The 41,873-nt window shown below is 56.2% G+C and carries 38 protein-coding genes and 3 pseudogenes; 25 read left to right on the top strand and 16 right to left on the bottom strand.

From position 1 onward, the window contains the following. Positions 1-625, top strand: a 625-nt coding sequence (locus tag EGJ22_RS18285; protein WP_158619537.1) for a HEPN domain-containing protein, incomplete at its 5' end; no start/stop codon positions are given. 584 nt (positions 626-1,209) lie between these two features. On the opposite strand, the gene EGJ22_RS18280 is transcribed toward EGJ22_RS18285, so the two are convergent. Both EGJ22_RS18280 and EGJ22_RS18275 read right to left on the bottom strand, forming a co-directional pair. Next, positions 1,210-2,496: a hypothetical protein gene (locus EGJ22_RS18280; protein WP_028697349.1), complete on the bottom strand. Its 1,287-nt coding sequence runs from the start codon at positions 2,494-2,496 to the stop codon at positions 1,210-1,212. 523 nt (positions 2,497-3,019) lie between these two features. Further along, entirely contained in the window at positions 3,020-3,613 is a 594-nt protein-coding gene (locus EGJ22_RS18275; RefSeq protein ID WP_028697348.1) for a hypothetical protein, read from the bottom strand. A gap of 283 nt (positions 3,614-3,896) precedes the next feature. Between EGJ22_RS18275 and EGJ22_RS18270 the strand changes: the two genes are divergently transcribed. Further along, positions 3,897-4,202 (top strand): hypothetical protein, encoded by a 306-nt coding sequence (locus EGJ22_RS18270; RefSeq protein WP_080694524.1) that lies wholly within the window; start codon positions 3,897-3,899, stop codon positions 4,200-4,202. Positions 4,203-4,486: 284 nt separating this feature from the next. On the opposite strand, the gene EGJ22_RS18265 is transcribed toward EGJ22_RS18270, so the two are convergent. The 3 genes from EGJ22_RS18265 to EGJ22_RS18260 are packed head-to-tail and all read right to left on the bottom strand — an operon-like array spanning position 4,487 to position 5,795. Then, positions 4,487-4,738: a MoaD/ThiS family protein gene (locus EGJ22_RS18265; RefSeq protein ID WP_028697347.1), complete on the bottom strand. Its 252-nt coding sequence runs from the start codon at positions 4,736-4,738 to the stop codon at positions 4,487-4,489. Further along, positions 4,735-4,878 (bottom strand): hypothetical protein, encoded by a 144-nt coding sequence (locus EGJ22_RS26180; RefSeq protein WP_177432068.1) that lies wholly within the window; start codon positions 4,876-4,878, stop codon positions 4,735-4,737. The genes EGJ22_RS18265 and EGJ22_RS26180 overlap by 4 nt, the downstream gene beginning before the upstream one ends. Then, positions 4,875-5,795, bottom strand: coding sequence for a LysR family transcriptional regulator (locus tag EGJ22_RS18260; protein ID WP_028697346.1), 921 nt, complete (start codon positions 5,793-5,795; stop codon positions 4,875-4,877). Before EGJ22_RS18260 ends, EGJ22_RS26180 begins: the two co-directional genes overlap by 4 nt. Before the next feature lie 268 nt (positions 5,796-6,063). Here EGJ22_RS18260 and moaB point away from each other — a divergent pair, with 268 nt between their 5' ends. Both moaB and glp read left to right on the top strand, forming a co-directional pair. Next, a complete protein-coding gene (moaB, locus tag EGJ22_RS18255; protein ID WP_028697345.1) occupies positions 6,064-6,603 on the top strand; it encodes a molybdenum cofactor biosynthesis protein B in 540 nt (179 codons plus the stop codon). 8 nt (positions 6,604-6,611) lie between these two features. After that, the gene (gene glp / locus EGJ22_RS18250; RefSeq protein WP_033738193.1) at positions 6,612-7,796 is read left to right on the top strand and encodes a gephyrin-like molybdotransferase Glp; all 1,185 of its coding nucleotides are present in this window, start codon (positions 6,612-6,614) and stop codon (positions 7,794-7,796) included. 85 nt (positions 7,797-7,881) lie between these two features. On the opposite strand, the gene EGJ22_RS18245 is transcribed toward glp, so the two are convergent. Beyond that, a complete protein-coding gene (locus EGJ22_RS18245) occupies positions 7,882-9,258 on the bottom strand; it encodes an OprD family porin (RefSeq protein WP_028697343.1) in 1,377 nt (458 codons plus the stop codon). An 89-nt stretch (positions 9,259-9,347) separates the two neighbouring features. Next, positions 9,348-10,247, bottom strand: coding sequence for a bestrophin family protein (locus EGJ22_RS18240; RefSeq protein ID WP_053870420.1), 900 nt, complete (start codon positions 10,245-10,247; stop codon positions 9,348-9,350). Positions 10,248-10,522: 275 nt separating this feature from the next. Between EGJ22_RS18240 and EGJ22_RS18235 the strand changes: the two genes are divergently transcribed. From EGJ22_RS18235 to fdm, 6 genes and pseudogenes are all read left to right on the top strand, one after another. Next, positions 10,523-12,847, top strand: coding sequence for an FdhF/YdeP family oxidoreductase (locus EGJ22_RS18235; protein WP_028697341.1), 2,325 nt, complete (start codon positions 10,523-10,525; stop codon positions 12,845-12,847). A gap of 100 nt (positions 12,848-12,947) precedes the next feature. Beyond that, entirely contained in the window at positions 12,948-14,339 is a 1,392-nt protein-coding gene (locus EGJ22_RS18230; RefSeq protein WP_028697340.1) for a cytochrome ubiquinol oxidase subunit I, read from the top strand. Between the two features lie 14 nt (positions 14,340-14,353). Beyond that, positions 14,354-15,370, top strand: coding sequence for a cytochrome d ubiquinol oxidase subunit II (gene cydB / locus EGJ22_RS18225; RefSeq protein ID WP_016974639.1), 1,017 nt, complete (start codon positions 14,354-14,356; stop codon positions 15,368-15,370). A gap of 140 nt (positions 15,371-15,510) precedes the next feature. Then, a pseudogene (locus EGJ22_RS18220) lies at positions 15,511-15,834 on the top strand (Dyp-type peroxidase domain-containing protein); the annotation flags it as partial. Between the two features lie 70 nt (positions 15,835-15,904). Beyond that, positions 15,905-17,119, top strand: coding sequence for a DNA binding protein (locus EGJ22_RS26795; RefSeq protein ID WP_016974637.1), 1,215 nt, complete (start codon positions 15,905-15,907; stop codon positions 17,117-17,119). Positions 17,120-17,619: 500 nt separating this feature from the next. After that, positions 17,620-18,819, top strand: a complete 1,200-nt coding sequence (gene fdm, locus EGJ22_RS18210; protein ID WP_016974636.1) for a formaldehyde dismutase — start codon at positions 17,620-17,622, stop codon at positions 18,817-18,819. Between the two features lie 281 nt (positions 18,820-19,100). Here fdm and EGJ22_RS18205 read toward each other — a convergent pair whose 3' ends face one another. The 7 genes from EGJ22_RS18205 to EGJ22_RS18175 form a co-directional block, all read right to left on the bottom strand. Next, positions 19,101-20,000 (bottom strand): bestrophin family protein, encoded by a 900-nt coding sequence (locus tag EGJ22_RS18205; RefSeq protein WP_016974635.1) that lies wholly within the window; start codon positions 19,998-20,000, stop codon positions 19,101-19,103. 646 nt (positions 20,001-20,646) lie between these two features. Then, on the bottom strand, positions 20,647-21,591 hold the full coding sequence (gene dmeF / locus EGJ22_RS18200) for a CDF family Co(II)/Ni(II) efflux transporter DmeF (protein WP_016974632.1): 945 nt from the start codon (positions 21,589-21,591) through the stop codon (positions 20,647-20,649). Then, entirely contained in the window at positions 21,588-21,863 is a 276-nt protein-coding gene (locus EGJ22_RS18195) for a metal/formaldehyde-sensitive transcriptional repressor (RefSeq protein WP_016974633.1), read from the bottom strand. The genes dmeF and EGJ22_RS18195 overlap by 4 nt, the downstream gene beginning before the upstream one ends. Before the next feature lie 180 nt (positions 21,864-22,043). Beyond that, positions 22,044-22,298, bottom strand: a complete 255-nt coding sequence (locus EGJ22_RS18190; protein ID WP_025999834.1) for a hypothetical protein — start codon at positions 22,296-22,298, stop codon at positions 22,044-22,046. A 794-nt stretch (positions 22,299-23,092) separates the two neighbouring features. Next, positions 23,093-23,410 carry a hypothetical protein gene (locus tag EGJ22_RS25995; protein ID WP_158619536.1) on the bottom strand — a complete coding sequence of 106 codons (318 nt, stop codon included), beginning with the start codon at positions 23,408-23,410 and terminating at the stop codon, positions 23,093-23,095. 216 nt (positions 23,411-23,626) lie between these two features. After that, positions 23,627-24,673 carry a hypothetical protein gene (locus tag EGJ22_RS18180; RefSeq protein WP_176717494.1) on the bottom strand — a complete coding sequence of 349 codons (1,047 nt, stop codon included), beginning with the start codon at positions 24,671-24,673 and terminating at the stop codon, positions 23,627-23,629. Between the two features lie 86 nt (positions 24,674-24,759). Continuing rightward, on the bottom strand, positions 24,760-25,632 hold the full coding sequence (locus EGJ22_RS18175; RefSeq protein WP_016969431.1) for an HET-C-related protein: 873 nt from the start codon (positions 25,630-25,632) through the stop codon (positions 24,760-24,762). Between the two features lie 45 nt (positions 25,633-25,677). Between EGJ22_RS18175 and EGJ22_RS18170 the strand changes: the two genes are divergently transcribed. Beyond that, a complete protein-coding gene (locus EGJ22_RS18170) occupies positions 25,678-26,595 on the top strand; it encodes a hypothetical protein (RefSeq protein ID WP_016969430.1) in 918 nt (305 codons plus the stop codon). Positions 26,596-26,658: 63 nt separating this feature from the next. On the opposite strand, the pseudogene EGJ22_RS18165 reads toward EGJ22_RS18170, so the two are convergent. Beyond that, a pseudogene (locus EGJ22_RS18165) lies at positions 26,659-27,315 on the bottom strand (IS30-like element ISPsp7 family transposase); the annotation flags it as partial. Between EGJ22_RS18165 and EGJ22_RS18160 the strand changes: the two are divergent. Both EGJ22_RS18160 and EGJ22_RS26990 read left to right on the top strand, forming a co-directional pair. Then, positions 27,306-27,806 carry an IS30 family transposase gene (locus EGJ22_RS18160; RefSeq protein ID WP_371921050.1) on the top strand — a complete coding sequence of 167 codons (501 nt, stop codon included), beginning with the start codon at positions 27,306-27,308 and terminating at the stop codon, positions 27,804-27,806. The pseudogene EGJ22_RS18165 and the gene EGJ22_RS18160 overlap by 10 nt on opposite strands. Before the next feature lie 142 nt (positions 27,807-27,948). After that, positions 27,949-28,344 carry an inovirus-type Gp2 protein gene (locus EGJ22_RS26990; RefSeq protein ID WP_368044933.1) on the top strand — a complete coding sequence of 132 codons (396 nt, stop codon included), beginning with the start codon at positions 27,949-27,951 and terminating at the stop codon, positions 28,342-28,344. A 446-nt stretch (positions 28,345-28,790) separates the two neighbouring features. On the opposite strand, the pseudogene EGJ22_RS18150 reads toward EGJ22_RS26990, so the two are convergent. After that, a pseudogene (locus EGJ22_RS18150) lies at positions 28,791-29,026 on the bottom strand ((S)-ureidoglycine aminohydrolase); the annotation flags it as partial. 477 nt (positions 29,027-29,503) lie between these two features. Between EGJ22_RS18150 and EGJ22_RS18145 the strand changes: the two are divergent. The 12 genes from EGJ22_RS18145 to EGJ22_RS18090 all read left to right on the top strand — a co-directional run bounded on the left by EGJ22_RS18145 (position 29,504) and on the right by EGJ22_RS18090 (position 41,649). Beyond that, the gene (locus EGJ22_RS18145; RefSeq protein ID WP_120125097.1) at positions 29,504-30,418 is read left to right on the top strand and encodes a nitrilase family protein; all 915 of its coding nucleotides are present in this window, start codon (positions 29,504-29,506) and stop codon (positions 30,416-30,418) included. Then, the gene (locus EGJ22_RS18140; RefSeq protein WP_057380858.1) at positions 30,415-31,569 is read left to right on the top strand and encodes a substrate-binding protein; all 1,155 of its coding nucleotides are present in this window, start codon (positions 30,415-30,417) and stop codon (positions 31,567-31,569) included. The genes EGJ22_RS18145 and EGJ22_RS18140 overlap by 4 nt, the downstream gene beginning before the upstream one ends. Before the next feature lie 14 nt (positions 31,570-31,583). Beyond that, the gene (locus EGJ22_RS18135; RefSeq protein WP_120125098.1) at positions 31,584-32,420 is read left to right on the top strand and encodes a branched-chain amino acid ABC transporter permease; all 837 of its coding nucleotides are present in this window, start codon (positions 31,584-31,586) and stop codon (positions 32,418-32,420) included. Then, on the top strand, positions 32,413-34,206 hold the full coding sequence (locus EGJ22_RS18130; protein WP_120125099.1) for an ATP-binding cassette domain-containing protein: 1,794 nt from the start codon (positions 32,413-32,415) through the stop codon (positions 34,204-34,206). Before EGJ22_RS18135 ends, EGJ22_RS18130 begins: the two co-directional genes overlap by 8 nt. Next, positions 34,203-34,910 carry an ABC transporter ATP-binding protein gene (locus EGJ22_RS18125; RefSeq protein WP_120125100.1) on the top strand — a complete coding sequence of 236 codons (708 nt, stop codon included), beginning with the start codon at positions 34,203-34,205 and terminating at the stop codon, positions 34,908-34,910. Before EGJ22_RS18130 ends, EGJ22_RS18125 begins: the two co-directional genes overlap by 4 nt. Positions 34,911-35,000: 90 nt before the next feature. After that, entirely contained in the window at positions 35,001-35,693 is a 693-nt protein-coding gene (locus EGJ22_RS18120) for an urease subunit beta (protein WP_218568409.1), read from the top strand. Between the two features lie 3 nt (positions 35,694-35,696). Next, positions 35,697-37,412 (top strand): urease subunit alpha, encoded by a 1,716-nt coding sequence (ureC, locus tag EGJ22_RS18115; RefSeq protein ID WP_120125102.1) that lies wholly within the window; start codon positions 35,697-35,699, stop codon positions 37,410-37,412. A gap of 13 nt (positions 37,413-37,425) precedes the next feature. After that, entirely contained in the window at positions 37,426-38,037 is a 612-nt protein-coding gene (gene ureG / locus EGJ22_RS18110) for an urease accessory protein UreG (RefSeq protein WP_120125103.1), read from the top strand. Then, positions 38,037-38,852 (top strand): urease accessory protein UreD, encoded by an 816-nt coding sequence (locus EGJ22_RS26985; RefSeq protein WP_120125104.1) that lies wholly within the window; start codon positions 38,037-38,039, stop codon positions 38,850-38,852. The genes ureG and EGJ22_RS26985 overlap by 1 nt, the downstream gene beginning before the upstream one ends. Positions 38,853-38,861: 9 nt before the next feature. After that, a complete protein-coding gene (locus EGJ22_RS26980) occupies positions 38,862-39,374 on the top strand; it encodes an urease accessory protein UreE (RefSeq protein WP_120125105.1) in 513 nt (170 codons plus the stop codon). Next, complete coding sequence (locus EGJ22_RS18095) at positions 39,280-40,080, top strand: urease accessory protein UreF (protein WP_218568206.1); 801 nt, start codon at positions 39,280-39,282, stop codon at positions 40,078-40,080. The genes EGJ22_RS26980 and EGJ22_RS18095 overlap by 95 nt, the downstream gene beginning before the upstream one ends. A 24-nt stretch (positions 40,081-40,104) precedes the next feature. Beyond that, positions 40,105-41,649 (top strand): ABC transporter substrate-binding protein, encoded by a 1,545-nt coding sequence (locus EGJ22_RS18090; protein ID WP_120125107.1) that lies wholly within the window; start codon positions 40,105-40,107, stop codon positions 41,647-41,649. Positions 41,650-41,873: the final 224 nt, after the last annotated feature.

The following is a 41,873-nucleotide window of genomic DNA, read 5'->3' as shown; positions in this document are numbered from 1 at the left end:
CGCTGACGACTCATGGCACCTCCTATTTGGGCCTCATTATGAGGCTTGGAGGTGTCTACGAAACCAGGGGCGATTCAGGGTTCTTGTTCATCAAGCTGATATTCTGCGCTCGGCGGTGGTCTTCATGCATGCCATGCTTGAAGATTGCTTGAGAACAATAGCAGCTCACTATCTGCCTCTAGCCGGTGAGGATTTTTTGAATAAGATCCCTCTGCAGGGTCTGAATTCTTCAGGGAAACCTGAAAAATTTCATCTGGGAGAACTGCATAAATTAAAGGGTATGACCGTCGATCAACTAATCGCAGGCTCCGTTAGCTCCTATCTTGATAGAACTACCTTCAATAATGTATCTGATATCGTTAGCCTTCTTAAATTCATGAACAAAGATGCGTCCCAGTTTTCTGAGTTTTTCCCGTCGCTTGAAAAGATGATCAATAGAAGACACGAGATCGTACACAGAGGTGACAGAACAGAGCGCCCAGGCAAGGGTAAGCAATACGCCAATTCTATTCGGCTGTCGGACGTAGAAAAATGGGCTGCGCAGTCCAATTTGTTTCTAGAGAGAGTATTTGTCTCGCTCGCAGATGAGGGGACAGTGATGAAGGTGCGCTTTGTAGACTTGTGATTAAGCTATTGCCTGAAGTCACCAAGCCTTGTTAATCAAATAATTTAACAAGGCAGAAATGGCCTCAGCGACTAACACCCGAGCGATAGCTTTTACATTAACGTAAGGCGAACAGGGTGTGGGATGGATGCACTGGACCCGATCTGGCTGAGAGAAAATACAGGATCATACGTCGAGTCCTAGGCCGCTTTGAACCTATGGCAACCATTCGCGACTGGCGGCAATCCCCGCAGCCTACTCTATTTCGAGCGCGGCGCGCATTCTGTGGGGATGGTTTTTCCGCGAACCAAGCGGCGCGGTGCATGGCATCGGCTATGATGGTGTTCGTACCGGTCGGCGCTCCGATAAATCCGCTCCTAGAGAGATTGCTGTTGGCATCAAGGACTGCCTCGAGTCGGGTGCCTTCACTTGCAAGCGGCATCAATCAAGTCAGGGGCCATTCCATTCAGCTGTGACTGACAGGTCACGATGGCATGATTGAGAATGGCGTTTACAGCTGGTGGTGCGGCACAGCCTGCATTAATGACGCGGGTCGCTTTCCTGCTTGTGACTTTTTTTGCATCAAGGTGCGCTGCTCAGTCCCTCTACTCGAATGGCGCTTGCCACAGGGTAAAACCATAACCGGTTCGGCAGTACACGGGGCCGTGTGCTCGTAACGCGAATTCAACAGCGGGGTGAGGATGAGGGTGAGATCCGAACGGGAAAGCACAGAAAACGCTGAACTCAGGGGCGATCACCTCAGCTACTTCATCGCTCCAACTGGTCCTAGCACCATGGTGCATGACCTGGAAGACCTGGATGCAATCAATGCGGGATTGACCAAGGTAATTCACAAGCTGTTCAAGCTGCCGGCTTGTACTTAATGAGCCGTCACCTGTGAGCAGCAGTGATTTCGCCCCGCCTACTCTGGCGCGACGGTGGAACCAGTGCCAATAGTAGGGGTAGCGGATTTTGTTCAGAAGCTCCCAATGAGCCGGCGTCAGTTCATTCGATGTATTGTAGGCGTATCCTTCGGTGGCCGTGCAGTTGATCGGACCTGCATATACGAATAGTGAGATCAGATTTCTTAGGCGGGGGGAGGCGCCAAACGTCTTGTTGTAGATCCGCTCCATAGATGCTTTAACCGCCCCACGATTGCCCAGGTATGCAGGGTCAAGAAGAGTGGATGTAAGTTTCCCGATGGCTTTTTGGAAGGGAACGGTGGCATGTACTTTTAGATAAGAATCGTTGTAGGGGATAAACTCCCAGATGCCCTTGATGTTGAACCGTGTGGAGGGGCTGAGCCACTCGACCGGGTAGTTGCCAGCTATGTAGCCTTCATCCACAATGGTGGGGCGTCGGAGTGGCGGTGGCTCAATAAAAACGCCATCGTCTGATGTGATCGGTAATATGTCCTGGTTTTCAGGCATTTGAACACTGGCCGGCAAAACTACGGCTACCCGTTCAACATTTATGTTTTGTGCCGAGGCGATATACTTCACGGGGTCGATGACGAAAAGTTGCCAATCGCTAAATGTGCTTGCCCTTACCTCCATCGCGATACTTATTCGTAAGCCCAATGGGATGTACGGGAGCACTAGGCGACCCACCTCGAATTTGGCTAGAAGTTCCAATAGGCCGTTGATGTGATCTCTATCGAAATGAGAGATGAAAACCATGTCCAATTTCGGCGCTCGTTTAGGGCGAGATATCGTCACCGAGTGAGACAGCTGGTCAATTTCCTTAGTGAGATCGACCTGATGCTTTTTCAGATAAGTGCCGCAGTCAAAAACCCACCAATACGGGTCAGCCCCTTCAAGTTGAAACACGCCACTTGTGAACAGACCTTGTCCGACAGGATGGAAGTTGTAGCCGGAATACCAATTTTTCACCAAACGTCCCTGAGATAGCTTCGTCTGATGTCATTTTGACATAACGGGGGGTTCCTGACAGCTTCTTTCGGATCGCTCATGGCCTTTCTGCGCATCAAGCGTTCGGGTCTCGGGCGGGTTCGAGAGGCTGGCAATCCAGGGCACGTACAGTTATAGAGTGCCTGCCGGGCTCCACGGGTTTAGGCCCCGCGCTTAAGTAGATGCGGTACGAAAGGAGGTCGCACAAGAACCGCTTGGGGGACGGGCCAGTCCTTCATTTCCACGGTTGAGCGTAGTATTCGAAGTTCAACGATCGAAAAAATGGAAAATTTGCGGAGCGACTAGGGGTGAATCCTGCGACCTTGATTGTCTTGATGTAAGTCGGTCAGGAGGGAGATGTGAGCGTAGATTTCTGTTATTGCCATTGCTTTAAGAGTCAGTGATCCTACGCTCAGACGCTAAGGTGATGGGAAGCTATGGCTGGCGATGCATTTTGATTTTTAAAAGTTACCGAAACGAGTCTTTTGGCTTAAGCGCTTTTGGCTCAGGAATGAGCTTTTAATTTAGTTATCTGAAGTCCGACATTTACGGCGCTGATGGCCATCACACGAAGTTCAAAACCTTGGTATTTAATCACGTGGCCCACTTCTACGCCGTCCAGTGCTAGGTTGGCTTGACCTGGGCTTCCAATGGACAAAAATGCAGTGTAGCGTGACGGCGAATTGACGTAATTGGTGGCTCTCACCGAGATAAATAACTGATCATCGAGTGCCGCAGTGGTTTGACCTGTTGGTACTAGAAGGCTCATGCCCGCCGAACCGCCCTGCTCTGCAGGTAGATGTTCTAAATAAGTCATATCTGGGGGGCAATTTTCACGAGAAACGACTGCTTCAAGCTTCCGCGCAGGAAGCTTAAGTGAGTCCGCGCTTCGCTGGAGGTCCAGCTTGAGCGTAGTGATTTGTTCGCGCGCGCTACTTAGCTCGTGCTGACTGACCTCTAACTGTGCCTTGTAGAGGTCGGTGATAGCTTGGTTGCTATCTCTACCTTCTGCTTTCCCGGCTACGTACACGACGAAGAATCCGCCAATCGCCACGGCGACCACCACGTTTAATCTGTTGAAAATTTCCTTGTAGCTCATTTATGTTCCTTGAATTCGAAGGTGTTGCGAGATCTGCGTTGATCTGTTGAGGCGTCGTCGCATCGCTATTCTGAACAGGGGTAGGTGGGAATTCGAGTGGCGGAATGTCCTAGGCTTGATGTATGAATGCCACTAATAATTTTTTATGATGCTCCCGACGCCTTTGCCTCGTGTTATATCCACTTTTTTCTTCGCTTGGGCGCACCGCACGCAACGTATTCAAGGGTGCTCCCGGGTTCTCGTCAGTGACCCGGCTGCGGAAGGGGCTTATAGGAGATTACCGATGAGTGATAGAACAGCGCCCTCGAGCGCCCGTCCGCCGGGGGGCGTTTTCCTCTCGCGCTATGCCACTGTGCTGAAAGCGGTGGACGCCCGATACGACATTCGCGGCTATGTATTAGCTCGGATGGTCAGGCTTTGCCTGAAGAATCGCGGTACAGTACCACTTGCACTGCGTGACCAGTATGCGCAGTACGCGCAAAAAAAAGCTTTTGTATTCTTGGAAGGTTGTGCCGTCCAATTACTGTTCGGTCCGGCAGGTCGCTTCTCGCCGCATGAATACCGTTACCATGTGAGTGTGGATTCGTAGGTGCGCTAACTCACTTCCGTGCTGAGACCTTCGCGCAGCTGCTTTAGTGCTTCACACCGTCAAAGATTGCTGGACGTGTGGGCGCCGCGTTAGATGGGAACAGCCATAGGGCAGGGGGCCGAAGGCCTTCCTCTTGCTGCAATCCGAGCAAAATTCTCACCCGATCGTCGCTAACATGACGAGGGGCACTGGTTGGCGTTCTGACCGTTGGCCGAATACGCCGTGATTGTTGAAAACCTGAAGAACGTTCGACGATTTGCCGAATCTTAATCTTTTTGCGAGAGCTAGCCTCCCGTGACCGGTGGAAAGAAAGCAATGTCGTCGCCGTCGCACAATGGCGTGTCCAGTGAGCACAATTCCTGGTTGCGCGCACACATCAGGTTGGCCTGGCCAAGGGTTTCCATCCATGGGCCACCACGGTTGACTAGCCGTCCGTGCAGGTCGCGCAGACTGGCCAGCGAGGGCTCCCATTGCAGCGTCTCGCCCTCGCTGCCGAGCAGTTCACGATAGCGGGCGAAGTAGTTTACTCGGATCATGGCGCGACCTCGGCTTGGTACTGGCCAGAGCGACTGTCTGACTTGCGCGGCAGGCGCAGCCAGTCGACCTGTAGGGTCAGTTGCTGACCCAGGTTGGCCAGACTGGTCAAGGGGATGGATGAATCGGGTGTGTCGTTCACGTGAGCTCCAGAGGCGTGGGGGTGGGCTGCAGTTGCGGGTAGAGCAACAGCCGGGCTTCGTCGAAGCATTGCTGGGCCAGGGCCGAGTGTGGTTCGCTGCGGCGCAGCAGCAGGCCGACCGGGGCGTGGATGCTGGCATCGGAGATCGGCAGGATATGGATGTGCTCGCTCAGGCCTTCCAGGCCGTGGTCCAGCGGCATGATTGCGCAGCACAAGCCAGCGCAGACGCCTTGCACCAGCTGATAGGTGGAGTCGCTGTCAAGGATCGACTTCGGATGCAGACCACGGCTGCGGAAGCTCAGGTCGATCGACTGGCGGTAATGCATGCCCTGGGACAGCAACCCTAGAGGCAAATCGGCGATGGCTTCCCAGGTTAGGCTCGGGCCGTCGAAAGCGAACTGCCGAGTGTCGTACAACAGGCCCATGCGCGTGGCGCCGAGCTCGATCACGTCGAAGTGATTGCGATTGATCTGGTCGAGGTAGCAGATGCCCAGGTCCAGCTGGTTGCGGATCAGGCCGTCGGTCACCTGTTCTGAACTCAGCGACGAGAGCTGTACCTGAAGTTGCGGGTAGCGGATGATCAGCGGCTTGAGCAGGTCCATCAGGTTGAAGCCGGACAGCGGCACCATACCAATGCGTAGGCTGCCGACAATGCGCCCACGGCAGTTGGCAGCCTCGGCCTGCAGGCCGTCGTAGGCGGCCAGCAGTGTCCGGGTCCAGGCGAGTATCCTCTCGCCAGCCTGGGTGAAGCCCTCGAAACGCTGGCCGCGGTTGACCAGCATCAGACCCAGTTCATCTTCTAGGTTGCGCAGGCGCATGGACAAGGTCGGCTGGGTAATGTGGCACAAGGCAGCGGCCTGACCGAAATGTCGGGTCTGGTCCAGGGCAATCAGGAACTTGAGCTGTTTGATATCCATGGGGCGCCTTGCTGATTGGGTTTGAAAAATACGAAATCATCGAGGCGTGGCACTTGTGCAGGTGATCGCTGCCAGGCCTTCAAGGCATCGAAAAGTAAAATGAAGTTTAAATATCGTCCAATGGGAAATAGCGAAGAATTGATAGAGCGTACTGATGAGGCAGTGTGATAGAGGTCGCTTATTATGTATTGGGTATTATCGATTGGACACGTTATCTACGGCGTTCTAGTTTCTCGGGCGTATTGTCGAATTATCAGAGTGCAAGAAGATGAGTGCCAAACCCGATGCCGTGTTCGTTCCGCTGAATATTGCTGTGCTGACGGTCAGCGATACCCGTACGTTTGAGACCGATACCTCCGGTGAACTACTGGCCAGTCGAGCCGTGGGCATGGGGCATCGTCTGGTGGCCAGGGAGCTGCTCAGAGACGATCTGTACAAGATCCGCGCCCAGGTCGCTGGCTGGATTGCCGATGAGGGGGTGCAGGTTGTGTTGATCACTGGTGGCACTGGCTTTACCGGACGCGACAGCACGCCGGAGGCGGTCAGTTGCCTGCTGGACAAGCACATTGATGGCTTCGGCGAGTTGTTCCGCGCCCTGTCGATCCTTGATATCGGCACCTCCACGGTACAAAGCCGTGCCCTTGCAGGCTTGTCTAACGGCACCCTGGTGTGCTGCCTGCCGGGTTCCACCGGTGCCTGCCGCACTGCCTGGGAGGGCATTCTGGTCGAGCAACTGGACGCCCGGCATCGCCCGTGTAACTTCGTACCTCACCTGACGGTGGCCAACCTGTGCGGGAGACGTTCGTGAGCGCTTTAATGGCGGTCGACGAAGCCTTGCGCCAGCTTTTGGCGACGGCCAGGAGGACGCCGTTTACAGCGTGTGAACTGGTCTCGCTGCGCCAGGCCGACGGCCGCGTGCTGGCCGAGGATCTGCGCGCAGCTATCGACCTGCCACCTTGGACCAACAGCGCCATGGATGGCTACGCGATGCGACTTGACGATCTGGCGACCCAGCCGTTGTCGGTGTCGCAGACCGTGTTCGCCGGCCAGGCCCCTGGCCCGCTACAAGCGGGCAGCTGTGCGCGCGTGTTTACCGGAGCGCCCATTCCGGCGGGAGCCGACTGTGTGCAGTTGCAGGAGAACTGCAGGCTCGATGAGCAGGGGCGAGTGAGCTCGCTGACTACATTGCGGCTTGGCGACAATATCCGGCCGCAGGGTAACGAGATTCGTGCCGGCGCCCCATTGCTGGCTGCTGGCACTGTACTTAACCCGATTGCCCTGGGGGTGCTGGCCTCGCAAGGCATCAGCCGGGTGTCAGTGGTGAGCCGACCCAAGGTGGCATTATTATCCAGTGGTGATGAGCTGGCAGAAGAGGGCGCGATCCTCGGTCCGGGGCAGATCTTCGACAGCAACCGCGTGGTGCTGGCTGCGCTGCTCGACCGCCTGGGGTGCGAGGTAATCGATCTGGGACGTGTGCCTGATGATCCTGCGCTGCTGCGTGCGGCCCTAACCCAGGTCGCAGGTATCGAGCTGATCATCAGCAGCGCTGGGGTGTCGGTGGGCGATGCCGACTGCATCGGTGCGCTGTTGCGTGAGGCCGGCGAGGTGAAGTTGTGGAAGCTGGCGATTAAGCCGGGCAAGCCCTTTACCTTTGGGCATGTCGGCACCATACCGCTGCTGGGGTTGCCGGGCAACCCAGGGTCGGCCCTGGTCACGTTCCTGCTGTTGGCGCGGCCCTATTTGCTGGCGCGCATGGGGGTAGCACGATTAGAGCCGATGCGTGTGCCGGTGGTGGCGGGATTCTCCTGGTCCAAGGCAGGCAAGCGTCAGGAGTATCTGCGGGTGCGACTCGACGGCGGTAGGGCGCGCTTGCTGGAAAACCAGAGTTCGGCGACCTTGCTCAGTGCGGTTCAGGCCGACGGATTGCTGGAAGTGCCGGCGGGCGAGACATTCGAGGCGGGGGATGTGCTCGATTTCCTCTCATTTGATGGCGTGTTCTAGCTGGGATGATCGATGGAATTGCCGGGGCCGCGGTGCGCCCCCCGGCAATCTGGCGCCGAGCAGAACGGCACCTAACCTTCACAGATCAAAGCAACGGCAACGTATAGCTGACAATCAGGCGATTTTCATCTTGATCCCGTTGCGCCGCATACCCGGGCACCGTGCCTGCAGGTAACCCACTGCGCAGGGTGGCATTCTTCCAGGCCAGCCCAAGTCCCTTGAACGGCCCGGAAGGCGTGACATAGCTGAGCGCGATATCCCGCTCCCATTCGCTGCGGTCAGAGTGGGCCGTATAGATCGAATCCCCCTTCAGATACAACACGCTGAAGTTGAGCCCCGGTACACCAGCCGCCGCGAAGTCGTAGGTGTACCGTGCCAGCCAGGTCCGCTCCCCCGCCCGGTTGAACTTGAGCAGCTGCGCATCGGTGACCAGGTAGGTGCTTGTGCCCTCGCCATCGCCTCGGTTCAGATAAGGAAAGTCGCTGTCACCGGTCAGCACCTGATACCCCGCCCCCAGGCTGTGCCCGCTCAGGCTGTAGGTAAACATGCCGCTGTACACCTGGTTGTCCACCTCGCCCTTGGTCACGTTGCCACCGTAGTAGCCGCTGCTCAGGTAGTTGTCCTGGCGCCCGGCGGCGCTGGCGTTCTTGCCGTCGCTGTCGCTGAGGAACACCCGCAGGTCGGTCTTCAGGTTGCCCTGTCCCAGCGGCAGGTTGTGTACCAGGCCGAAAAAGTGTTGTTTGTAGAAGTCGTCCAGCTCGCCGTAGTAGTACTGCAGCACCAATTGCTTGCTGGCCTTGTAGTCGGCGCCGGCGAAGTAGAAGTGGTTGCTGTCGCGGCTCTTGGCGGTGCTGCCATTGGCCCCTGCGATGCTCAGGGCGCGCAGGTCGGTGGAGTTGCGCCCGCGGGTGTGCTCCAGCTGGCCGGCGGTCAGGGTCAGGTTGGCGAAGTCGTTGGACGTCAGTTGGGCGCCTTCATAGGTCAGCGGCAGCAGGCGGGCATCGTTGGACACCACCACCGGCAGCTTCGGCTGCAGGGTGCCGTAGCGCAGCTCGCTGCGAGCGATGCGCATCTTCGCGGTCAGCCCGAGGCTGCTGAACTCATCCACCGCCGAACCATCGTGCTCCAGCGGGAAGATCGTGCCGGGCTGGCGTTCGACGTTGGCCTTGCCGGCCCTGCCGCCACCATCCAGGCGCACGCCCAGAAGGCCTAGGGCGTCGACGCCGAAGCCGACTGTGCCCTGGGTGTAGCCTGAGGTGTAGTTGAGCATGAAGCCCTGGCCCCATTCGTTCTGCTTGCTCGGCGCGGCGCTGCCATTGCGGTTGTCGGTGTCGATGTAGAAGTTGCGCAGGGTCAGGCTGGCCTTGCTGTCTTCGATGAAACCGGCGGCGTGGCTGCACAAGGGCGCGAGGCCCGCCAGGGTGGCCAGGGACACGGCCACGGAGAGGGTGGTACGTTGCATGGGTGCTGCTCCATTGTTGTGATGGGTTGACGCGCACGCGAACGCCGCCGGCCAGCGGTGCTGGCCGGGGCGGGCAGGGTGTTAGGGGTTCAGCTGAGGATGTGGTCCACCGGCTGCAGCGCCGGCGGTAGCTCGGTACAGCCCAGGGCGCCAAGCACGTCGCGCTCGACGATGCGCACGATGGCGTCCAGGGGCAGGTCGTTCTCGTCGCGGCCGAACGGGTCTTCCAGTTCGTCGCTGATGGCGTCCAGGCCGAAGAAGGTGTAGCTGACGATGGCGGTGAACAGCGGCGCCAGCCAGCCCAGTGGCTCGGCCATGGCGAACGGCAGCAGCACGCAGAACAGGTAGATGGTACGGTGCAGCAGCAGGGTGTAGGGAAAGGGCAGCGGCGTGGCCTTGATCCGCTCGCAGGCCGCCTGCGCCTCGGACAGACCCTTCAAGCGCTGTTCCAAGGTCATGTAGCGCCATTCGCTGATTTGCTGATACTGGGCCAAACGCGAGATGCGTGCGCCGAGCGATTGCAGGATGCCGTCGCTGAGGTTATGCGGCGGCAGGCTGGCGGCATCGTCGACCCATGGCGTCGCGGCCTTGAACTCATCCTCGCCGCGCAGCCGTGCGCCGAGGGCATGGGTGTAGCCGCACAGTCCGCGCAGCAGCAGGGCGCGCTGCTCGGGGTTGGCTATCACGCAGCTGGCACGGATGAAGGAACGCACCTCGATGACCACCTGGCCCCAGGCCTTGCGGCCCTCCCACCAGCGGTCGTAGCAGGCGTTGTTGCGAAAGCTCATGAAGATCGACAGCGAGATGCCCAGCAGGGTGAAGGGCGTGGCATTGACCTTGGCGTAGAAGGCCGGGTGCAGGGTCTCCACCAGCACGATCAGCGAGGCCAGCGCGCTGACCATCAGGATGCGCCGGGCGATGCGCCGGGCAATCGAACCCTTGAGGGTGATCAGCACGTTCAGCAGATTGGGTTTGGCGTGGACGATCATGGCAATACCTGCGGGTTCATCAGGCGAAGTTGGAGCGCGGCAGCAGACTAGAAAGTGCAGGTAGCATCGTCCAATCATATTTAATGACCACTTGATCGGTAATCTCTATCACGGCCGGGTGATAGAGATTACCGATGAAGTCTTAATTACTTTCAATTTGACGCTAGTACATCGTGAAAATAGCCTGCACGGGTCAGCAGTGTCGAAGTAGATTATTTGAACTCAATGGAACTTCGAACTTGTTAATTAGCCTGCCGCGACCAAGGGTGATCCTGATGAGCGACGAAGAACATATTAGAAGTTACAACGGACCGGCCGCCGGCTGGGGCGCGCTGATAGGTGTGACCAAGGCCTGGTTGGGCAGCGAGAACGCCGTCAAGAACGTCCGTGCGATGCTCAAGACTAACCAGAACAACGGTTTTGACTGCCCAGGCTGTGCGTGGGGCGAATCGCCCGAGAACGGCATGGTCAAGTTCTGCGAGAACGGCGCCAAGGCGGTCAACTGGGAAGCCACCGGCCGTTTGGTCGACCCCGACTTCTTCGCCCGGTACAGCGTCAGCGCCTTGCTCGAACAAAGCGACTACTGGCTCGAATACCAGGGCCGCCTGACCCACCCGATGCGCTACGACGCCAGCACCGACCATTATGTCGAGATCAGCTGGGACGAGGCCTTCGCCCTGATCGCCAAGCACCTGAACAAGCTCGAGTCGCCCGACCAAGCCGACTTCTACACCTCGGGCCGGGCCAGCAACGAAGCGGCGTTCCTCTACCAGCTGTTCGTGCGCACCTACGGCACCAACAACTTCCCCGACTGCTCGAACATGTGCCACGAGGCCAGTGGCCTGGGCATGTCCAGCACCGTCGGAGTGGGCAAGGGCACCGTGGTGTTCCACGACCTGGAGCTGGCCGACGCGATCTTCGTCATCGGCCAGAACCCCGGCACCAACCATCCGCGCATGCTCGAACCGCTGCGCGAGGCAGTGGAGCGCGGCGCCCAGGTGGTGTGCTTCAACCCGCTCAAGGAGCGTGGCCTGGAGCGCTTCCAGCACCCGCAACACCCGTTCGAAATGCTCAGCAACGGCTCCGAACCGACCAACACCGCGTACTTCCGCCCCGCCCTTGGCGGCGACATGGCGGCCATCCGTGGCATGGCCAAGTTCCTCCTGCAGTGGGAGCGCGAGGCCCAGGCCAACAGCATGCCACCGGTGTTCGATCACGCCTTCATCAAGGCCCACACCACTGGCATGGACGACTACCTGGCACAGGTGGACGCCACCTCCTGGGAGCACATCGTCGAGCAGTCGGGCCTGAGCAAGGCCGAGATCGAGCTGGCCGCGCGCATGTACCGCAAGGCCGAGCGGGTGATCATGTGCTGGGCCATGGGCGTCACCCAGCATCGCCACTCGGTGCCGACCGTGCAGGAGATCGTCAACCTGCAGCTGCTGCGCGGTAACGTCGGCCGCCCGGGCGCCGGCCTGTCGCCGGTGCGCGGCCACAGCAACGTGCAGGGCGACCGCAGCATGGGCATCGACGAGAAGCCGCCGACCTGGCTGCTGGACAATATCCAGCGTCGCTTCGGCATCGAAGTGCCGCGTGGCCATGGGCACAACGCCGTGCTGGCGATCCAGGCCATGGAAGAGCACCGCACCAAGGTGTTCATCGCCCTGGGCGGCAACTTCGCCCAGGCTACCCCGGACACCCCGCGCACCCACGCGGCGCTGCGCAACTGCGACTTGACCGTGCACATCTCGACCAAGCTCAATCGCTCGCACCTGGTCACCGGCCGCGATGCGCTGATCCTGCCGTGCCTGGGCCGCACCGAGATCGACATCCAGGCCGACGGGCCGCAGGGCGTCACCGTGGAAGACACCTTCAGCATGGTGCACATCTCCCATGGCCAGCTCAAACCGCGCTCGCCGCTGCTGCGCTCGGAGCCGTCGATCATCGCCGGCATGGCCAAGGCTACGCTGGGCGACCGGCCGATCGACTGGGACTGGGTGGTGGCCGACTATGCACGCATCCGCGACCTGATCGCCGATACCATTCCCGGGTTCACCGATTTCAACGCGCGCCTGGAGCACCCGGGCGGCTTCTACCTGGGCAACGCCGCCGCCGAGCGTGAGTGGAACACGGCCAGCGGCAAGGCCCAGTTCACCGCCAGCCAGCTGCCGGTGCAACTGGTCAACGAGACGGTGCTGGCCCGTGGCGAGACGCCCGACCTGATTCTGCAGACCCTGCGCTCGCACGACCAGTACAACACCACCCTGTATGGCCTGGACGACCGCTACCGCGGCGTGTTCGGCCTGCGCGAAGTGGTCTTCGCCAACCCGGCCGACATCCAGCGCCTGGGCTTCGCCCCCGGTGACAAGGTGGACATGGTGTCGCTGTGGGAGGACGGTCTGGAGCGTCGGGTCAGCGGCTTCACCCTGGTGGCCTACGACATCCCTGCCGGCCAGGCGGCCGCCTACTACCCGGAGACCAACCCGTTGGTACCGCTGGAAAGCTATGGCGACCAGACTTTCACGCCGACCTCGAAGTTCGTCGCCATTCGCCTGGAGCACGCGCAAGCGGATGCGTTGATTCACGCCGTCAGCGCATAACTCTCGACCGTTCAAATCAATCGACGGCAGGCCCCTCGGGCATGCGGCGCCGCACTGGCCGCCGCCCGGGAGGGACCTGCCTGTCCACAAGGATATCGTCATGTCGAATCTGAGTGCACTGGACCTGGCAAGGCTGCAATTCGCCTTCACGGTCTCGTTCCACATCATTTTCCCGGCCATCACCATCGGCCTGGCCAGCTTCCTGGCCGTGCTCGAAGGCTGCTGGCTGAAAACCGGCCATTCGGTCTACAAGGATCTCTATAAATTCTGGTCGAAGATCTTCGCCGTCAACTTCGGCATGGGCGTGGTCTCTGGCCTGGTCATGGCCTACGAGTTCGGCACCAACTGGGCGCGCTTCTCCGACTTCGCCGGCAGCGTGACCGGGCCGTTGCTCACCTACGAGGTGCTTACCGCGTTCTTCCTCGAAGCGGGCTTCCTCGGGGTGATGCTGTTCGGCTGGGGCAGGGTGGGGCGCAAGCTGCACTTCTTCGCCACGGTGATGGCGGCCATCGGTACGCTGATCTCGATGTTCTGGATTCTCTCCTCGAACAGCTGGATGCAGACCCCGCAAGGCATCGAGATCGTCGATGGCCGGGTGATGCCGCTGGACTGGTTCAAGATCGTCTTCAACCCGTCGTTCCCGTACCGCCTGGCGCACATGGCGCTGGCCGCGTTCCTCTCCACCGCGTTCTTCGTTTCGGCCTCCGCGGCCTGGCACCTGCTGCGCGGGCGCAATACGCCGCAGATCCGCAAGATGCTGTCGATGGGCATGTGGATGATCCTGGTGGCAACGCCGGTGCAGGTGGTGGTCGGTGACGCCCACGGCCTGAACACCCTGGAGCACCAGCCGGCGAAGATCGCCGCCATCGAGGGCCACTGGGAGAACAAGCCGGGCGAAGCCACGCCGCTGGTGCTGTTCGGCCTGCCGGACATGGCCGCCGAAACCACCCGCTACAGCTTCGAAGTGCCGTACCTGGGCAGCCTGATCCTGACCCACAGCCTGGACAAGCAGATCCCGGCGCTGAAGAGCTTCGCCAAGGAAGACCGTCCCAACTCGACGATCATCTTCTGGAGCTTCCGGGTCATGGCCGGCCTGGGCATGCTGATGCTGGCCTGCGCGCTGCTGGCCCTGGCGCTGCGTCGCAACGGCGCGCTGTACCGCAACCGTGCTTTCCTCTGGTTCGCCTTGCTGATGGGGCCGTCGGGGCTGATCGCCCTGCTGGCCGGCTGGTTCACCACCGAAGTGGGCCGTCAGCCCTGGGTGGTGTACGGCATGCTGCGCACCACCGAAGCGGCTTCCAACCACAGCGCCGTGCAGATGAGCATCACCCTGGCGGCCTTCGTGGTCATCTACTTCTCGGTGTTCACCGTGGGGATCGGCTACATGATGCGCCTGGTGCGCAAAGGCCCGACCGCGCACGAGGAACTGCCGAGCCCCGACCAACCGGAATCGCTGGCCACCGCGCGTCGCCCGCTGTCCGTCGCCGACTGAGAAGGAACAGGCACATGGCAATTCAAGGTATCGACCTTTCGGTCATCTGGGGCGTGATCATCGCCTTCGGGCTGATGATGTACGTGATCATGGACGGCTTCGACCTGGGGCTGGGGATTCTCTTCCCGCTGATCAGCGATTCGAGCGATCGCGACGTGATGATGAACACCGTGGCACCGGTGTGGGACGGCAACGAGACCTGGGCGGTGCTCGGCGCAGCGGCGTTGTACGGCGCCTTCCCGCTGGCCTACTCGGTGATCCTCGAGGCCCTGTACCTGCCGCTGGTGCTGGTGCTGGCCGGCCTGATCTTCCGCGGCGTGGCCTTCGAGTTCCGTTTCAAGGCCCACCCGAACAAGCGTCACTTGTGGGACAAGGCGTTCATAGGCGGCTCGGTGCTGGCGACCTTCTTCCAGGGCGTGGCCATTGGCACCTACATCAGCGGCATCGCCGTGGTGGACCGCCAGTTCGCCGGCACTGGCTGGGACTGGGTGGCGCCGTTCCCGCTGTTCTGCGGCGTCGGCCTGCTGCTGACCTACGCGCTGCTGGGCAGCACCTGGCTGCTGATCAAGACCGACGGCATGCTCGAGTCGCGCATGCGCCACTACAGCCGCCCGCTGACCTACCTGCTGGCGCTGGTGATCGTGGTGATCTGCGCCTGGACTGCCTGGCTGCATGACGACATCGCCCAGCGCTGGTTCGGTGCCAGTCACTGGCTACGCTCGGTGCTGATCGCGGTGCTGGCAGTGCTGGCTGTGGTGGTGATCCAGAAGACCCTGCGCATGCGTCACTCGCACATGCCGTTCATTGCTGTGGTGGGGCTGGTGTTCCTGGGTTACCTGGGGCTGGCGATCAGCATTTGGCCGAACATCGTGCCACCGAGTATCACCCTGTGGCAGGCTGCCGCGCCGTTGACCAGCCAGCTGTTCGCTTTAATTGGCGCGCTGTTCATCATCCCGATAATTCTGGGCTACACCTTCTGGAGCTACCACGTATTCCGCGGCAAGGTGCAGGCGGGGGATGCCTATCACTAGGAGTCGAGCGGTGAAGAACGCAGGTGCAGGGACAAATACCTGCATCTGCGTGCCTAATTGCGATGCTTCTGTTGTTCGGCCCTCATTGATGGCCTGGCCATATTCCGAACTTTTAAAACTGTATCAAGGATAGCGTTTCTATGGATCATCATGAAATTGAACCCCAGGCGGTAGACGGTGCGGTTACCCGCAGCGCAATCTTCCTGGTGGCAACGCTCAATCCTGGCAATGACAGCCGCGACCGAGTACATGACCTGTGCGCCGATCTTGGCGGGCTAGTTCGCTCGGTCGGCAAACGGGTGCCGCGCGGTAACCTGTCTTGTGTCATCGGCTTCGGCGCGGCGGTCTGGGACAGTCTGTTCGGTACCCCGCGACCGGCTGGCCTGCATGCTTTCCGTGAGTTCGGCAGTGGCGAGCGCAAGGCCGTCGCCACGCCGGGTGACCAAATTGTTTGCTGTCGATCCTAACAAGCTCAGGCTCAAAAGTGCTTTGGCCAGCTTCCAAACAGATTCAAGAATGGAGTCGCCATATCAAATGGCTGAATTTTGGGTGGCAACCGTTCTAGAAGCCTACCAACTCAGCGCAGCACCAGGAATCGAACATTTTTGGGCTCAGCTTAGCCCCGATCAGCAAGGGCGAAGGCTAATTTTTACTCCGTATTGCAAGGCGCTTTTAGCACGTCGAGACTCCTTTACTGTCAAAAAGATCCTCGCCCGCTACAAGGAAATCAATCACGCGACAATGGCCGAGCTTGGGATTGATGATTTGATATCCGCGCTAGCTGAGATCGAGAAGGATGCTCCATCGACAAAGGACTTCATGCTGCTCATGATCGAGAGTGGCCAACGGTCTGTCGCGCAGCTGCGGCAACATTACAACCAGATCATTGCGAAAGACTTTGAAGGCTACGTGGAGGTGGTCAAGCCAGACCTGGCCCCTCATGAATATCTCAGAGACACCATGCTCGCCGTCGCAGGCGAACTCGTCCTTCGCAAACGTAACCTTCAAGTTGGGTTCAAGGATACCGAAGGGAATGTGAGTTTTGACGGCATGACCCTGGAGGATTGGATCAACGATTGGTTCGTATCACTGTTCGATCAGCGAATGTCGCATGCTAAACTCTCCTTGCGAGATCAAAAGCGCGGCGGGCATTCGGCTTCTGGTAAAGGTCCAGGAGAGATTGACGGCTTCATCACTTCAAGTGACAGCAGGCGAGTGGGGATTTTCGAAGCGTTCCGCCTCTTCTCTGTAGACACTACGACAATTGGAGACCACCTCAACAAAATTGCGGGGTATGACGGTGAGTCTCTCAGCCCTGTGGTGATGGTCGGTTATTGCGATGTTAAGAACTTTGCAAACCTCGTGAAAGGCTATAATTCCTACGTTTCAAATCAGGCATATACTGGTTATACAATCAGTGACGGAGCTCCTAGTGCATTGAGAGTGCTCCATGATGTAGATCATATTTGGCTAGCGAGCGAGACCCGGCGCAGAGGAGGTAAAGACATAGTCTTCTACCATCTTTTGATCAATCTGCACTTCTCTCCGACAGTTGAAATCCCAGAAAGCGGAAAGCAAGGGGCGTCAGTACCTCCGGTTAAAAGGGCTCGCCGCGCGCGTACTACTCAGATCTACAAAAACCCTCACAACGGTGAAATGGTTGAAACCAAGAGCGGCAACCATAAAATCCTCAAGGCTTGGAAAGGTGAGTATGGTGGCGATGTGGTTAAGTCTTGGCTAGTTCAATAAGCTACCAGATTAACGCGACAGCCACTCCAATGGAGTGGCTTGTTTTGCGATCTGGTGGTGAACGCTCGATGAACAGACCTTTCATAATCCCCTAAAGGCAATTGTGTTCGTTTACTTTCTAGCAGGCGCTATCACTCCTGTCGTCAATATCAAGCGCCAGCGAAGCCATCCTAATCTTGAGATCAGCAGGATTATGGGTGATGTGGATGTAATTGGTTGATGTTTTTTGCGGTCTCCTATATGGATTTTATAGGTTAAACAGTTGATTTGGTCGGCTCTTTTGGGGAAAGATTATTTCGATCTTTGTTAATGCCTCCTATATGTTTTCGTCTAAAATGTTTAATTGTTTTTTGCGAAGATTAGATAGCCCAAAGGAATTTTTTCAAAAAACAGCCTTGACAGGGCTTTGTTCCCGTCTATCATTTAAGTTCCGTGGTGCGAAAAGTAAAGGAAGACTGAGCACTTAAAGCTAGTTAACGTTAGCTGAAGGGGTGTTTGCGATGGCCGGTAATAAAAGCGTCGTCTATCATGGGACCCGTGATCTTCGGGTTGAAACAGTTCCTTATCCCAAGCTTGAGCACAATAATCGAAAGCTTGAACATGCGGTGATTTTAAAGGTTGTATCAACAAATATTTGTGGTTCAGATCAACACATTTATCGTGGGCGCTTTATCGTTCCTAAAGGTCACGTGCTCGGGCACGAAATTACTGGGGAAGTGGTAGAAAAGGGCTCGGATGTCGAATTAATGGACATCGGCGATTTAGTGTCTGTGCCTTTTAATGTTGCGTGCGGGCGGTGCCGCAACTGTAAAGAGGCGCGATCTGACGTTTGTGAAAATAACCTGGTCAACCCAGATGCGGATTTAGGTGCCTTTGGCTTTGACTTGAAAGGGTGGTCTGGTGGTCAAGCTGAGTATGTTCTTGTTCCTTATGCTGACTATATGCTGCTCAAGTTTGGTGATAAAGAACAGGCGATGGAAAAAATAAAAGACCTGACGCTTATCTCAGATATTCTACCGACAGGTTTTCACGGTTGCGTTTCTGCTGGAGTGAAGCCAGGTAGCCATGTTTACATTGCAGGTGCAGGTCCAGTAGGACGTTGTGCGGCGGCGGGGGCGCGACTGTTAGGAGCGGCATGTGTGATCGTGGGCGACCAGAATCCTGAGCGCCTGAAGCTGCTATCTGATGCCGGTTTTGAAACGATCGACTTACGTAACTCTGCACCGCTGCGCGATCAGATTGATCAGATACTAGGTAAGCCGGAAGTCGACTGTGGTGTAGATGCGGTTGGTTTTGAAGCACATGGCCTTGGTGACGAAGCTAATACTGAGACGCCTAACGGTGCCCTAAATAGCCTCTTTGATGTAGTCCGAGCAGGTGGCGCAATCGGAATTCCGGGTATTTATGTAGGGAGCGACCCTGATCCTGTTAATAAAGATGCAGGGAGCGGACGCTTGCATCTTGACTTCGGCAAGATGTGGACAAAATCCATACGGATTATGACTGGAATGGCACCAGTGACAAACTACAATCGCCATCTGACCGAAGCAATACTTTGGGATCAAATGCCTTATTTGTCCAAGGTGATGAATATTGAAGTGATTACACTTGATCAAGCACCGGATGGGTATGCGAAATTCGATAAGGGGTCTCCCGCTAAGTTTGTTATCGATCCGCATGGCATGTTGAAGAATAAATGAGCTAGCATTTGAGGTGTTTCGCGAATGGCGATGCTCTGGCAGTATTGTTAACGGGCTAAAATGAGTGTTTTGTAGTGAGTGAAAGCCTGCCCCACTAAATTTGTGGGGCAGGCCGTAAGATCCAGGTGCTCGCACCGTTCAGTCATTCATACTACCCATAGAACTGCCGCTCCCTAATTACTGGGAGAGGCAAGGCTCTTGACAAGCAGGGCCTTTATAAGGCTCGTGAAGTTAATTCGTTGTTCACTGGCTTCCGGTAATTTCTGGTTGTTTGTCAATGGTTAGCTGAGTATGCAGTTTATTGGCTGTCGCAGAGGGGGAAGATTTTTGCAGTCCAGCGCACCTAGTATGTCCCGCTCGATGACTCGAACCATTGCATCTGTAGGAAGGTCATTTTCTTCTCGTCCAAAAGGATCTTCAAGTTCGTTACTAATGGTGTCTAGTCCCAAGAAGGTGTAACTTACGATAGCGGTGAACACGGGGGCCATCCATCCAAGGGGCTCTGCCATCGCGAAAGGCAACAAGATGCAAAATAGATAAATGGTCCGATGGAGCAGTAGGGAGTAAGGGAACGGAATTGGGGTGGTTTTGATACGTTCGCAAATGCCCTGTACTTGTGTAAGCGCATTCAGTCGTTCTACTAGTACCAAGTATCGTACATCGCTAATCATTTTATCGGTGGCCAAGCGAGAGCACGTGGCTCCGATATGTTGCAAAATGTGATCGCTGACATTGTGACTAGAAGTTAGTGTATCGCTAGAAAGCCATGAGCTAGCTGCTTGAGCCTCATGCTCATTGCGAAGTTTGGCATTTAGAGCATGTGCGAACCCACAGAGACTGCGCAGTATGTCTTCTCTAAGAGATTGGTCAGATATGGCTGCACTCTCGCGTATAAATGAGCGTATCTCAATGATCATCATACCCCATGCTTTGCGTCCTTCCCACCAACGATCATAGCAGGCATTATTGCGGAAGTTCATGAAAATAGAAAGGGATAGGCCAAGTAGGGTGAATGGTGTTGCGCTAACATGTAAAAAATATTCAGGATGACGACTCTCGATCAAAACTATCAAGGACGCCAAGATGGCAATCATCAGGCATCGTGTCGCGATGCGTCTAACAATGGATCCTTTGAGTGTAAAAAAAAGGCCTAATACACCAGGGGTAGGTTGGACAATCATGATTTTTCCTTTTCAGTGGCTGGAATTTCTCAATGCACGATAGCTGTCGCTTGACGTCCAAAGTGCATAGGCGTGTGTTAGGTTTTCAGTTGTGGTGTGATGGGGCATCGCGTTTGTTTGGATCCCCAAAAAGCTTGAATAGCTCCTGGCTGTGACACATTCAGGTTTTTCCAAGTAAAGCATACGATTGTGCAGTGTTCGTCGCACCTAGTCATTGAAAAAATTGTTCGTAAAGAGTGAGGCAGCTCAAAGGGGAGCGAGTGGCTATCGTTTTTATTCGCGTGGCCCCTGGAAAAACGCATTGCGTAGGTCTAGCTGGCTAGGCGAGGGTGCTCTCTGATGAGGGCGCGGAACTGCTGATGTTTGTTTTAAGCTGAGCTAGAGCGTGTTGGCGAGCGCACCATCAATCGGTTTTCTCTATCATTGAGACGTTAAACTCGCCGTGACTTTTTGCCTATCGGGGGGGGGGAGGAGCCGAACGCTATCAAAAAACCATTGGAGGGGCCGCAACTGACGCAAAGATCGCTTTTCAACCGAAAGAGTGGAATAAAGGGGGGATCGATCTACGAAGTCATTGAGGAGTTAGCTGGGAGTGAGGCAGTGAAGCATGGGGTGTACGCCGCAATTGCGACCTGCACCCCATTCATTAGGCTTGGTGGATCTCCACCGTCAGATGCCGTATTTCATGAACCGGTAGCAACCGTTCACGAATAGTTGCAACATTGGTTACTCCACCAACGACGCTGACGATAACCGCGTAAGCGTCGGGTCCTACGCGCCAAACATGCAGGTCGCAGATCTGGACATCACCCGGTTGTTCAAGGAAGTCGCGGATTTCCTGCACTATGTGGTCATCGGTTTTGTCCAGGAGGACGCCGGAAGTCACTTTCATTAGATTCCATGACCAACGCCCAATAACCATAGCCCCCACAATACCCATCACAGGGTCGAACCAGCCCCACCCAAGGTATTTGCCCGCCAACAATGCCACGATTGCCAGCACCGAGGTCAGGGCATCGGCAAGGACGTGTACATAGGCCGACCGCAGATTGTTATCCCCGCTGCTGTGCCCAGGAGCGTGATCGTGAGGATGGTTATGTCCGTGATCATGGTCGTGCCCGTGCCCGTGCCCCAACAGCAGTGCGCTTACGATGTTCACCAGCAAGCCAATTACCGCGATGCCGATAGCCATGCCGAACTGGACATCATTGGGTTGAAACAGACGGACGACTGACTCGGCACCGACTGCCAGGGCAACCAGGCCCAAGATGAGCGCCGAAGCAAATCCACCAAGGTCACCGACTTTGCCGGTTCCGAAGCTGAACTGGGCGTTATTGGCGTGGCGTTTTGCGTAAGCATACGCGGCTGCCGCTATACCGAGCGCACCAGCGTGCGTGGCCATATGGAAACCATCAGCAAGCAGCGCCATCGATCCAGTGATGTAGCCAGCGGCAATCTCACCCACCATCATCACAACGGTCAGTAAGACCACCCCAAGCGTGCGCTTGGCATTCTCTTCATGAGAGGCACCGAGAAAAACATGATCGTGGGGTAATGTTGAGGTGCTCATTGGTTGGATGTCCGAGATCATTTCGAATACCGCTGAATCGCTTCTAGGAGTTCTTCCATTCCCTTGCTGCGCTCTTCATCAGTAAGGGAAGGGGCTGCCACATGAGCCCAGGCATGGTCCTTGATTATCTCGTCCAGGAGTCCGTTCATCGCGCCTCGGGCCGAAGCCACGAGAAAAAGTGTTGCTGCGCAGTCCGCCTCATCCACCAGTGCTTTTTCGATTGCTTGAACCTGCCCGGCAATACGTTTGACGCGTTTGAGCAGCGCCCCTTTCTCGGCTGCAAGATGGCTCATCGTATACCCCCCTACCTATATAAGTGGCGCAGAGAATGGCATACCCCACCCCCCTATTCAAGGGGCTACATTCTGAAGGCAAGAGCTTGAGACGAATGGCTTAGTTTATGAGGCTTTCAGCCGTCATCCGGAGGAAGTGAAGATAGAGCCGTCCTTGGCTTTGGCCGCCCGCGAGCACTTCTAGATTAATCTCGCGCCTTTCGCCGGTTTGAGGGAAAGGCTGACTTCGTTTTTCAACGTCTCGTTGCGACTCTTCAGCGACAGCATCTTGCTGCGTATTTCCTTGAGCTGGCCAATCATAGTGGTCACGGTGCGACGCTGCGTGTCGCCCGCGTTACCGCAGGCCTTGGCCTGTTCCGGACTGAGGGCAGTGTTTTCGGGACTTTTGGGACATTGAGCATCTGGCGCAGCCATCCAGGACATACCGATGATCATCACGATCTTCAGCAGAACCGCAGGTACCAGTCATTTCAGCAAGCCATAGCTCTAATGAACGACGGCCTTCAGTGCTGGAAGTAGTAGAACGTGCTTCAGGTCGCCTCCGCAGGTGATGAGGTGGACGAAGGAGGTGTCCTCGGGCATGCCGTGCGGTTCTGTTACTTGTGCAGGAAGGTAGCGCGTACAGCGTGATTAGATGGCGCGGGTCCAACCCGGCCTTGGCCGGTCCGCAGTAGACGATCTTCACCGCCGTCACCTAATAATCATCCAGCCGCCAAGCCGCTAGTCCCTTGATGAACACGTGATGGGTCGACAGGAGTTTGCTTAGTCCAGAGAACTTACCCTGCGGCATACTCCGGGCAAGCGCACCACCGTGCGCAGTGGCACATAGTTTCGGCTCGGTGACGGCGTCTGGGCAACGATCCTGATTGGCCCCAGCGACTAGCTAGTAATCGCGCTGGAAGAAATTCGATAGTGAAACAACGGTTTGGTCGATATCGAACCGGAGGCGCTTTCCACGAATCCATGTTCGGATAGTCCCTAGGTTCGAGCTTTTGCTCCTGGATAGCATGAGAAAGACCGGCAGCTTGTAAACGGTGAGGGGCGGGATTCGATACTGCGAGAGGATTAGGCAAAAAGGCGGCACTTACCATGTAACGCTTCCTCATACGAAAAATTAATCTAACCCCATGCAGCAAGGAGGTCCTTCTGCGGGGTCAGCAGCGCACATCGTAGCTGCGGCACCCACAACTCACATAGTCTCTGGAGTTGCCGCCATGAAATCCATCAAATCAGTAGTTATCAGCGTCGCTATCGTGGCATTCAGTGCGAACACCTTTGCGGCGTACAGCCAAAAAGAACAGACTCTGATTGGCCAGTCGCGTAGTGGCGTTGTGAGCGCTCCCATTTCGGAAAACGGTTCCGATCGCACCCCAGGTTCCCAGCGTGTAGCTGAAGGTGGTTCCGATCGCACCCCAGGTTCCCAGCGTGTAGCTGAAGGTGGTTCCGATCGCACCCCAGGTTTCCAGCGTGTAGCTGAAGGTGGTTCCGATCGCACCCCAGGTTTCCAGCGTATAGCTGAAGGTGGTTCCGATCGACTGAATGTACAAGCTAAGCGGTCGTAGGCTCGTTCCACTAAATTTAGGCCCGGCTTTGCCGGGTCTTTTGTAGTTCCAAATCAGTAGGGATCGATACAGGAGTCGCGACAGGGTAGAGCTAGAGGGCACCAGCAATTCCACCGCAGATGACGTCGCCTTGGAACGTCCTCTCGCTCCCGAAACGATGGAAGCACTGAAGCAGGAATAGCCTACTCGAAACCCACGTTCCTAATCGCAGGCTGGGGGTTCAGGCGAATTGACCACCGTGCAAATAGCCGCCTGCATTGACTCCATATAGACCGCCGTTTCCCGATAGATTTGGCTGAAGATTGGGCCTAGGTCGCTTTGGAGCTTTGCGACCGACGCAAATTGAGTCTTGTTGGTGTCATTCGGCAAAGAGACTGAGATTGGCCTCATTGCGTCAGCAATACGTCCCATCCGTTGATCGAGCGAAGGGTGCGTCGCTGACTGTAGAGGGTGATAAATTGTTCCAGACTTCCCGGTCATAACTTCACAAACGAACTTGCGGGCTTTCGCTTCGACAGTAGCCTCAGGCGTAGGGAACTCCGTTGGCACAAAGGTCTCATGCACCACTGGGCGACTAATGAATTCCTGCGCCAGCGAGGATTGCTGCCATGCGTTGGCTGCCAGAACGAGCTGATCAACATTCCACAGAAGCGAGCCACGATGCGAGAAGAGCGGCTCCCGATACGGCGGCTCTGGCAGCAGTAGCTTCATTACGTCTAGGGCATAGGCATCAGCATCCTCCTCCCTTTTGGTTGAGACCGGGTCGCATGAGTCTTGCAGTGCTTGAAGCTTGGCTTCGCGATCTTGAGCTAGTTCGAGTTGAGCGACTCGACCTTCGTACTCGCCAGCCTGCCGTTGATAGACATGGCCAAGCTCATGAGCGAGCACATACAGCAGCGCCGGATTGGCTCGACCCAGTTTTTCACCGATATCTCCAAACAGCGCCACCGCACTTGAAGAGCAACGAAGCTCTAGTCTCTCAGCAGCAACAATCAGACAGCCGCCACGTACGCTCAGCTCGTCTAAGGGGGCATCCTTCGTGACTGCTTGAGTAGCACAGCCATAAGCGTCAATTCCATCTGAATTGGCATTGGTAACGATATAGGCAGTTAGAGTACGTCCCTCAATTAACGCTGCCCGCGGGTTCACGACGACAGTATCGAAAGGCAGTGCCTTTCCGAGCTCCCGGTAGGCCTGGGCAGCTCGGTTAATGGTCTGTTCAACCAATGCGGCCGAAGAACTGTCCAACCGACAACCTGGAATCATCTGCGCGTTGGCTGAGAGAGAGCAAAGCAGTCCGCAGGCAACGAGCACCTTCCAACTCACGCCCATATTCAGTGCGTCTCGCCGATGCTACGACGGTCTACAAACGTCTCGAACGCTACATGCTTGCCATTGAGTTGCTTCAAAAGCGGCCACCTGTTGAAGGCGTCCTCCATAAGCCCCAACGAAGCCTCCCTGGCCAAAAACACCGCCACCTTGTACTGGTTGATATTTTGAAGGTTAGGAAGTTTCTTCGCCCCGCTTTTAGTGGTAGCGGTGTCCTTCGCCAGATCGCCATGCGACGTTGTGTCAGCTGGACACAGCTGCGGCACACCCCAGAAAACGTATCCAGAGTAGAGACCTTCCTTGCGAAGCTCTTTAATACGATCACGCCCCTTAGGCTTCCACGGAGCGATGACTTCAATGTCCGTAACCTTTCGGGCTTTCGGCGCCCGCATTTCGACATAATTGGTGTGCGCATAGAAGTCTTGCACAGCATGCAGGGCTTGTCCTATGGAAAAGAACGCACTGGCAGCAGCATCCTTCATTTTTGCCAGATCACCCACGTCTTTGGCCTTCTGCGCTCTTTCGACGTAGCTGCTTGCCTCATCTAGTAAGCTCGTTACGTAAGTAGTCGCCGAATCAAAGTCGCAGTTGTCAAAATGTGCCTTGGATTCAAACTGGTGGATGATGTCCTGCTGGTAGAGGGCTTTGCGTAGCTCGGCGAGGTAAGGATTGTTCGCCAAGCCCTCGAGCACCTGCTTATGGGTGCTTGTATCGAATGGCTGGTCGCAGCCGATGCATGAAACTGGAGGGTTCGCCTGTTCAAGAGATGGCACTGTGTCGGGTGGGGGCTCTGGCCTTTCTTTCGTTCCCTCTGCCGCGTGTGCCAGTTGCCAACACACCAAAAAGGCCGCAACAACCAATGCAGTATGACTCACCATGCCTACTCTCCTTGTCACCTGTGCCGAGATTAGAGCGACCGCACCATGCACATCGAGAAATTGACACTAAAAAACCAGAATGGCTCACGCACACTGCTCTCTTTCTACACCCGAAAAAGCTTATCTCACGCTATCGTGTTTGTCGCAGGGATCAGCATGCTTGGTAATTCGATACTGTTGGTAGCTGCAGATCATGATCCAGTGGCCCTTCGCGGGTTGCAGCACACCAACGCTGAGCGGCCGCTTCTCGAATCTGCGATTAAGTCTGCAAACCTGATGACCAAGGCTAATGGTCCAACACTCACTCCTTCCTGGACGTGGAATGAAGGCGATGCCCAGTCAGTACCCGTTTACCTGGTGAAGTCGCCTGCTGGAGCTATCTCAACGCCAGCGGTGGTCCCGCGAGACTGCACGTGCGTTTTCGTAAACCTACCAGCATTCGAGGCATGGCTGAACGCCCACTCCAAAGGTTCGGGGCGCATGACGCTTGAATCAAAGCATCTGCTGACGTTTATGCTGCTTCATGAAGTCGGCCACCTGAGCAAAAATACTACAGGTGCCGAGTTCTCTAATGGCAGTCTTTCGCAGTTGAACACCGAGCCGGCTCTTGCTAAAGCTAGGGAAGAAGCAGCAGATGAGTTCGCGGCTGAGCTTGTACGCGAGTGGTCGCGGTCCACCTCTGATTTCACGACCTCAATAGAAGCGAACTGGGTGGCTAACGAACTGACGAAACTTAGCTGGAACATGCAGGCCTACAGAACGCTCGACGAGTTTGGAGCGTTGGAGACGGGGAAGCCATTGGTGTTCTTCGATCAGAACATGTCACACCCAAACTTGGCCTGGAGGATACTGCGCAGTAATCACCTCATCCAGCAATCAGAGGAGACCAAAGCCTTACTTCATAACTTTGAGGAGGCTCGCCAGAAAGGTGCAGATCCACTGCCTTTATACCAAAGCCCGTAAACTGCATAATCACGTTTACCGCGTGCAGATACAGGGCGGTTGCAGGAGCTGAGTGCAACACGGTTATTGAATTGAAGCCGGAGCATCATGCCGCATTGCCATGGAGTTTTGCATGACCTCTCCCATCACCTCGATGGGGCATTTGAAGTCGAAGCGCTTGCGCGGTCGCATGTTCAGTTGCAGCGCAATGGCGTCCAGCTTCTCCTGGCTATGTACCGACAGGTCTGTGCCCTTGGGCAAGTACTGGCGAATCAGGCCGTTGATGTTTTCGTTGCTGCCGCGCTGCCAGGGGCTGTGCGGGTCGCAGAAGTAGATCGCCACGCCGGTTCTTTGGGTGATTTCAGCATGCCGCGCCATTTCTCGGCCCTGGTCGTAAGTCATGCTCTTGCGCATCTCCAGCGGCATGCTATTGAGCGCGGCGCTGAAGCCTTCCAGTGCCGAAGTCGCCGTCGCGTCGTTCATCTTCACCAACATCAGGTAGCCACTGGTGCGTTCCACCAGCGTACCGACGGACGAGGCGTTGGCCTTACCCTTGATGAGGTCGCCTTCCCAATGCCCCGGCATCAGCCTGTCTTCAATCTCCGGCGGGCGCACATGAATACTGACCATCTCGGGGATCTGGCCGCGCCGATCCACGCCACCAGAGCGCGGCCGGCGCGTCGTCTTGCCTTGGCGCAGACAGATGATCAGCTCCTTACGCAGCTCACCCACTGGCAGGGCATTGGGAAGGCGACCTGATCAAGGGCAAGGCCAACGCCTCGTCTGTAGGTACGCTGGTGGAGCGCACCAGTGGCTACCTGATGCTGGTGAAGATGAACGACGCGACGGCGACCTCGGCGATGGAAGGCTTCAGTGCAGCGCTCAATGGCATGCCGCTGGCGATGCGCAAGAGCATGACCTACGACCAGGGCCGAGAAATGGCGCGGCATGCTGAAATCACCCAGCAGACCGGGGTGGCGATTTACTTCTGCGACCCGCACAGCCCTTGGCAGCGCGGCAGTAACGAAAACATCAATGGCCTGATCCGCCAGTACCTGCCCAAGGGCACGGACTTGTCGGTGCATAGCCAGGAGGAACTGGATGCCATCGCACTGCAACTGAACATGCGCCCCCGTAAGCGCTTCGACTTCAAGTGTCCGATCGAGGTTATGGACGAGGTGATGCAGGAAGCTATGGCTATGCGGCATGATGCTCCAGCTTCAATTCAATAACCGTGTTGCACTCAGCTCCTGTAACCGCCTTGCATATTTGCTTTTAGAGTGGACCTGCATTCTTCCGTTGAACGGCGTGCTACCCCATGATGCTTTTACTAACGCTGTACTAGGCCGCTTCATCGCATCTTTCTAAGCGAAAATACGGCATAACCGTGCCATGGCGCAGAAGGTTTGCGGAACGGCGCATCAAAGCGGAGTTCACTATGTATGGTGTCGCGAGATAGGGGAGCGGGGAAGGCCGCATTACCACCTCGCGATCATGCTAAATAAGGATGCATACTCCTCGTTGGGCATGTTCGAGCTCGGAAGAAACAACAACTACAACCGCGTTCAGGAGGCGTGGGCAAGCGCCCTTGTGCTTCCGGTGGCATCTGCATCCGGGCGAGCACATATATCCGAAAACCCCGTGTATGAAATACATCGTGACGACCCGGCTGCTCGGGCAGACTTTCTTTATCGAACGAGCTATATATGTAAGGTCGCAACAAAGGTGTTTGGAGACGGGCTACACTGTTTTGGGGCGAGTCGTGCGTGACGTTCCCATTATACCTGAGTGGCAGGCCGCGGAGCAGTTGCCGACACCGAGAAAAGCAACAGCAGGGCCGCCCAGGAAGCTGGGGTGTTTGGACTAGGGCCCGTCGCCGGCGTAAGCAATTATCAGAGACCGCTCGCCGCTCGCTGCTGGGCGACTCTCCGGCGGGCTGTCCCGGAAGCCCTCACGCATCAGGCAAAAGTTCGTCACAGAACAACGCTAGATCCCTAGTCACTGTCGCCCCGGCTCGCAAGATGCTAACGAGCGTTCCGGCATCCTCTCATAGAGGCACGGGCTTGACCGAACCATGTAACGGCGAGAGCGCTCACTGTTGATCATGAAGTACTCGGTCCGGCGACGCTGCTCAAGGCGCCGAAGGCAGCAAACATTATAGCGGCAACAGCGAAGTTTTATTAGAGATTGGCCCATCATCAATAAGCTTGTTCCTGTCAGCGGCCGTAGCTCGGCAGTTTCATATGCCGGTTCACATCCTTGTACAGCAGATAGCGGAACGGGCCTGGACCACCAGCATAGCAAGCTTGCGCACAGAGGGCGCGCAGCCACATATAGTCGCCTAGTCGCCGGCCTTCAACTCGACCCAATCCTTGTTCAGCAGGCACACCGCCTTGCCTTCCAACACGCACAGGCCGTGCTCCATTACATGGGTTTCGGCAAAGGGGAACATGCATGTAAACATCGTCAACTTTCTGCCCGGTGGGGTGAATACCTTTGAATGCTCTAGGAAAGGAAACTGGCGACGGCGCTGCCGTTAACCCAGCTCCTCGCGCAAGATGCGGTAGAGGTCGTACGCCGTGCATCTTTTGAACGCAACCTTGGCGATCAATGTGCCACTGCAGTGCGTCGCTTCACCTAAATCGGCGCGGCCGCCTAGGAAGACGCAATCGAAACAGCCTATCGTTTCGCGTACTTTCGGTCGTAAAGGCCCCAAAATCAAGAATGTTTCATTCGCTTTCCAAGGTGGCACGCCCGTTGCTTGTGTCAGGAACGCGCAGCTATCGTTTTGATTCGTTTGATATACCGGTTGGCGAAATATTCAGTGATCATCCCGGAAATTCAATTATTCCTTATGAAGCGGTAGCGGTTGTGTTCTGGTTTTGTAGTGCGCTATTTCGGCGCGCGACCGGTCGGAGGAGCTGATCTGATGCTTAGTACCCTTAGTCACTCTGGTCCCGACCAGAGCCCACAAAAGCTAAAAATTGCTTGCATCCAGTTTGAACCAAAGTTTGGCGAGGTCGAGCACAACGTCACACGCAGCATCGACCTGATTGAGCAGGCTGCCGGCTACGGCGCTCGCTTGATAGTTTTGCCAGAGTTATGCAGCACCGGCTATATATTTCAGTCGCGGAAAGAAACTCTTACATTATCCGAGCGTGTGCCTGAAGGGCCTACTACTAATGCGTGGGTCGAAGCAGCTCGCCGGCTAGAAGTGACAATCGTCGCCGGGCTAGTAGAGCGCGACGGAAATTGTCTCTATAACAGCGCAGTTATCATCGACCCTTCAGGAGTGCTAGGGGTTTACCGCAAGCTTCACTTATGGGCAGATGAAAAGCTCTATTTCGAGCCGGGCGACCGTGGTCTACCCGTGTTCGATACTCTAGTGGGCCGGATCAGTGTCGTTATTTGTTATGACGGTTGGTTCCCCGAGATGTTTCGTCTGTCGGCTTGCCAAGGTGCAGAGATAGTATGTGTGCCAACCAACTGGGTGCCCATGCCAGAGCAACCGGCAGGCCACCCAATAATGGCAAACATTCTTCATATGGCCGCGGCTCACAGTAATTCGATAGTCATTGCATGCGCTGACAGGGTGGGCATCGAGCGTGGGCAACGATTCTTAGGGAATAGTGTAATCATCAATCGTTCAGGCTGGCCTGTAGCCGGGCCGTGCTCTGAAAGTGAAGAAAAGATCCTCATCGGGGAGGTGGATATGGACCCTAGGCGCGAACGCAGCTGGAGCAGTGTCAATCACCCGCTAACAGATAGACGAACAGATGTATACGGCGAGAATTTAGGCGCAGATATCCAGATTAACCTGACAAAGTTAGAGGCAGAGCAATGAAGATACGTGCACTTTTAATTGGTATCGGTCTATCGGTGGGAGCTTCAGCATATGCAGCCGACCCTATAAAAATAGGTATACCAGTAGGTCTAAGCGGCGCTAATAGCGTCGTTGCACCTTCGGTCGTCCAAGCCTCGGAGTTAGCTGTCGAGGAGATAAATACTCAAGGGGGAATCTTGGGGCGTCAGCTGCGGCTTGAAATTGCTGATGATGGATCAGGAGCCCAAGGCGCTCAGCGCGCCTATGACAGTCTCGTTTTTCAACGGAAAGTTGACGGCATCGTAGCAATGGAAACTACGGCTGCCAGAAATGCTGGCTTACCAATCGTCAATCGCGGCAGGGTCCCCCTCATCTATACATCATTTTACGAAGGGCGCTCATGCTCTCCTTGGATGTACATCAATGCCTGGGTGCCAGAGCAGCAGGTCGCCCCGGTTGTCGACCATTTTATGGGCGAGAACGAGGCCAAGAAGTTTTTCCTGATCGGCAGCGATTATGCCTTTGGTCGCGGCATGCTGCAGTACACTCGAGAGTACGTCGAGAGTAAGGGAGGCAGTGTGGTGGGCGAGGCGTACTTGCCGATGGATGGATCAGATTGGACCGCAATCATTTCTCAACTACGTTCGGCCAATCCGGACGCCTTGATTACGTCAACGGCCGGCGGCGCGCCAAACGTGACGCTCACCAGGCAGCTGCGCGCTGCAGGTATCTCGATCCCCTATGGTAACTACGCCCTCGATGAAGGCACAGCCAAAAGCATGGGGGATAACGCCGAGGGGATATACATTGTCGCATCTTACCTCTCAAGCCTAGAGACTGAAGCGAATAAAGCCTTCCTTGAGGCGATCGAGAAGAAGTTTGGAAGCAGCACCGAGACGCCGAACGAGTTGTCGGTGCCGCAGTACGAAGCCATATATGCGTACGCGGCGGCTGTCGAAAAGGCCGGTTCGACTGATTCTGCTGCTGTTATACAAGCGCTAGGGGAAGTGACAGTGGAAGGGCCCCGCGGCTCCGTCATCATGAATAAGCAACGTCATGCGTCGCTCAATATGTATTTGGGCCGCGTCGCTGCTGATGGTTCAGTTCAGCTCGTCAAATCGATCCCAAAAGTTGACCCGGGCGAACAGTGTCCGCAATTCGCTAACAAGTAACGGGAGACCACAACGTGGAGGCTTTAGCGTTTGACATTTTGACGACCGCCGCAATTTTGTTCGTGGTTTCGACGGGCCTCATGATCATCCTCGGTGTAATGAAACTCATCAATTTTGCTCATGGAGCATTTTTGACCACTGGCGGATACATAGCTTATCTTGTCGGCGCTGCTGGCCTCAACCCATGGCTTGCTGTCCCGGCGGCGGCCGTCTTGGGATTCTTGGCGGGGCTGGTGATTGAACGAACCATTATCAGACCGCTCTATCATCGGCCCTTGGACGCGATATTGGCCACATGGGGGCTAGGCATTGTCATCGGGCAAGTATTTGCATTGACTTTCGGGCGGGGCGTGCAGTTCGCGCCCTCACCGATTCTAGGTACGATAGATGTTTTTGGAAATGAATACTCTGGATATCGGCTGGCCATGCTAGCTGTTGCCATAGTGTTGGCAGTTGCGCTTAGTGCTTTGTTGAGTTTCACCCGCTTCGGATTGAATGCACGTGCGGTCATTGCCAATGAACCGCTGGCTAGGGGCTTAGGTATAGATAGTGCGAATGTTCGATCCATAACTTTCGGCTTGGGTGCAGGACTAGCGTGCGCAGCCGGAGCGTTAATCACCCCATTGCTCTCGGTGGATCCAAACATGGGGCTGCCTTGGTTGGTGAACAGCTTTATGTTAGTGATGATTTCGGGCGTTTCGTTTCCGAGCTTGTTGGTCGCTTCGCTGCTACTTGGTGGATCGCAGGTCCTTGTCAGCACCTACATCAGTCCCATTCTCGGCGGCATGACTATCGTTGTTCTTGCCGCACTGATTCTGCGTTTAAAGCCGAAGGGGTTTAGCCGTGCCTGATAATCGCCTTTCTATGTCTTACACACATCGTGCTGCACTGATTGGGTGCCTTTCAGGCTTGGCCATCATCGCTGTAGCGCCGCTCTTCCTCGATGTCTATCTGACAAATATTTTGATCCGTACATTGTTTGTGGCGGCAGTGGTGATGACTGTCGACATACTTTGGGGTTATACGGGTGTTCTAACATTCGGTCAGTCGGCCTTTTTCGGCATTGGAGCTTATGCCTGCGGGCTGATCTTTACCCATTACGGTTTCGGCCCTGGATGGGCACTTGCCGCGCTCGCTGTTGCGCTTGGCACGGCTGCAATCGTTGCTGCTGCTGTTGGATGGCTGGCTTTCTTTCATGGTTCGTCGCCTCTGTATTCTTCCATAATAACGCTAGCATTGCCCATTGTGCTGACCCAGATAATATATTCAGGAGGCAGCTTTACGGGATCATCGAGCGGGCTTTCAGGATTCCCTACATATTACTGGGACTTGAAAGTTTGGTTCTGGATTGCAGGGGGCTTTTTGGTGCTCACGACTACGGCCGGCTGGCTTTTGGTGCGTAGCGATTTTGGTAGGGTCCTCATAGCCATACGTGAGAACGAAGAGCGTAGCGCCTATCTGGGCATCCCCGTCTCTCGCATCAAGACTATGTTGATGGTATTCGCCGGGATGGTGGCGTCTGTAGCGGGCTTCGGCTATGCGGCTTTCTCCAATGTTGTTGCTCCCGAAATGGCAGGATTTCAGCTGGGCACGGAGCTACTTATTTGGACCGCACTCGGCGGAAGGGCCACGTTACTGGGGCCGGTCTTTGCGGCGATCGGGATCGATACAATCTCCTCATGGCTATCCGGCGCTATGCCTTTTGTCTGGAAGCTTTTGACAGGCGTCGCTTTTGTTTTGGTCATTGTGCTCCTGCCCCGAGGGCTGGCGCCGTTGATAGGCGCATTATGGCGTAAGCTGAGGCCCAAGCGTGTCCAGAAAATTCACGCGATCAGGCTTAGCCCGGCACCCGCGGGCCGGATGCTGCATGCATCTTTCGGAGATGCGCCGCCCCTATGCCTCAGTCAAGTATCTCGTCGTTATGGGAGCTTACAGGTCCTGCGTGATGTGAACTTGGATGCGCACGGCACTGAGCTGCTAGGAATTATTGGACCCAACGGGGCTGGTAAGACGACATTGATGCGTTGCATTAGTGATGGCAACGAGCGCACCGGCGGTGCTGTTCGAGTCAACAACGTCGAAATAGCGCGGGGCTCGCCCCAAGATATCGTTGGACTTGGGGTGGGACGCAGTTTCCAGAATACAAATCTATTCGACACTCTAACCGTCGGTGAATGCCTCCAGTTGGCTCGTTATCGAATCGATGGTGCAAAGTTGTTCGACAGGCGCGAAACCGTTTCGCTTCCCCATCCAGCGCTAGACATTCTGAAGACCACGGGCCTCGATAAGATGCTAGCGGAGGAGACGCGCAACTTATCGCACGGAATGAAGCGGGGACTGGAACTGGCGATGGTGCTGGCAACTGAGCCTTCAGTACTCCTACTTGACGAGCCCACTGCAGGCTTGACCCGGCCTGAACGCATGGCCATCGGCGCGGTGCTCACGCGCCTGACGCGGGAATTCGGCTTGTGCATTATGCTTATAGAGCATGATCTCGACTTCGTGCGTGCTATCTGCAATCGAGTGGTCGTTTTGCATCAAGGTGCGATCTTGATGGAAGGGACTGTTGAAGAGGTAGTGGCGTCGGACTTGGTTAAAGCTGCCTATACAGGCCTACAAAAGGAGGCGGTAGCATGAACCAAGAGCTTCTGAGCGTCCAGGGGCTTACCAGTGGTTACGGCACAGCTGCTGTACTGCGAAACATTTCACTGGGCGTTTCCAAGGGCGAGATAGTCGTTTTGCTAGGAAAGAACGGTATGGGTAAGTCCACCCTGCTGAAAACAATCATGGGCTTCGTAAGTCCGTTCAGCGGTACTGTCTCGCTGGACGGGGATGATGTTACGAACATCCGACCGCACATGATGGCACGCTCCGGTGTGGCTCATACCCCCCAAGAGCACACGCTCTTTCCCGATCTGACGGTCGAAGAGAATCTCCGGCTGGGCGTAGCTTCGAACCGGCTTTTCCACGAGCGCCTGCCTTCTCTCGAAACCCTTTTCCCCCGAATGCTCGAGCGCCTAAAACAGCGGGCCGGAACGTTGTCTGGGGGCGAGCAAAAGATGCTGTTGATGTCGCGTGGCCTAATCGCCCAGCCAAAGTTGATGCTTATTGACGAAGTCAGTGAAGGGTTGCAGCCTGCGATGGTCGACCGCATGGGCGAGGTCCTTATCCGAGCACGGGATGAGCTGGGCATTGCGGTCTTGCTTGTGGAGCAGAACCTCGACTTTGCGCTATCGGTCGCTAACCGCTTTATGGTGCTCAAGCTCGGCGAGATTGTAGAACAAGGGAACGTTGATGATGTTGCCTCGACCCAAACTCTCTCGAATCACCTGGCCGTTTGACCGGCATTCGAGACGGACCATGTGGTTATGGTTTCAAAACGGCCACTACGGTGTTAAAGGCGCAAGCAGGCCGACCAAGACAGGAAGAGAATGATGCGTTTACTGCCCCGTGAGGTGGATCGACTTCTTTTGCGCCAGGCTGCTGAACTGGCGCGATCGCGCCAGGCGCGCGGCCTTTTACTCAGCGAGCCCGAGGCACGCGCGATTATTGCGGATACCGTCTGCGAAGGTGCGCGCGGAGGAGGTACTGTTACCGAGATGGTTTCGATCGCGTCCGGGCTGTTGACTGAAGACGACGTGATGGAAGGGGTATCAGAGCGCCTCGATGCTGTCATGGTCGAGGGTTTCTTCCCGGACGGTCAAAAGCTGGTTTGCATACACGACCCCATCGGCCCAGGCAAATCCACTGTCCCTGGCGCGCCTCACAGGCCCCGCTGGCGCCTGGGTGAGCAGCCGGTGATAATCAATACGGATCGGCCAACGGTGACCTTGCGTGTCCAAAGCACCGCGGACCGGCCCATTCAGCTTGGATCGCACTATCACTTCTTCGAGGTCAATCCAGCCCTGCGCTTCGATCGTGCCGCCGCCTACGGGTTCCGGCTCGACGTCCCAGCTGCAACCACGGTGCGCTTCGAGCCGGGAGACACCCGCCTGGTTGACTTGGTGGCTATTGGGGGAGCCCGAGTTGTATATGGTCTGGCAGGCCTGGTGAACGGGGCCTTGGATGACCCAACCGTGCGCTCTGCCGCGATGATCCGTTTGGAAAGTTTTTTACAGGAGTAGGGTATGGCTCAGTCTATTGAACGCTCTAGATATGTATCACTGTACGGTCCTACGGAAGGAGACTGCGTACGGCTAGGCGACACTGGCCTCTGGGCGAAGGTGGAGCGCGATTTCTGTGTAGGGGGCGATGAGTTAGTCTTTGGCGCGGGCAAGACGGTACGAGGGGGCACCGGTTGTGACGGTGTGCTGACCGCTGCCGACGGCATTTTGGACCTGATCATAACCAACGCTCTGATCATTGATGCCGTTGCGGGCATTATCAAGGCCGACATCGGCATTAAGAATGGCCGGATCGTAGGAATCGGCAAGGCTGGCGACCCCAATCTTATGGATGGCGTAACGCCAGGGCTCACGGTGGGCGTGAACACGGATATCCGGGCCGCGGAAGGACATATCGTTACGGCGGGCGGAATCGACTGCCACGTGCATTTTATAGATCCGGGACAGGTGGATGAAGCTCTTTCGGCGGGGATCACCACGCTGATGGGAGGAGGGCTCGGACCCACTACGGTTCCCATTGCGTCGACAGGCACAACTAACCTGGGGCTAATGCTTCAAGCAGCTGAGGCCTTTCCGATAAACTTCGGTTTCATTGCAAAGGCGGCCTCGCATGCCGTCGAGCCTCTGCTCGAACAGCTTGCTGCAGGCGCAGCGGGTTTGAAAATCCACGAGGATTGGGGGGCGACTCCGGCCATCATCGATGCCGCCTTGAAGGCCGCGGAGATCGGCGGTGGGCAGATCCACTTGCACGCAGACACTCTAAACGAGTCAGGATTTGTAGAGCACACTCTGCGCGCCATGGCCGGACGGTGCATTCACGCCTATCACGTCGAGGGCGCCGGGGGTGGGCACGCGCCAGACATTATTCGCATGTGCGGCATATCGAATGTACTGCCCTCATCTACGAACCCTACGAATCCATTCACCATCAACACCTTTGATGAACATTTCGACATGGCGATGACGAGCCATCATCTCAATCCACGTTTGCCTGAGGACGTGGCGTTTGCGGAAAGTCGTATTCGAAAAGAAACCATTGGCGCCGAAGACGTTTTGCACGACATGGGAGCGATCAGCGCGATCGGTTCCGACAGCCAGGGGATGGGGCGCATCGGTGAAACCATCGCTCGCTGTTGGCAGCTTGCTGACACCATGCGTGAGTTACGGGGCGCTTTGCCCGAGGATAGTGGCAGCGATGCGGACAATTTCCGAATTCGTCGCTATATCGCCAAATATACTATCAATCCTGCTCTTATGTTCGGCATCGCAGATGAAGTGGGCTCGATTGAGCCTGGAAAGCTCGCAGACCTTATTTTTTGGAAGCCGGACAGCTTTGGCATCAAACCGGAACTAGTACTGAAATCTGGCTTCCCTGTCTGGGCTCCCTTGGGCGAGGCTAACGCTTCTCTTATGACCTGCGAACCAGTGCGTTATCGCCCGATGTGGGGGTACTTTGGTCGCGCTCCGCAGTCACTCGGCGTGCGTTTTGTCTCTCCATCTGCCATCGCAGCCGGGGTGGCCCAGCGACTCGATTTGAAAGCTACCTTGCGTCCAGTGGCCGACACGCGCCGTCTCACTAAACGCGATATGGTGCTGAATGATGTGTTACCTAAAATCGACGTCGACCCTGAGAACTTTCGGGTTTACATCGATGGACAGGCCATCGACAGCCCTCCCACATCGCAGGTCTCTCTCGGCCAATCATATATGTTGAAATAAGGAGTGCAAACCTTTGACTGCAGTGCGTTTAGGTTTCGGAGGGCCGGTAGGCAGTGGCAAGACGCGCCTGGTCGAGCGATTGCTCCCCTTGTTCGCCGCGCGAGGTATCTCTGTCGCCGTGATCACTAATGATCTGGTTACTCACGAGGACGCAGAACGTGTTCAGCGCTCCGGCCTCATCGATCCTGAGCGGGTTCTTGGGGTTGAAAGCGGGGCCTGCCCGCATACTGCTATCCGCGAGGACCCTTCGGTAAATCTTGAGGCAGCAGCTTGGCTGGAGCAGCGCTTTCAGCCTGACGTGATTCTCATCGAAAGCGGGGGAGATAATCTAGCCGCTACATTTTCTAGCGAGCTCGTGGACTGGTGGGCTTTCGTCATTGATGTTGCCGGCGGAGACGACATTCCTCGGAAGAATGGGTTAGGCCTGTTAAGGGCAGACCTGCTAGTCGTCAATAAGATCGATTTAGCACCTCATGTCGATGTCGATATGACGCGTTTCAGAGCGGACGTAGCCGCAGCACGTCCCGATCGCGCTTCAGTATTTACCGATCTGCGAAATGGCGAGGGTGTGCAGCTCGTTTTTGAACAAATTGTCCATAGCGCGCTGTTTGGGCGGAAACCTTGATGGGCAACGGAGTGCTGTCGTTGCGCTTTGCTCGTGATCGACATGGTCGAACGCGACTTGCTGCACGACAACAGCGCTACCCGTTGACGACTACCGCCGTTTTGCCCATGGAGTCAGAATCTGGTGCGCTAATATATGTGCAAAACGCGGCAGGATCAGTGTTTGGCGGTGATCGCCTGCATATTGCCGTACACCTTGAGGCTAGCGCTGAACTTTGTCTCTCAACACCGTCCGCTACACGTCTGCAAGGTGAAGCGCTATCAGTACAGACGACGATGATCGAGCTGAGCGAAGGAGCCTTCTTCGAGTACATCCCGGATATGATAATCCCGCATGCGCAAGCGGAACACCGGCAGCACACATGTATTGCACTGGCCCACGGAGCCGAGGCCATTTTCATGGAGAGTTTCGCGGCTGGCCGGGTGGCGAGAGGCGAGGAGCACCTTTATCGAAGCTTCTCGACGCGCCTTCAAGTCAGTTTTAGCGCACGCCCTGTGCTTGTTGACGCTTCGAGTTTCCGTCCTGGGGAGGCGAGTCCGGCCTTAGAGGGGGCGTTAGCGTCGAGTGGTTTTGTTGGGACCATATTCGCGTTGTCCCAACAGGGCGACCATGAGGAATTGGCGACTCTTATCAGTCGACGGTTGGCGTCCTTACCGGGTGTGTATGGTGGTGCAGCTGCGTTAGCCTCAGGCTATGGTGCGGTGGGACGTTTTCTAGCTGACGATGCGCCAAATCTTCGGATGGCGACGCAGGTGGCTTGGGATGTCGCCCGTCGCCACATGCGCGGCCGTCCCGCTCCACTACTAAGAAAATGAAGAGGGATAATGCTTTTAGTGAATAGTATTCTGGGCCACGTCAACGACCAAAAGTTTTCCGGTCGTCAGACGGACCGTGTATGGATTGCATCGGCCGATGCGGGTCGCCGCCGGTTACGCACTTGCAGCGAGGGGGGCGAAGATCTAGGCATCGAGCTGCCCCGTGTGAGCTGGATGTTTGACGGCGCAGTTTTGCATGATGATGGGATGTGTATATTGGTCGTCTCCCGCCGCCCCGAACTGGTGATGGTAATCTCGCTCGACGAGCTGGGCCCTGAGGCGGTGTTCCGGATTGGCCACGCTCTCGGGAACCGTCACAGTCCCGCGGAGCTACACGGTAATGAGATCCTTGTACCGGTGACCGATACGCCTGATCTTGTTGGGAGATCGGTCCAGGCCCTCGGGTTGCGTGAGCTAAAGATACGCTTTGAAGAAAGACCTTTTGCGGCTGAAAGACCTCCAAATGGTGTGGGAAGTGCACACGAGCACCATCACCCCGTCGCTAATTCTGACGATGCTTGAAGGCGACCTAGCCGTGCGCGCTGGCCCATTGTTGTCCCTTATGCAGCTTGCCGACTCCGCGCTGCCTATAGGCAGGCACGCCCATGCGTTCGGCCTTGAGCGAATGCTTCGGGATGGGCGCGTGACCACGCCAGACGCGCTCCGTGAAATGATCGTCTCGGCCTTGATTCATGGCAGCGCCCGCGCAGACGGTGCGGGGACCGCGTTGGCTCATACGGCATTTGTGGATCGGAACTTAGAGGAGCTGAAAGCAGTAGATGCGCGGCTTGACCTACTGAAATTTACGGCTCCAGCACAGGTGGCCTCACGTCGCTGTGGAAGTCGCCTAGCGGTGTTAGCACCGTCACTTCATGCAGACCCGATGTTGGCGGAATACGCTACCGCGGTGGCGGGCAAGGTTACGCCGGGTCATCTAGCGGTCATATCAGGAGCCCTGGCGGCGGCAATGGGGGTTAGCCGTGAGAATGCTGTGCTAGCTGAGCTGAGAGGTGTGGCTACGATGATTCTTTCGGCAGCCGTTCGCCTGGATGTGCTTTCGGCCACGGCGGCCCAAGGAATGATGGTAGCTCTTTCCACGCAAATTATCGCAGCGGCAGAGATCGCGCTTGTAACTCGCCCGGATGAGATGGAAGGTGGCGCCGCTGTGGGGCTAGACATAGCAGCTATGCGCCACGCTCGTGAGCACGGTCGGCTATTTGCAACTTGACAATGCTAATTAGGACGCACCCATATGAATGAAGACAAGATTTTGCGCGTTGCGCTTGACTGGGCTGTGGACGAGGTCGATCCGCCCCGATCATTCGGGGGTTGGAATACAGGCCGCGTGGTTCACCAAACACATGAAAGCCTGTTTGAAGATGACTTCGGAGAGTTACCCGCTTCGGACGGCGCGCCCACCAGCCTCGTTCCGCGACTAGCGACCCATTGCATAACGTCACCAGACGCCCGTCGTTATACTTTTCGAATCAGAGAAGGGGTTCGTTTTCATGATGGGTGTCCACTCGACGCGGAGGCTGTAGTTATCAACTACGAGAGAATGTGTTGCGCAACCTCGCCCTTTTTCTCTCCGGTTGTTGCGGACTTCAATCGCATGGGCGTTGGCCTCATTGAAAAAGTTCGCGCTTTAGACTCGATGACCGTAGAGTTCAAGTTTTCCGAGCCGTTTCCTGAATTTCTGCGTTACATGACCCAAGAAGACGCACCCGGTGCTCAGTCGCTGATTAGTCCGGCGGCCATTCGCAAACTCGGTCCTGATGGTTGTGCCGACAAAGCTCCTGGTACCGGTGCGTTCCGGTTTCATTCTCGTTTTGAGACGGATGGAGGGTCTGCGGTCGAGCTGCGGCGGAACGATGACTACTGGGCCGGCCCGCCACAGATAGAAGGGATCCGGTTCCTACCTTTTCCTGACCGCAAGGCTCGCGTCCGGGCATTGGTTGAGGGGAAGGTGGATGTCGCCTATAGCTTAGAGGGCGCTGACCTTGAGGAACTGGCGGCGCTAGGGTTCACCGTGCCCTCATTTAACCCACCATATCTCTGGTATCTGGTATTTAACTTGCGCGATCCGCTTATCGCAGATTTGCGCGTTCGGCAGGCAATTGCGTACGCTATTGATAGAGAGTCATTATGCGCTGAGTTATTTCCGGGGGCGACTGTTCCGGCGCATAGTGCGCTATCTCCAGGCTCCCCTGCTCATGACCCGCATGCAGCAAATCGCTATGTCTACAATCCCGAGCGGGCAAGGGAGCTCTTGGCCGAGGCAGGGGCAAACGATGGCTTGGTTTTGGATGTCATTGCGGCGCAAGCGGGGTCTGCGCAGCTCGATCCAGGGGCCATTTATCAGCGGCTCGCGCTCGATCTAGCCAAGGTTGGTATTCGCTTAAATGTAACGCTGCATCCGGATTGGGTAGCTTACTGCAACCAGTGGCGTGAGGGGGCGCCGTCTGGCATTGCATTCAGTGAAATGAGCTGGGGGATGTCGTGCGATCTATGGCTATCACAGATCCTACATGGGGCAAATCAGTCTCCCCGAGGTTTCAACGCTGGGTATAACAATGACCCTCATCTCGACGGATTCTTAGATCTCGCTCGTGCTACGATTGACTCGTCGGAAAGAGCCGCGCTATACAGGGCAGCTGATGCAAGGGTCATGGAATCACTCCCGATTCTTCCCCTGTTCACGTCCCGTCGAGGTATGATCGCGTTTTCGCCCAGGGTGAAGGGGCTCACCGTCGTAAACCAGTGTTGGCAAGACTTCCGAAAAGTTAGGCTCGAATGACCGAATCGTTCCTGGTCAAACATGAGTCGGCAAGCGAGCTGCTGGAACATGGCGCGCGAAGAGGGCTTTAAGCAGTTTGCAGGCAAGCGGATCAAGCTGCACCTTGCATATGCATAGAGGTGCAGCGGCACCATAGCTCTTAAATAAGGGCGGTTGCAGAAGCTGAGTGCAACACGGTTATTGAATTGAAGCCGGAGCATCATGCCGCATTGCCATGGAGTTTT

Origin of the sequence: Pseudomonas sp. p99-361, from assembly GCF_003935475.1 — a bacterium.
GTDB lineage: Bacteria > Pseudomonadota > Gammaproteobacteria > Pseudomonadales > Pseudomonadaceae > Aquipseudomonas > Aquipseudomonas juntendi.
Note: the sequence above shows the minus strand (reverse complement) of the source record. Positions and strands in the feature narration are given on the sequence as shown.

What these genes read in the sequence shown, in the direction of transcription:
- EGJ22_RS18245 (WP_028697343.1), bottom strand. Translation starts at nt 9,258, where the DNA reads ATGCAACGTACCACCCTCTCCGTGGCCGTGTCCCTGGCCACCCTGGCG.
- EGJ22_RS18240 (WP_053870420.1), bottom strand. Translation starts at nt 10,247, where the DNA reads ATGATCGTCCACGCCAAACCCAATCTGCTGAACGTGCTGATCACCCTC.
- EGJ22_RS18275 (WP_028697348.1), bottom strand. Translation starts at nt 3,613, where the DNA reads ATGAGCTACAAGGAAATTTTCAACAGATTAAACGTGGTGGTCGCCGTG.
- moaB (WP_028697345.1), top strand. Translation starts at nt 6,064, where the DNA reads ATGAGTGCCAAACCCGATGCCGTGTTCGTTCCGCTGAATATTGCTGTG.
- ureC (WP_120125102.1), top strand. Translation starts at nt 35,697, where the DNA reads ATGGCTCAGTCTATTGAACGCTCTAGATATGTATCACTGTACGGTCCT.
- EGJ22_RS18120 (WP_218568409.1), top strand. Translation starts at nt 35,001, where the DNA reads ATGATGCGTTTACTGCCCCGTGAGGTGGATCGACTTCTTTTGCGCCAG.
- EGJ22_RS18260 (WP_028697346.1), bottom strand. Translation starts at nt 5,795, where the DNA reads ATGGATATCAAACAGCTCAAGTTCCTGATTGCCCTGGACCAGACCCGA.
- EGJ22_RS18230 (WP_028697340.1), top strand. Translation starts at nt 12,948, where the DNA reads ATGTCGAATCTGAGTGCACTGGACCTGGCAAGGCTGCAATTCGCCTTC.
- EGJ22_RS18195 (WP_016974633.1), bottom strand. Translation starts at nt 21,863, where the DNA reads ATGAGCCATCTTGCAGCCGAGAAAGGGGCGCTGCTCAAACGCGTCAAA.
- fdm (WP_016974636.1), top strand. Translation starts at nt 17,620, where the DNA reads ATGGCCGGTAATAAAAGCGTCGTCTATCATGGGACCCGTGATCTTCGG.
- EGJ22_RS18125 (WP_120125100.1), top strand. Translation starts at nt 34,203, where the DNA reads ATGAACCAAGAGCTTCTGAGCGTCCAGGGGCTTACCAGTGGTTACGGC.
- EGJ22_RS26980 (WP_120125105.1), top strand. Translation starts at nt 38,862, where the DNA reads ATGCTTTTAGTGAATAGTATTCTGGGCCACGTCAACGACCAAAAGTTT.
- EGJ22_RS18145 (WP_120125097.1), top strand. Translation starts at nt 29,504, where the DNA reads ATGCTTAGTACCCTTAGTCACTCTGGTCCCGACCAGAGCCCACAAAAG.
- EGJ22_RS18265 (WP_028697347.1), bottom strand. Translation starts at nt 4,738, where the DNA reads ATGATCCGAGTAAACTACTTCGCCCGCTATCGTGAACTGCTCGGCAGC.
- EGJ22_RS18190 (WP_025999834.1), bottom strand. Translation starts at nt 22,298, where the DNA reads ATGATCATCGGTATGTCCTGGATGGCTGCGCCAGATGCTCAATGTCCC.
- EGJ22_RS26795 (WP_016974637.1), top strand. Translation starts at nt 15,905, where the DNA reads ATGGCTGAATTTTGGGTGGCAACCGTTCTAGAAGCCTACCAACTCAGC.
- glp (WP_033738193.1), top strand. Translation starts at nt 6,612, where the DNA reads ATGGCGGTCGACGAAGCCTTGCGCCAGCTTTTGGCGACGGCCAGGAGG.
- cydB (WP_016974639.1), top strand. Translation starts at nt 14,354, where the DNA reads ATGGCAATTCAAGGTATCGACCTTTCGGTCATCTGGGGCGTGATCATC.
- EGJ22_RS18235 (WP_028697341.1), top strand. Translation starts at nt 10,523, where the DNA reads ATGAGCGACGAAGAACATATTAGAAGTTACAACGGACCGGCCGCCGGC.
- dmeF (WP_016974632.1), bottom strand. Translation starts at nt 21,591, where the DNA reads ATGATCTCGGACATCCAACCAATGAGCACCTCAACATTACCCCACGAT.
- EGJ22_RS18090 (WP_120125107.1), top strand. Translation starts at nt 40,105, where the DNA reads ATGAATGAAGACAAGATTTTGCGCGTTGCGCTTGACTGGGCTGTGGAC.
- EGJ22_RS18140 (WP_057380858.1), top strand. Translation starts at nt 30,415, where the DNA reads ATGAAGATACGTGCACTTTTAATTGGTATCGGTCTATCGGTGGGAGCT.
- EGJ22_RS18270 (WP_080694524.1), top strand. Translation starts at nt 3,897, where the DNA reads ATGAGTGATAGAACAGCGCCCTCGAGCGCCCGTCCGCCGGGGGGCGTT.
- EGJ22_RS18175 (WP_016969431.1), bottom strand. Translation starts at nt 25,632, where the DNA reads ATGGTGAGTCATACTGCATTGGTTGTTGCGGCCTTTTTGGTGTGTTGG.
- EGJ22_RS18205 (WP_016974635.1), bottom strand. Translation starts at nt 20,000, where the DNA reads ATGATTGTCCAACCTACCCCTGGTGTATTAGGCCTTTTTTTTACACTC.
- EGJ22_RS18170 (WP_016969430.1), top strand. Translation starts at nt 25,678, where the DNA reads ATGCACATCGAGAAATTGACACTAAAAAACCAGAATGGCTCACGCACA.
- EGJ22_RS26985 (WP_120125104.1), top strand. Translation starts at nt 38,037, where the DNA reads ATGGGCAACGGAGTGCTGTCGTTGCGCTTTGCTCGTGATCGACATGGT.